The organism is Rothia sp. HMSC066G02 (genome assembly GCF_001813145.1).
Lineage (GTDB): Bacteria > Actinomycetota > Actinomycetes > Actinomycetales > Micrococcaceae > Rothia.
Map to the genome: position 1 here is coordinate 56,159 of NZ_KV811593.1, position 57,671 is coordinate 113,829.

At 59.8% G+C, this 57,671-nt stretch carries 41 protein-coding genes, 2 tRNA genes, 1 other RNA gene and 1 riboswitch (1 of these 45 cut by a window edge); of the genes, 18 read left to right on the plus strand and 26 right to left on the minus strand.

Annotation, left to right across the window (positions count from 1 at the left end; all coding sequences use genetic code 11):
• Positions 1-71: 71 nt before the first annotated feature.
• Both HMPREF2894_RS04735 and ftsY read right to left on the minus strand, forming a co-directional pair.
• Positions 72-1,121 carry a glycosyltransferase gene (locus tag HMPREF2894_RS04735; RefSeq protein ID WP_070604755.1) on the minus strand — a complete coding sequence of 350 codons (1,050 nt, stop codon included), beginning with the start codon at positions 1,119-1,121 and terminating at the stop codon, positions 72-74.
• Positions 1,122-1,326: 205 nt separating this feature from the next.
• A complete protein-coding gene (gene ftsY, locus HMPREF2894_RS04740; protein WP_049358499.1) occupies positions 1,327-2,436 on the minus strand; it encodes a signal recognition particle-docking protein FtsY in 1,110 nt (369 codons plus the stop codon).
• A 180-nt stretch (positions 2,437-2,616) separates the two neighbouring features.
• On the opposite strand from ftsY, the gene HMPREF2894_RS04745 reads away from it, so the two are divergent.
• Positions 2,617-4,014: an MFS transporter gene (locus tag HMPREF2894_RS04745; protein WP_070678044.1), complete on the plus strand. Its 1,398-nt coding sequence runs from the start codon at positions 2,617-2,619 to the stop codon at positions 4,012-4,014.
• Between the two features lie 389 nt (positions 4,015-4,403).
• On the opposite strand, the gene trpC is transcribed toward HMPREF2894_RS04745, so the two are convergent.
• The 20 genes from trpC to HMPREF2894_RS04845 all read right to left on the minus strand — a co-directional run bounded on the left by trpC (position 4,404) and on the right by HMPREF2894_RS04845 (position 27,218).
• On the minus strand, positions 4,404-5,219 hold the full coding sequence (gene trpC / locus HMPREF2894_RS04750) for an indole-3-glycerol phosphate synthase TrpC (protein ID WP_005507463.1): 816 nt from the start codon (positions 5,217-5,219) through the stop codon (positions 4,404-4,406).
• Between the two features lie 14 nt (positions 5,220-5,233).
• Entirely contained in the window at positions 5,234-6,844 is a 1,611-nt protein-coding gene (locus HMPREF2894_RS04755; protein ID WP_049354762.1) for an anthranilate synthase component I, read from the minus strand.
• Positions 6,845-7,158: 314 nt separating this feature from the next.
• On the minus strand, positions 7,159-7,635 hold the full coding sequence (ribH, locus tag HMPREF2894_RS04760) for a 6,7-dimethyl-8-ribityllumazine synthase (protein ID WP_005506244.1): 477 nt from the start codon (positions 7,633-7,635) through the stop codon (positions 7,159-7,161).
• A gap of 58 nt (positions 7,636-7,693) precedes the next feature.
• On the minus strand, positions 7,694-8,515 hold the full coding sequence (locus HMPREF2894_RS04765) for a GTP cyclohydrolase II (protein ID WP_070678046.1): 822 nt from the start codon (positions 8,513-8,515) through the stop codon (positions 7,694-7,696).
• An 8-nt stretch (positions 8,516-8,523) separates the two neighbouring features.
• Positions 8,524-9,816, minus strand: a complete 1,293-nt coding sequence (gene ribB, locus HMPREF2894_RS04770) for a 3,4-dihydroxy-2-butanone-4-phosphate synthase (protein WP_070678048.1) — start codon at positions 9,814-9,816, stop codon at positions 8,524-8,526.
• Between the two features lie 266 nt (positions 9,817-10,082).
• Positions 10,083-11,393 carry a bifunctional diaminohydroxyphosphoribosylaminopyrimidine deaminase/5-amino-6-(5-phosphoribosylamino)uracil reductase RibD gene (ribD, locus tag HMPREF2894_RS04775; RefSeq protein WP_070678050.1) on the minus strand — a complete coding sequence of 437 codons (1,311 nt, stop codon included), beginning with the start codon at positions 11,391-11,393 and terminating at the stop codon, positions 10,083-10,085.
• A complete protein-coding gene (gene pnuC, locus HMPREF2894_RS04780; protein ID WP_070678052.1) occupies positions 11,394-12,125 on the minus strand; it encodes a nicotinamide riboside transporter PnuC in 732 nt (243 codons plus the stop codon).
• A gap of 402 nt (positions 12,126-12,527) precedes the next feature.
• Positions 12,528-12,726, minus strand: a riboswitch (FMN riboswitch).
• 1,223 nt (positions 12,727-13,949) lie between these two features.
• The gene (fabF, locus tag HMPREF2894_RS04785; RefSeq protein WP_070506485.1) at positions 13,950-15,221 is read right to left on the minus strand and encodes a beta-ketoacyl-ACP synthase II; all 1,272 of its coding nucleotides are present in this window, start codon (positions 15,219-15,221) and stop codon (positions 13,950-13,952) included.
• Between the two features lie 219 nt (positions 15,222-15,440).
• Positions 15,441-15,683: an acyl carrier protein gene (locus tag HMPREF2894_RS04790; protein WP_005506250.1), complete on the minus strand. Its 243-nt coding sequence runs from the start codon at positions 15,681-15,683 to the stop codon at positions 15,441-15,443.
• Between the two features lie 204 nt (positions 15,684-15,887).
• Complete coding sequence (locus HMPREF2894_RS04795; protein WP_070629608.1) at positions 15,888-16,913, minus strand: beta-ketoacyl-ACP synthase III; 1,026 nt, start codon at positions 16,911-16,913, stop codon at positions 15,888-15,890.
• 115 nt (positions 16,914-17,028) lie between these two features.
• Positions 17,029-17,928, minus strand: a complete 900-nt coding sequence (locus HMPREF2894_RS04800) for an ACP S-malonyltransferase (RefSeq protein WP_005506253.1) — start codon at positions 17,926-17,928, stop codon at positions 17,029-17,031.
• Between the two features lie 251 nt (positions 17,929-18,179).
• A complete protein-coding gene (locus tag HMPREF2894_RS04805) occupies positions 18,180-19,283 on the minus strand; it encodes a tyrosine recombinase XerC (RefSeq protein ID WP_070666726.1) in 1,104 nt (367 codons plus the stop codon).
• Positions 19,284-19,533: 250 nt separating this feature from the next.
• Complete coding sequence (gene dprA / locus HMPREF2894_RS04810; protein ID WP_049347221.1) at positions 19,534-21,318, minus strand: DNA-processing protein DprA; 1,785 nt, start codon at positions 21,316-21,318, stop codon at positions 19,534-19,536.
• 46 nt (positions 21,319-21,364) lie between these two features.
• Positions 21,365-22,903, minus strand: coding sequence for a YifB family Mg chelatase-like AAA ATPase (locus HMPREF2894_RS04815; RefSeq protein ID WP_049349981.1), 1,539 nt, complete (start codon positions 22,901-22,903; stop codon positions 21,365-21,367).
• Positions 22,903-23,388, minus strand: coding sequence for a YraN family protein (locus HMPREF2894_RS04820; RefSeq protein WP_005506258.1), 486 nt, complete (start codon positions 23,386-23,388; stop codon positions 22,903-22,905). The genes HMPREF2894_RS04815 and HMPREF2894_RS04820 overlap by 1 nt, the downstream gene beginning before the upstream one ends.
• A 279-nt stretch (positions 23,389-23,667) precedes the next feature.
• On the minus strand, positions 23,668-23,994 hold the full coding sequence (locus tag HMPREF2894_RS04825) for a DUF2469 domain-containing protein (RefSeq protein WP_005506259.1): 327 nt from the start codon (positions 23,992-23,994) through the stop codon (positions 23,668-23,670).
• Positions 23,995-24,092: 98 nt separating this feature from the next.
• Positions 24,093-24,929 carry a ribonuclease HII gene (locus HMPREF2894_RS04830; RefSeq protein WP_070666729.1) on the minus strand — a complete coding sequence of 279 codons (837 nt, stop codon included), beginning with the start codon at positions 24,927-24,929 and terminating at the stop codon, positions 24,093-24,095.
• A gap of 6 nt (positions 24,930-24,935) precedes the next feature.
• Complete coding sequence (lepB, locus tag HMPREF2894_RS04835; protein WP_070666732.1) at positions 24,936-25,922, minus strand: signal peptidase I; 987 nt, start codon at positions 25,920-25,922, stop codon at positions 24,936-24,938.
• A gap of 194 nt (positions 25,923-26,116) precedes the next feature.
• On the minus strand, positions 26,117-26,464 hold the full coding sequence (gene rplS / locus HMPREF2894_RS04840) for a 50S ribosomal protein L19 (protein WP_049337710.1): 348 nt from the start codon (positions 26,462-26,464) through the stop codon (positions 26,117-26,119).
• A gap of 217 nt (positions 26,465-26,681) precedes the next feature.
• Positions 26,682-27,218, minus strand: a complete 537-nt coding sequence (locus HMPREF2894_RS04845) for a single-stranded DNA-binding protein (RefSeq protein ID WP_070678054.1) — start codon at positions 27,216-27,218, stop codon at positions 26,682-26,684.
• Between the two features lie 397 nt (positions 27,219-27,615).
• Here HMPREF2894_RS04845 and HMPREF2894_RS04850 point away from each other — a divergent pair, with 397 nt between their 5' ends.
• Positions 27,616-28,512, plus strand: coding sequence for an HNH endonuclease family protein (locus tag HMPREF2894_RS04850; protein ID WP_049337713.1), 897 nt, complete (start codon positions 27,616-27,618; stop codon positions 28,510-28,512).
• A gap of 107 nt (positions 28,513-28,619) precedes the next feature.
• Here the strand turns inward: HMPREF2894_RS04850 and HMPREF2894_RS04855 are convergent.
• Positions 28,620-28,695, minus strand: a tRNA-Arg gene (locus HMPREF2894_RS04855).
• A gap of 147 nt (positions 28,696-28,842) precedes the next feature.
• Positions 28,843-30,516 carry a polyprenol phosphomannose-dependent alpha 1,6 mannosyltransferase MptB gene (gene mptB / locus HMPREF2894_RS04860; RefSeq protein WP_049337714.1) on the minus strand — a complete coding sequence of 558 codons (1,674 nt, stop codon included), beginning with the start codon at positions 30,514-30,516 and terminating at the stop codon, positions 28,843-28,845.
• Positions 30,517-30,691: 175 nt separating this feature from the next.
• On the opposite strand from mptB, the gene orn reads away from it, so the two are divergent.
• The 3 genes from orn (at position 30,692) to def (ending at position 32,238) form a co-directional block, all read left to right on the plus strand.
• Complete coding sequence (gene orn / locus HMPREF2894_RS04865) at positions 30,692-31,354, plus strand: oligoribonuclease (protein WP_049357078.1); 663 nt, start codon at positions 30,692-30,694, stop codon at positions 31,352-31,354.
• Between the two features lie 106 nt (positions 31,355-31,460).
• Positions 31,461-31,533, plus strand: a tRNA-His gene (locus tag HMPREF2894_RS04870).
• A 132-nt stretch (positions 31,534-31,665) separates the two neighbouring features.
• Complete coding sequence (def, locus tag HMPREF2894_RS04875) at positions 31,666-32,238, plus strand: peptide deformylase (RefSeq protein WP_049334074.1); 573 nt, start codon at positions 31,666-31,668, stop codon at positions 32,236-32,238.
• 155 nt (positions 32,239-32,393) lie between these two features.
• Here the strand turns inward: def and rnpB are convergent.
• Positions 32,394-32,799: RNase P RNA component class A (gene rnpB / locus HMPREF2894_RS04880), an RNA gene on the minus strand.
• A gap of 168 nt (positions 32,800-32,967) precedes the next feature.
• Between rnpB and HMPREF2894_RS04885 the strand changes: the two genes are divergently transcribed.
• From HMPREF2894_RS04885 to HMPREF2894_RS04935, 11 genes are all read left to right on the plus strand, one after another.
• The gene (locus tag HMPREF2894_RS04885; RefSeq protein WP_070666735.1) at positions 32,968-33,759 is read left to right on the plus strand and encodes a YaaA family protein; all 792 of its coding nucleotides are present in this window, start codon (positions 32,968-32,970) and stop codon (positions 33,757-33,759) included.
• Positions 33,760-34,134: 375 nt separating this feature from the next.
• Positions 34,135-35,202 carry an S-layer homology domain-containing protein gene (locus tag HMPREF2894_RS04890; RefSeq protein ID WP_012903668.1) on the plus strand — a complete coding sequence of 356 codons (1,068 nt, stop codon included), beginning with the start codon at positions 34,135-34,137 and terminating at the stop codon, positions 35,200-35,202.
• 510 nt (positions 35,203-35,712) lie between these two features.
• The gene (locus HMPREF2894_RS04895) at positions 35,713-38,931 is read left to right on the plus strand and encodes an S-layer homology domain-containing protein (protein ID WP_246827020.1); all 3,219 of its coding nucleotides are present in this window, start codon (positions 35,713-35,715) and stop codon (positions 38,929-38,931) included.
• A 249-nt stretch (positions 38,932-39,180) separates the two neighbouring features.
• Positions 39,181-41,244, plus strand: a complete 2,064-nt coding sequence (locus HMPREF2894_RS04900) for a superoxide dismutase (protein WP_083309907.1) — start codon at positions 39,181-39,183, stop codon at positions 41,242-41,244.
• Between the two features lie 251 nt (positions 41,245-41,495).
• Entirely contained in the window at positions 41,496-43,535 is a 2,040-nt protein-coding gene (locus HMPREF2894_RS04905) for an S-layer homology domain-containing protein (RefSeq protein ID WP_070678060.1), read from the plus strand.
• Between the two features lie 419 nt (positions 43,536-43,954).
• Positions 43,955-45,787 (plus strand): S-layer homology domain-containing protein, encoded by a 1,833-nt coding sequence (locus HMPREF2894_RS04910; RefSeq protein ID WP_070678063.1) that lies wholly within the window; start codon positions 43,955-43,957, stop codon positions 45,785-45,787.
• Positions 45,788-46,262: 475 nt separating this feature from the next.
• Entirely contained in the window at positions 46,263-47,147 is an 885-nt protein-coding gene (locus HMPREF2894_RS04915; protein WP_049349972.1) for an S-layer homology domain-containing protein, read from the plus strand.
• A gap of 342 nt (positions 47,148-47,489) precedes the next feature.
• On the plus strand, positions 47,490-49,454 hold the full coding sequence (locus HMPREF2894_RS04920; protein ID WP_049349971.1) for a hypothetical protein: 1,965 nt from the start codon (positions 47,490-47,492) through the stop codon (positions 49,452-49,454).
• Between the two features lie 360 nt (positions 49,455-49,814).
• Positions 49,815-51,350 carry an S-layer homology domain-containing protein gene (locus HMPREF2894_RS04925; protein WP_049345407.1) on the plus strand — a complete coding sequence of 512 codons (1,536 nt, stop codon included), beginning with the start codon at positions 49,815-49,817 and terminating at the stop codon, positions 51,348-51,350.
• Between the two features lie 292 nt (positions 51,351-51,642).
• The gene (locus HMPREF2894_RS04930) at positions 51,643-53,214 is read left to right on the plus strand and encodes a gluconolactonase (RefSeq protein ID WP_070506529.1); all 1,572 of its coding nucleotides are present in this window, start codon (positions 51,643-51,645) and stop codon (positions 53,212-53,214) included.
• 341 nt (positions 53,215-53,555) lie between these two features.
• Positions 53,556-55,184 (plus strand): S-layer homology domain-containing protein, encoded by a 1,629-nt coding sequence (locus tag HMPREF2894_RS04935; RefSeq protein WP_070678064.1) that lies wholly within the window; start codon positions 53,556-53,558, stop codon positions 55,182-55,184.
• 130 nt (positions 55,185-55,314) lie between these two features.
• Here HMPREF2894_RS04935 and HMPREF2894_RS04940 read toward each other — a convergent pair whose 3' ends face one another.
• Positions 55,315-56,247: a Nif3-like dinuclear metal center hexameric protein gene (locus HMPREF2894_RS04940; protein ID WP_070635327.1), complete on the minus strand. Its 933-nt coding sequence runs from the start codon at positions 56,245-56,247 to the stop codon at positions 55,315-55,317.
• A 98-nt stretch (positions 56,248-56,345) separates the two neighbouring features.
• On the opposite strand from HMPREF2894_RS04940, the gene msrA reads away from it, so the two are divergent.
• Both msrA and HMPREF2894_RS04950 read left to right on the plus strand, forming a co-directional pair.
• Positions 56,346-56,867, plus strand: a complete 522-nt coding sequence (msrA, locus tag HMPREF2894_RS04945; protein ID WP_049345412.1) for a peptide-methionine (S)-S-oxide reductase MsrA — start codon at positions 56,346-56,348, stop codon at positions 56,865-56,867.
• Between the two features lie 214 nt (positions 56,868-57,081).
• On the plus strand, positions 57,082-57,671 hold the 5' portion of the coding sequence (locus HMPREF2894_RS04950) for a DUF6318 family protein (protein WP_065423899.1). 187 nt of this gene lie beyond the right edge of the window; the window shows 590 of its 777 coding nt (coding positions 1-590); it begins with the start codon at positions 57,082-57,084; the stop codon falls past the right edge of the window.

Consider the following 57,671-nt stretch of genomic DNA (forward strand, 5'->3'; position numbering starts at 1 on the left):
AAGCCACATGTGTTTCGAGAAGCCACCAAAAACGTGGCTTTTCGAAACACATGTGGCTTTTCAGCATCTAGCTAGTTCTCGCAGCTGGCGCGGTACAGCTCAGCGGCGCGTTGCTCCGAAGACTCGTCATCACCGAGGAGCAGATAGCACAGGTACAGGGTGAAGGCGGCGCGGCGGTCGTCGGCGAGCGCGCTGGTTCCTTCGCCGGGGTGGGCGCTGAAAGCGATAACGTCGTGTGCCTGAGGCAGGGCGGCAATCAGGTGCGCGGCGGTTTCGTAACCGTCCTGGTCGCCGGGCAGGGTGACGTGGTGCGGCTCCTGGTTCTCGTCAGCAGTACCAGATTCCGCGCGAGCGGCGGAAAAGTTAGCCTTGAGGACGTCCTCAACACGGCTCATCAGCTCATCATCGGGCAGTGCGCGGTCGTCTGAGGCAAACGCAACGTGGATGCCGTTCAGAGTCTCGTAGGGGTGCTCACCCGCAAAGTATCCGGCGGCAAGCGCGTAGCCGGTCAGCAGCTGCGCCTCGGCGGCGGTGAAGGTGCCGCGCGCCTCGCGCAGGGCGGGTAGTAGCAGCTCGGTCAGGAGAGGGTGCAGAGACTCGGGGGCGTTCGCGATAGCCTCCTGCAGGTACTCTTCCGCTTCCGCGGTGGGCTCGGCGTTGAGCAGGGTCAGGAAATCCTCATCGGTGCCAGCCCAGCATCGGGCGATCAGCACGAGGGTCGCGATGAGCGCGAGAAGTTCACGGTAGTTACCCGAACGGTCAGCGCCGAAGGTGTCAGCAACAACGCGTGCGAGCATGCGGGTGGCAATGTTCTCGAGGACGAACTCGTCGTAGGCATTGCTGCCGGGCCAGTTTGCGGGGTCGGGCAGGTAGGTTTCGTCCAGGTACCGCAGCACGGGTTCAAGGGGCACGGGAGCATCCGCCGCAAGGTCGGGGCGGCACTGCTCAACCCAGCTGTTCACGGTAGCCTCGTCGGCAATGCCGGTAGCCTCTGCGAGCTGGGCGCGCGAAAGGCTGTACGGTGCAACGAGTGCGGCGAGGTCATCACACGCGCCATTGGAGCGGTAGGTGGGTCGGTAGTTGGGGGCGGGAAGAGTTCCGGGGAGGTTGGTGGCTGCCATGGTAGCTCCTTCGCTGAGGTTCGGGGTGAACTGGGTTGTATGGTGTGCGATGCGCCGGGCCGTTTGAGGGTCCTGCGCGTCTTCTAATTTCAGAATATCCCAGAGCCCCACATCGTGTGCTGCCCGTCGTCATTACCCGCCTATTAACCGCGAAAAGCCACATATGTTCACAACACATGTGGCTTCTCGGCGGAGTATGAGGATGTTAGTCCAGCAGCGCGTCCACGAATGCTTCCGGGTCGAACGGCGCCAGGTCGTCCGGACCTTCACCCAGGCCGATGAGCTTGACGGGAACGCCGAGCTCCTCCTGGATAGCGACCACGATACCGCCCTTCGCGGTGCCGTCGAGCTTAGTCAGCACGATACCGGTGACGTCCACGATATCGCCGAAGACCTTCGCCTGAACCATACCGTTCTGGCCGGTGGTCGCGTCAATCACGAGCAGAACCTCGGTGACCGGCGCTTCCTTCTCAATCACGCGCTTGATCTTGCCGAGCTGATCCATCAGACCGGACTTGTTCTGCAGGCGGCCCGCGGTGTCCACGAGCACGGTGTCAACGCCCTGCTCCTTGCCAGCCTTCACAGCATCAAACGCGACGGATGCCGGGTCGGCACCTTCCTTCTCGGAACGCACGGTCTTCACGCCCACGCGGTCACCCCAGGTGGTCAGCTGCTCGGAGGCGGCCGCACGGAACGTATCAGCGGCGCCCAGGAGCAGGGTCTGACCGTCAGCGACCATCACGCGGGCAATCTTACCAACCGTGGTGGTCTTACCGACGCCGTTCACGCCAACGACCAGCACCACGCCGGGGTTGCCGTCGCTGCCGGCGGTCTTCAGTTCGCGGTCCATGTCGGGGCGAACGATCTTCACGAGCTCTTCGCGGAGCATCTTCTTCACGGCGGCGGGGTTGCTCGTACCCTCAACACGCACACGCTGCTGCAGCGCCTCCACCAGGCGGGTGGTCGGCTCGGAGCCGAGGTCGGCGAGCAGCAGGGTTTCCTCGACCTCGTCCCAGACGTCCTGGTCGATGCGGTCGCGAGAAAGCAGAGCCAGCAGACCCTTGCCGAGCATGTTGTTGGAGCGTGCCAGGCGGGCACGCAGACGCACCAGGCGACCCGCAGACGGGTCAGGCATATCAAGTTCAATAGCGCGAGGTACCGAGCTTTCGGGTTCTTCCACCGAACCGCCGGAGGCCTTAGCCGCCTCCTGACGCAAAGACTGCAGGTCCGCGGTCTTCTTGGGTCGGCGCAGAACGGCGAAAAGCACACCGGCAATAACCAGTACACCCAGCACGATCGCGCAGATTATCATCATCGTTTCATTCACACTACTAGCTTACCGGGTTGGGCGGTTTGACTGGTCGAGGTTACGCGCATGCCCGGCTGTCGGCGGAGTAGACTGGACACTGTTAAGTTTTTTAGCCGAACACATGGTTGACAGTTGCGGGTGGGGCTCGCGGCTGCCGCACGGCACCGCACGATTTCGAGGATGAACATGAGGAACCCTGCCAAAACACCGCCTGTTTTTGACCCGCGCACGATTGACCCGAACCGTGTGCCGACCGGTTTGAAGGTTCTGATTGCTGCGTCGTTCATGATTGCGGTGGGTTTTGGTTTGGTGGCGCCGGTGCTACCGAACTATGCGCAGAACTTTAATGCCACTGTCACGATGGCGACGATGGTGGTTTCTGCATTGGCGATTACGCGCCTGATTTTTGCGCCGTCGGCGGGTCAGCTGATTACCCGCTGGGGTGAGCGTCCGGTGTACACGATTGGCATGCTGATCGTGTCGGTGACGTCGTTTATGATTGCGTTCGCCTGGGATTATTGGGTGCTGCTGGGTTCGCGTGCGGTAGCGGGTATCGGCTCGGTCATGTTCACGGTCTCCGCGATGGGTCTGCTGGTGCGCCTGTCCCCGGCGCATATGCGCGGCCGTATTTCGGGTTATTATGCGACGGCGTTCCTGCTGGGTAACCTGCTGGGCCCGGTGATTGCGAGCGCCCTGGCGCCCTTTGGTATGCGTGCGCCGTTCATTGTGTATGGTTTTTCGCTGCTGGCGGCGGGTCTGATTGTGTGGTTCTTGATGCCTTCGCAGGCGGCGCTGGAGGCGGAACGTGACGCGATTATGGAGGCGGCGGCACTGGCTGAGGGTAAGGGCACCGGGGTGTTGCCGTCGTCGGCTCCCTCCCCTGCCGGCGCATCCGGCAAGGGCGCTAAGCCTGAGTCTTCTTCGGGTAAGAGCGATCTGCCTGCGATGACGGTTCGTGACGCGTTGAAGTTCTCGAATTACCGTTCTGCGCTGGTTTCGAATTGGGCGATTGGCTGGTCGGTGTTTGGTGTGCAGTCGTCGATTATTCCGTTGGCGGCGGCGTATTTGGCGACTGGTGGCGATATGTCGAATTCGGTTGCGGGTACTTTGTTGGCGTCTTTGGCGATGGCGACGAACTCGTTTGGTAATGCGTTGACGCAGACGTTCTCGGGTCGTTTTTCGGATCGTTTTGGTCGCCGTGTGATGGCGTTTTCGGGTCTGCTGTTGGCGGGTTCTGCGGTGACGTTTATGGGTTTCGCGCCGGTGGCGTGGGTGTTTGTGTCGTTGACGGCGTGTCTGGGTATTGGTGCGGCGTTTATGGGTCCGTCGATTCAGGCTGCGGTGTCTGATGTGATTGGTACTCGCCGCAGTGGTGGTCAGGTGTTGGCGGTGTATCAGATGTGTAGCGATTTCGGTATGATTTTGGGTCCGCTGGTGGCTGGTTTGATTGCGGATGCGTGGGGCTTTGTTCCGGCGTTCATTATGAGTGGTTTGTTGTTGGTGGCGGCGGCGTTTACGTGGGCGCCGTTCCGGAAGGCGCGCTGGCCGAAGGATATTGCGGACGCGGACTATACGGGCCGCTAAGAGCTCTCTAATAAGTAAAAAGCCGGTGCCCGGTTCCTGTTGCGTGACAGGAACCGGGCACCGGCTTTATGCGTACGAGAGGTGAGCTGGCAGCAACGCCCCGACCCCAGACTAGCCCCATATACCCCAGGCTGAGGCAAGCTAACCGGAGAAGGAAACCACGTACCAAGCCACCTATATTCCCTACCTCAAGGGATTGGCGCGTTACCTCCGAATCCCAACCACAGACCAACCCCCTATATCCTCTACCCGAGGGATAGGCGACCTAGAGGGCGTACCGGACACGCGAAGCGGGGGCTCCGTCCTCGAAGCGCCCCCAGGCGCTGAAGAGGGGGCACTCCCCCGCGAGTGTGAACCGGTACAACCTCTCCAAACAACTAACCCACAGGCTAGCGGGTCACAGGCACCTTGGAGAATTCACGCACGGTACCTTCGGGGTCGCCGGAGCGTACCAGTGCTTCACCGATGAGTACCGCATCGGCACCGGCACCGGCGTAGGCGCGTACGTCTTCGATGCTGGCGACACCGGATTCGGCAACCTTGATGACCGAGTTGGGCAGGTGCGCGGCCAGGGATGCGTAGTGCTCGTTGTTGACTTCGAGGGTCTTGAGGTTACGCACGTTAATGCCGACAATCTTGGCGCCGATGCGCTGGGCGACCTCGATCTCTTCAGGGGTGTGGGTTTCGACGAGGGCGTTCATGCCGAGCGATTCGGTGAGTTCGAGGAACTCGCGCAGGGTCTGCTCATCGAGGGCAGCAACAATCAGCAGAACCAGGTCGGCGCCGTGTGCTCGTGCCTCCCAGATCTGGTATTCGTCAACGGTGAAGTCCTTGCGGAGTACGGGGATGTTCACGGCGGCGCGCACAGCGTCCAGGTCGGCGAGGGAGCCGTTGAAGCGGCGCTGTTCGGTGAGTACCGAGATTGCTGCGGCGCCACCTGCTTCGTAGCGTGCGGCGAGCGCGGCGGGGTCGGGGATTTCGCCGAGCGCACCCTTGGACGGTGAGGAGCGCTTCACCTCGGAGATGATGCGTGCGGTCGTGCCGTTGCCGCCGCCGGGTACTTCACCGCGTAGGGAGGCGAGCGCGTCGCGGGCGGGTGCGGCTGCGAGGGCGCGCTTCTTCATTTCTTCGAGGGGAACCTGCTGTACGCGGGCGGCGAGGTCTTCGCGGACGCCGACGATGATCTCGTCGAGAACGGTGCTCATGGTGTCTCCTTGGGTTACTTGGTGGCGTTGACGGCTGCGTCTGCGTCCAGGGGTGCCAGGCCGGAGGCGGTCAGCACGGCGCGCAACGGGGCGGCGGACTTGTTGACGGTTTCGAGGGTTTCGGAGTCCGGGTTGGAGTCCATGACGAGGCCCGCACCTGCCTGTACGTAGGCGGTGCCTTCCTTGAGTACGGCGGTGCGGATGGCGATTGCCATGTCCATGTTGCCGGCGAAGTCGAAGTAGCCACATACGCCGCCGTAGACGCCGCGGCGGGTGGGTTCGTATTCGTCGATGAGCTGCATGGCGCGCGGCTTGGGGGCACCGGAGAGGGTGCCTGCCGGGAAGGCGACGCGCAGCACGTCGTAGGCGCTGAACTGCGGGTCGAGTTCGGCGCTGACGGCGGAGGAAATGTGCATGATGTGGCTGAATCGCTCAATAATCATGAACTGGTCGACGGATACGGTTCCGGGCTTGGCGATGCGCGAGAGGTCGTTGCGTGCCAGGTCGACGAGCATGAGGTGTTCGGAGCGTTCCTTCTGGTCGGCGAGCAGTTCCTCGGCGAGTGCGAGGTCTTCTTCGCGGGTTGCGCCGCGCGGGCGGGAACCGGCGATGGGGTGGGTGCTGGCGATGCCGTCCTTGAGGGTGACGAGCGCCTCCGGGGAGGAGCCGACGATGTGGAAGGGGGTGCCGTTGCTGTCTTCAAAGTTGAAGAGGTACATGTACGGCGAGGGGTTGGACTGGCGCAGTACACGGTACACGTCGAGTGCCTTGGCGTTGGTTTCGGCTTCGAATCGGCGTGAGAGCACGATCTGGAAGACGTCGCCGTCGATGATGTTCTTCTTGGAGCGGTCGATGGCGTCCTTGAAGCCCTGTTCGCTCCAGGTGAGGGTGACGTCTTCGCGGACCTTACGGTCAACGTCTGCCACGCCGGAGAGAGTGGAGGTGGTTGCGGTGGCGCCGCGCTGTAGGCGGCGGAGCATGCTGTGCAGGCGCGCGACGGCATCCTCGTAGGCGCCGTCAACGTTTTCGCTGGTGCCGTTGAAGTTGATGGCGTTGGCGACGAGCAGGACGGTGCCGTCCTTGTTGTCGTGAATTGCCATGTCGGAGACCATGTTGAGCGCGAATTCGGGCAGGTTCACGTCATCGGCGGGCGGGAACGGCAGGTGCTCCCAGTGGCGCACGACGTCCCAGCCGAGGTAGCCAACCAGGCCGGAGGTGAGCGGCGGCAGGGTCGGGTCGGGTTCGGTGTAGAGCATCTGCAGGGTCTTTGCGATGGCTTCTACGGGGTCGCCGTCGACGGGTGCGCCGGCGGGGGTGCGGCCCTGCCAGTGGACTGCGCCGTCAACGGTGGTGAGGGTGGAGCGGGAGGACGCGCCGATGAAGGAGTAGCGGTCCCAGGCTGCGGATTCGCCTTCTGCGGAGATTTTGGCGGATTCGAGCAGGAAGGTGCCGTGGGCTGCATCGACGGGTTCGCCCTGGTCGTTTTGGAGTACGAGGGATCGGTAGATGCCGATGGGGGTGAGTGAGTCGGCGAGGATTTTGATGTGTACGGGAATGACGCGGGTGCCGGCTGCGCGGGCGCGGAATTCTTCGAGGCTGGGGGTGATGGTGCCCAAATCCTGCATTGCTGTACTCCTTGGTGTTGGGTTGGACCTGCCGTTGCGTGACATGACAGTCGTGACATGACAGTGTGGGCATGCCAGCTTAGGGCATGTCGGCGCGGGTGTTGAGCCTAGTCAGCAAGGTATGCCGAGCCGGAGGTTAGCGCGTCAGTGCGCTGTCACCTCATGGCGTTCTGGCGCTGGGGCTCGGCACACTGTGACTCGATGTAGCTCTAGTGCCGCGCGTTGTTTCAGTTTAACCGGTACTACGGCCCAGTTCCACGGTGAAGATCAGAACGTTCTCTTCGTGAAACTGAGCCGCGTACCGTTCAGCCGTGTTAGTTGCTGAACTGCTTGAGGGTTGCTGCGGTCTGCAGTGCCGCTGCGGTCGCCTCGTAGCCCTTGTCTTCGTTGGAGCCTTCCAGGCCTGCACGGTCGAGTGCCTGCTGCTCGTTGTCGCAGGTGAGCACGCCGAAGCCGATGGGGCGGCCGGTCAGCACGGACACGTCGGTCAGGCCGTTGGTTGCGCCCTGGCAGACGTAGTCGAAGTGGGGGGTGCCGCCGCGGATGACCACGCCGAGCGCGACGATTGCGTCGAACTTCTCAGCGAGGCGGGTTGCTGCGACGGGCAGTTCGAAGGTGCCGGGAACGCGCACGAGGGTCGGCTCGATGCCTGCGTCGCGTGCTGCGCGCTGCGCACCGTCGATGAGGCCGTCCATGACCTGGGTGTGCCAGCTTGCCGCTACGATTGCGAGCTTGAAGCCCTTGTAGTCTTCGGGGTTGAGGGTGGTGTCTGCTGCGCCTACGCCGCTCATTGTGTTCTCCTTGTAGGTTTTGGGGTTTTTGAAAAATTAGGGGTTTGCAGGGGTGCCGCTACGCGCTTTTGAGCACGTGGCGCATGCGCTCACGCTTGGTCTGCAGGTAGTGTGCGTTCTCGACTCGGGCGGGAATTTCGTCCGGGATGAGTTCGGTGACTTGCAGGCCGAGGCTTTCGAGCGCCTCCTGCTTGGCGGGGTTGTTGGTCACGAGCCTCAGCTCGTTCACACCGAGTTCCTGCAGGATCAGTGCCGCCTGCGAGTAGTCGCGCATGTCGCCGTCCAGGCCGAGCGCCAGGTTCGCGTCGAGGGTGTCGAGCCCGGCATCCTGCAGCGCGTAGGCGCGGAGCTTGTTGACCAGGCCGATGCCGCGTCCTTCGTGGTTGCGCACGTAGATGAGGTACCCGCCGGTGTGGCCAATGATGCGCAGGCCGTTCTCCAGCTGGGGGCCGCAATCGCATCGGAAGGAACCGAAAATATCGCCGGTGGCGCATTCGGAGTGGATGCGTACCGCGGGCACTCCCCCGTCCTCGGCGGGTACGGGGGTGCCGTCACGGTCGAGGGCGCGGGCGCTGATGTGCTCGGCGCCGTCTGCGAATCGCCAGGCGCGCAGGCCGAACACACCCTGCGGGGTGGGTACGGCGACCTCTTCGGTGCTTTCAACCAGCAGCGGGCTGGGGTTGGGCACCATGTCGAGGGGGCTGACTCGGTAGCCTTCAGCGAGCTGGGAGGCGATGCGCAGGGATTCGGCGCTGAGCTCTTCAGCCTGCGCCTCAACCGGCTCGACCGGGGTGCCCGGCTCTGCCAAGGTGACAGCCGCGGGGGTGCTCAGCTCTGCGGGAGTGCCTGGCGTTGCCTGGGTGTTAGGGGTTTCGCTCATGCGTTCTCCTACGCCTTAGCTACGTACTTGATGAGGTCTTCGATAGAGATCATGGGCAGGTTGTGCTCGGTGGCGAAGGCGCGCAGTGCGTCGAAACGCATCATGGAGCCGTCGTCGTGCACGACCTCGGCGATAACGCCCACGCCGGACAGGCCCGCCGCGAGGGAGAGTTCCACAGCGGCTTCGGTGTGGCCGGGGCGCTCCGCCACGCCGCCGTCAACAGCGCGCAGCGGGAAGATGTGGCCGGGGCGGGTGATGTCCGCCGGGGTCGAGGATGCATCCGCGAGGATCTGCACGGTGCGTGCGCGATCTGCCGCGGAGATGCCGGTGCTCACACCAGATGCCGCATCGCAGGAGACGGTGTATGCAGTGCCCTTGGGGTCCTCGTTGTTGGTGACCATGGGCGGCAGGTTCATCTCGTCGGCACGCTTGTTGCTCAGGGGTGCGCAGACCACGCCGGAGGTGTAGCGGATCATGAAGCCCATCAGCTCGGGGGTTGCGTGCTCGGCGGCGAAGATGATGTCGCCTTCGTTTTCGCGGTCTTCGTCGTCAACGACGACTACGGCGCGACCTGCTGCGATAGCGTCCACTGCGGTCTGCACGCTATCAAGGACGCTTGCGGCGTCGGCGCGACGCGGTGCAACCTGCTCACCGGAGTGCGCAGAGTCAGCCTGAGGCACGCCTGCGAACGCGGTCAGACGCTGCACGTACTTAGCGAGCGCATCGGTCTCAAGGTTCACACTGTCGCCAACCTTGAGGGCGCCGAGGTTGGTTGCCTTTAGGGTTTCGGGAATCAGGCCAACCTCAAACCATGCGGGGGTTTCGCCGGGCTCAGAAACGGCAGTGACGGTCAGGGACACGCCAGAAACAGCGATGGAGCCCTTCTCGGCGAGCAGGGGTGCCAGTTCGGTGGGCAGGTTGAAACGCAGGGTGCTCCACGCCTCGTGCGCGGTGACGGATGCGAGGGTACCTACCGCATCCACGTGGCCCTGCACGACGTGACCGTCGAGGCGGCCACCGGCGGGCAGGCAGCGCTCCAGGTTGACGGTGTCACCGGGGTTCAGGTTGCCGAGGTTGGTGCGGCGCAGAGTCTCCCCCATCGCGTAGGCGCGGAACTGGCCGGGCTGCAGCTGGTCGAGGTCGATAGCGGTGAGGCATACACCGTTGACGGCGAGGGAGCCACCGTGTTCGAGGTCGGCGACGATGTCACCGGCGTTGAGGGTCAGGTAGGCTGCGTCGCTACCTTCGATGGGGGTGATGGATTCTACGGTGCCGAGGGCGCCAATGATTCCGGTAAACATGTGTGCTTTTCCTTTTCTCGCCGTGTCCGCCGGGGCGTCGTCGTTGAGGGCGACGGGCGGCGATGGTTTGTTCGTCGGTATAACTATACGTATTTTTCGAATATTCCCCGTGACGGGGAGCTTTTGTGCCAGCATGCGAACCAGCCGACACAAACTAGCCGGGCGCCGGCGGGGGGTCTTTGAGGTACTACTCCCCCGCCCGCGCTCAGCCGAAGGGAGACTAGCCCAAGCAGATGCTAGCCCAGCCGCGACTAGTCCAGCCGCGGCTAATCTAATCTCGGTTCGGGCGCGTGGCAGGCGTCCAGCTTCGGCAGGGTGCGCCGCTCACCCGGTTCCTGCGCCGTTCCGCGAGGTGCCGGCACCAGGTGCGTTGCGGTGTCATTACCGAGCACGCGCACCGCCGGGAACATGCCCAGATCGTCCAGTTGCAGGCGCGGCGCCTGCGCGAGGGTGTCCACGAGCAGCCGGTACACGGCGCTCTTGCCCTGCCCCATGATCATGGGGGCGCGGTACCAGACCATCTCATCGATAAGGTCTTCACCGGCGAAGAGGCCAACCATGCCGGGGCCGCCCTCAATCATGAGGTGCCGCACCCCGCGGGCGTACAGCTCATCGAGCAGTTCGCGCGGGTCGTGGGTGAAGACCTGCAGGAAGTTCTGCGGGTCCGCCTCCACACCTTCGGGCGGGTTGAGGCCGCGCACGCGGTAGTTCTCGGTAATCTCGGTTTTACCCATGACCACGCGCAACGGCTGCTTCTCGAAGCGTTCCCCGTTGGCGTCGCGCGCGTCCAGGGTCGGGTCGTCCATGAGGGTGGTGCGGGTGCCGATCAGGACGGCGTCGGCGCGGTGACGAATCAGGTGCCCGTCAATGCGCGCGGCGGGGCCGGTAATCCACTTGCTCGTGCCGTCAGCAGCCGCGATGAACCCGTCCAGGGTGGAGGCGCTCTTTGCGGTAATGAAGGGGCGGCGTTCGGCGGCGGCAATGAACCAGCGCTCGTTCAGCAGGTAGGATGCGTTCGCGAACTCCTCCATGGCGTGCACGGTGACGCCCTGCGAGCGCAGGTAGGCGGCGCCTCCGGCGGCGTTTTCGGTGTCGTCGCTGTAGGCGTAGTAGAGTTCGCTGATGCCCGCCTCGGCGACGGCGTGGGAGCAGGGGCCGGTGCGTCCGGTGTGGTTGCAGGGCTCGAGGCTCACGTACATGCGGGCACCGGTGAGGTCGGTTCCCACGGCTCGGGCGGCGGCGAGGGCGTCGGCTTCGGCGTGCGGGGTGCCTGCGCCTCGGTGGTAGCCCACGTGCAGCAGGTGCCCGTGCGCGTCAGTGATGACGGCGCCGACGAGGGGGTTCGCGCCGCGGATACCCTGGCGTGCCGCCTGCAGTGCCAGGGTCATGGCCTCTGCGTGGCTAAGCGTCTGCTCGGGACTGGGCAGCTGGAGGGTACGTGCGGCGGGCAGACCGGCGAGGTGACCGTACTCCGCGGCGGAGTAGTCCGCATCGTTGCGCGGCGAAGATACGCTCGGGGCGACGGTTACGGGCAGGTGCGCGCTCGCCAGCACCTGCAGCGAGGGGTTCTGCGGCATTTATGCACGACCCTTCTTCACGTCGGTTACCTCAACGGTCACGTCGGGGAACTGGGTCTGTATCTGGGTCTTCTGCGCCTCCAGGTTGCGGGTGCGCCACCAGACGAAGAAGCCGACCAGGGTGAAGCATCCGTAGAACACGTACATGAGGGAGGTTGCGTAGTAGCCTGCGCTCCACAGCAGCGGCACGCCGACCAGGTCGACGGCAACCCAGATGAGCCAGAATTCAACCCAGCCGCGCGCCATGCCGTAGGTGGCGAGCAGCGAGCCGGTGAAGATCCAGGCGTCGGACCAGACCGGTTCATAGGAGCCGAGGGCACGGAAAATAGGGGTGAGCAGCAGGGTGCCTGCGACCATGGCGACAACCAGGCCTGCGCGTTCGGTGTTGGTAGCCCACTTGGGGATCACCGCGGCACCTTCGGAGGCGTCACCACCGGCGGCGCGGGTGGCGCGCCAACGATGCCAACCCCAGATAGAAACAGCAATGAACATGATTTGGCGGCCTGCCTGGCCGAGCATGGTGACGGGGTGCGGGCTGCCGACGAGGGCGCCCAGGAAGACGGTGAGGAGCAGCAGGTTACCGAGAATGCCGACGGGCCACGCCCATACTTTGCGTCGCATGCCGCCGAGCGCCGATGCCAGGCCGAATGCGTTTCCGAGAACTTCGCGCACGAGGAGGGACTGGTCCCCCACGTGAATTTGTGCGTCGAAGAGCCACCGCAAGATGTCCATTGTTTCTTTCCTCTCTGAGTTGGACCGTGTGTCGGATGCGCTGTGTGCGCATCTGCGGCGGCTCCGGGGAGAGGAACAGAAAAGGGCGGCTACCGCGGGCATCTTATGGGGTGCCCGGTATCCGTGGTGAGGCGGGAGCGGCGAATCAGCCAACCGTGGCTGAAAACCGTGGCTGAAACCAGCGGCTGCGGTCGAGGGGAATAACATACCGGCACCTACGAAAGGTGCCTATCCTCTGTCTTACAGAAAGCTGTCTCATATAAAGCCGTCTCGCAAAAAACCGCTGCGCTCTCGAGCAACAGTTTTTCTAGCAACAGTTTTCTCAAGTAACTGCTTTGGTGCACCCTGCACGTTATCCCGGTTTCTCGGGAGGTGCGGCGGAGTGCGCTCCTGCCTTTTTCTGCTCGTGCTACCTTCCATCCAGACTGTACTGTCGGCACCGGATTTTCACCGGTTCGGCCTCTCTTGCGGGCGGGCTTCTCTAGCGGAGTCTTGGCGTCCTGTGCGGATGCGAAGATTCGTACGATTTTTGCCTGCCTGCGAGAGTGGTTCGCGGGCTGTGACCGCCGGTTCGGAATTTCACCGACCCCGGAGCACGATGTCGATACTGATTATGCCACAGCGCACGCCGGGGGTTTAATTTGTTTTCTCTGGGATAACTTCCGTGACAAGATGACGTTTTATGACTGTGCTCTTAGCGTGTCTTCAAGCCCCTCTCAACAAGCCCTCGCGGTAGTCACTTGCGGAACCGTTTTGGAACCCGATTCTTCAATTTTCGGGAATGATTTATCACGGTTTCATAACGGTGGAGAGCGCCAAACAGACCAAAGAGTTATGAAGGCCTCCAGGGGGCTACTCAGAGCACATTGAACACCCGTCAATACCTTTATGACAAGGAATTATAACAATAAGGTTAAATTATTGGTTTAAGGTTTACTCCAGGGGTGATTTAAGGTTATTCTTATCTACAGGAGCTCCCATCACCGATAAACCGGTTCCGTTGAGAGCAACATGATTCGGACCATCCGAGCACTCACATCAAACCCTTAAGCTTCTGCCATTTGAAGCTGGAAAACTGGCCCGCGGACTGCATTCCTAAGGATGGTTTTCACGCAACATCTGCGCGTACTGGATTGCGCAGTATTGCGGCACACGATGTTGATGTGCTTCACCATCGGGAGGCAACCACACCGAATTGTTTTCTCAACGGAACCGGCGTGGGAGCTCTTCCGAATAAACTTCCGGAAGATCGCATGGCGTGCGCCTTTGTATACCTGTACGAGGGGGCGTTGTGCGTGTCAAACGGTCATAAGCTCCCGTTCTTCTGTCGTCGCCTACCGTGGTGCGCGATGGGGGTTACGGGAACCTTGCGGGATGGTTGATCCCGCGCGCTCTGCATTGTCTTGTGGAGTGTGGTGTGTTTGGGTGGCGTATTCGCAGTGCCGGAGCGAATACGCCACCCGTTTTTAACGTGTAAAACAGGGGCACCCCAGACTGAGGCAAGCTAGCCTGAGAAGGAAACCCCGCACCAAGCCACCCATATTCCCTACCCCAAGGGATTGGCGCGTTACCTCTGAATCCCAACCACAGACCAACCCCTATATAAACCCCACCGAGGGGTAGGCGACCTAGAGAGCGTACCGGACACGCGAAGCGGGGGCTCCGTCCTCAAGGCGCCCCAGCGCCGCAGAGGGGGCACTCCCCCGCGCGCGGCGTCCGGTATGCCACTCTCTCGTAAACGCATTCAGAAAACGTAACGCTCCCCCACCTACAAGCTGTAGGTTGAGGGAGCGTTATGTCTTTATGAGGCTAAAGTCTGAAGGATTAGTCCTCTACGGAGCGGAATGCTACAACCGCGTTGTGGCCGCCGAAACCGAAGGAGTTCGACAGTGCCACAATCTCACCGGCGGGCAGCTCACGTGCCTCGGTCACCACATCCAGGTCAATCTGGGGGTCCTTGTTGTCCAGGTTGATGGTGCAGGGTGCGGTGCGGTGGTGCAGTGCCAGTACGGTGAGTACGGCTTCGAGGGCGCCCGCGCCGCCGAGCAGGTGGCCGGTCATGGACTTGGTTGCGGAGACGGCAATGTTCTTGGTGTGCTCGCCGAAGGTTTCGTGCATTGCGGTTGCTTCGGGCAGGTCACCGGCGGGGGTGCTGGTGGCGTGCGCGTTGATGTGCACGACGGTCTTCGGGTCGATGTTGCCGTCTTCGAGGGCTTCGCGCAGTGCACGGGTTGCGCCGAGTGCTGCGGGGTCCGGTGCGGTGATGTGGTAGGAGTCAGCGGATACGCCGGTGCCTGCCAGTTCCGCGTAGACGCGTGCGCCGCGTGCCTTGGCGTGCTCTTCGGATTCGAGGATGAGGGCTGCTGCGCCTTCACCCATGACGAAGCCGTCGCGGTCGACGTCGTAGGGGCGGGATGCCTTTTCGGGTTCGTCGTTGCGGGAGGAGAGTGCCTGCATCTTGGCGAATGCTGCCATGGGAAGCGGGTGGATTGCTGCTTCGGCACCGCCGACGATGACGACATCTGCCTTACCGCTGCGGATCATTTCAGCACCGAGCTGCATGGCTTCGGTGGAGGATGCGCATGCGGAGACGACGGTCTGTGCTGCGGCGCGTGCCTTGAGGTTCATGGAGACGGCTGCTGCGTTGCCGTTGGGCATGAGCATGGGAACGGTCATGGGGAGGACGCGGCGGGGGCCCTTTTCGCGGAGGGTGTCCCATGCGTCGAGAAGGGTCCACACGCCGCCGATACCGGTGCCGAAGGCTACGCCGGTGCGTTCGGGGTCGACTTCTTCTGCGGAGTCGGCGTCGGGGCCGGAGAACCCTGCGTCTTCCCATGCTTCGCGTGCGGCGATGAGGGCGAGCTGGCCCGAGGGATCCAGGCGCTTTGCTTCTACCTTGGTGAGGCGGCCGGATTCGAGGGCGGGCACGGCGAGCTGGCCTGCAATGTATACGGGCAGGTCGTATTCCTTGACCCAGGGGTGGTCGAGGGTGGATACACCAGATACGCCCTTGGTTGCGTTTTCCCAGGTGGTGGGGACGTCGCCGCCAATGGGGGTGGTCGCGCCGAGGCCGGTCACCAGCACTTTTCGAGACATTGTGGCACTTTCTCTTCGGTGGTCGATTTGGTGGTTTATCCGGTGGTGTGTGGATAAAAACCTGTTGGACCCGGGGTTTACAGTGGGCGTTTTCACGCCGTGGAGAGTGCAGTCATCGCACCCTGTGTGTTCCCGGGGGTATGTTGGATTGAAAGCTGAGTGAATAGCGATGCGGCGCGGGCCGGTGAGAGCCCGCGCCGCCTCGTTATTGGTTATAGCTTAGGCAGCGTTCGCGATGAACTCGACTGCGTCGCCAACGGTCTTGAGGTTCTGGACCTCTTCGTCCGGGATGGTCACCTCGAACTTCTCCTCAGCGTTCACGACGATGGTCATCATCGAGATGGAGTCGATGTCCAGGTCCTCGGTGAAGGACTTGTCCAGCTGAACGTCCTCAACCTCAACGCCGGTCTCTTCGTTAACGATCTCTGCCAGACCTGCGAGGATCTCTTCCTTGTTAGCCATTCAGGGGCTCCTTTGTTTTTTCGATGGTCATCGCACCCGCCGGGTGGGGGTACGCGTGCATTACCGAGTTTATCGTGTCTGCGTGGTGTACGCATGCGTCAACTCGGAGTTTGTGGGGATGCTTTCCCGCTTTCTTTTCTTTCTCGCGCACCGGCGCTGTGCCGGTCGTGAGGGGCGGTGAGCATCGGGCTCCGGTGGTTTTCCTTAGGGAAGGACGACTACCTGAGCTGCGAATGCCAGGCCGGCACCGAAACCAATCTGCAGGGCGAACTTGCCGGAGAGTTCCGGGTTCTCCTTGAGCAGGCGGTGCGCGGCGAGGGGGACCGATGCGGCGGAGGTGTTACCGGCATCGACGATGTCGCGTGCCACTGCCACCGTGTCGGGAAGCTTGAGGGTCTTGACCATCTGGTCAATGATGCGGGCGTTTGCCTGGTGCGGGATGAGCGCGCCGAGCTCGTCGGGGGTGATGCCGGCGGTTTCGAGTGCCTGCTTGGCGACCTTCGCCATTTCCCATACTGCCCAGCGGAAGACGGAGGGGCCGTCCTGACGCAGGGTGGGCCAGATCTTTTCGCCTTCTTCGACGGGGTTTGCGACGAAGTCGCGGTTGCGGATGTCCAGCAGGGAGTGGGTCATGCCGACGGTGCCCCAGCGGGAGCCGTCCGAACCCCAAACGGTCGGGGCGATGCCCGGCTCGTCGGAGACGCCTACGACTGCTGCGCCTGCGCCGTCGCCGAGCAGGAAGGAGATGGTGCGTTCGGTGTTGTCGATGAAGTCGGAGAGCTTCTCAACGCCGATGACCAGCACGTGCTTTGCGGTGCCCGCGCGGACGAGGGCGTCTGCCTGGGCGATGCCGTAGCAGAAACCTGCACACGCTGCGGAGATGTCGTATGCGGGGCACTTGGAGCCGATTGCGTCGGCGACCAGGGTTGCCAGGGAGGGGGTTGCGTAGGGGTGCGAGATGGTCGAGATGATGACCGCTTCAATATCCTCGCCAGCTACGCCGGATGCTTCGAGGGCGTCCTTTGCGGCGCCGATGGCCAGGTCGGTGACGGACTGGTTTTCGCTGGCGCGGTGGCGGGTTGCGATGCCGGTGCGCTGCTTAATCCACTCGTCGGAGGAGTCGATTGCCTCAACAATGTCATCGTTGGGGACGATGACCTCGCCGCGGGCTGCGCCGTAACCGAGGATGCGGGAGTAGCGGTTGATTTCGTACTGCTTGAGGGTAGTCACGTATTCAATCCTTAGTGCTGATGCTCGCAAGACACTGTGTGCCTCGCAGGTCTAAAGTGCATGTCTAGTGTGAAGGGTTCCCTGTGCGGGGAGGGCGGGGGCTCTCCCCCGGTGTTTAGCCCTTCAGCGAGGCGAGGTCCTCGGGAGTGTTGATGGAGGTGCCGGGCACGCCGCGCATCGCGCGCTTTGCCAGGCCGACCAGGGTGCCCGCGGGGGCGACCTCGATAATGCCGGCAACCTCACGCTCGAGCAGGGTTGCCATGCACAGGTCCCAGCGGACGGGGCTGGTGACCTGGGAGACGAGGGTCTTGACGAACTCTTCACCGGATGCCACGGCGGAACCGTCGCGGTTGGTCAGCAGTGCGGAGGTCGGGTCGGAGATCTGCAGGGATGCGGCGAACTCTTCCAGAGCGGGCACGGCGGGTGCCATTGCCTCGGTGTGGAATGCGCCGGCGACCTTCAGGGGGATAACGCGAGCGCGTGCGGGCGGGTTCGCGGCGAATGCTTCGATGGCGGGGATGGGGCCTGCGGCTACAATCTGGCCGCCGCCGTTGGAGTTTGCTGCGACGAGGCCTGCTGCGTCGATGGCTTCGCGGACGTTTTCTTCAACGCCACCGAGTACTGCAGCCATGCCGGTCGGGGAGGCGGCTGCCGCCTCCGCCATGCCGTTGGCGCGCACGCGCACGAAACGCATTGCGTCTTCGTCACTGAGTACGCCCGCGAGGGCTGCTGCGGTGATTTCGCCGACGGAGTGGCCCGCGAAGATGAGCTCTTCACCGTCGAGTTCGCGCAGGGCGAGGCGACCGGTGACGATGCCTGCAGCCACGATGAGAGGCTGGGCGATTGCGGTGTCCTTAATGGTTTCTTCTTCGGCTTCGGTGCCGTAGTGAATCAGGTCGATGCCTGCCGCTTCGGAGAGTCGTTCCAGGTGCTCACGCACACCTTCAATCTCGAGCCAGGGGCTCAGGAAGCCCTTCTTCTGGGAGCCCTGTCCGGGGCAAACGAGTGCGCGCATGCGGTGCGACCTTTCTGGTTTTTAGTACTCGTACGCGGTGCCGTTATAGAGACGGAGACCACGGTTAGTCTGTTACCTATGCTACCTTGTTCAGCCACCCTGTATAAACATCACTGTGCAGAAACTTTGGGCTGCGCGGGATATTTAGGCAGACGTTGAACAGTGTATAGCTTAGATTGAACTCGTCCATTCGTACAACCCGAACGGGCAAGGTTCAAATAGAGAGACAGCTAACTTTCGGGTTGTCACCCCTATGCTCGCGGATGCGCCCGCGCGTACGTCTCCGCCAAACGCTTCATCGACACGTGCGTGTAAATCTGCGTGGTCGCCAACGAGGAATGGCCCAGCAGCTCCTGCACCGAACGAATATCGGCACCACCATCGACCAGGTGAGTCGCCGCCGAATGACGCAAAACGTGCGCACCCGACGCCTGAGTATTCTCCACCGTGCGCAGCAGGCGGGTCAGGTCCTCACGAATCTGACGGGCATTCGCACGCCCACCCCGAGGGCCAATAAACAGCGCCGTCACGCCCTGGGACCCTTCCGGAATCCACTGCGGACGACCATAGGACACCCAACGATTCAACGCCTTAAGCGCCGGGGTACCCAACGGCACCACGCGCTCCTTATTGCCCTTACCCAGCACGCGCACCGTCTTATTCGCCCGGTCCACGCTCTGCAAATCCAGGCCCGTCAGCTCAGAAATACGCATGCCCGAGGCGTACAGAACCTCAACCACAGCTTCCAGGCGCAGCAGGCGCGCATCCCGAGGATCCTGCGCCCGACGCTCCTGCAGGGTAGTCAGCAGCTGGTTCATCTGCTCACGGCTCAGCACCGGCGGCAGGTGATTCTCACGCTTGGGGGTGCGCATACCGCGGGTCGGGTTGGCGTGCACCAGCTCCTCCTCCTGAGCCCAGGTGAAGAACGTGCGCAGGGTCGAACCGCGGCGCGCCACCGTAGAACGAGCCGCCTGCCGCAGATATAGCGAACCCAACCACTCACGAATCAGGGACGCATCAATGCTGTCCAGATGCCGCACACCGCGGCGCGCCATATAGCCGAAGAAGCCCTCCAAATCAGAGATATACGAGCGGATCGTCTCTTCAGAACGGTGCTTCTCATAGCGCAAAAAACGCTCAAAACGGTCCAGGACAGGGCGGAACACCTCACCGGAAACCCCTAGCGCCGATTCAGGCAGTGCAGAATCAGGTAGAGCAGAGCTCTCTACTTGCTCCGGCGCAAGCGTGCGGGTGTAGGTCACCGGCAGGGTCGTGGAGGGAGCCTCGTCCCGGTAATCTTCCCGGCTTTCGTTCCGGTTCTCAGCCCGGTTTTCGTGCTGGCGGGCGGGGGTCATGCGTCCCTCCTTTCGGGTTTCGGTCTGTCGACATTTTCTCCGCGCGTCTGCTGATAGCGCAGCGGCGGGGTAGGCTCCGCGCAAGTATGCGCAAGCCTACCCCAATTGTAGAGAGGTTCCACGCTCTCCACGTGCTGCCTTGTTATGACCGGCCGTCCCGTCATGCCCGACCGCCGCAACCCGCTACTGCCTGGATGTTCACTACGGGCGTTCAGACAGGGTTTTAGCGGGGTACTCAGCGGGGGCTCTTCTACGCAGCGACAGCCGGGCGGACCTTCCGCCAGCTCGTTCCGCTACTCTCCGCCAGACCGCAGCGACCCAGGTGGAACAGGTCAGCCATCACGTCGCGAGCGCTCAACCCGAGGGCTGCGGCAATCTCATCCACGCCGCGGTAGGAGCGCGGGCTCAAATCGTCCCAGACTCTACCCTGTCGTTCGGTCAGCTCATCCAGCGCCGTCGAGGAGGCAGCAGATGCCGGATCCCACTCGCTCTCATGTTCGGCGCCCAGCTCGAAACCCGCGGCGGCATCGTACTCGAGAATATCGGCGGCCTCGGTGAGCGTTTGCGCTAGTCCATCGCGCAGCAGACGGTTCGTTCCCACCGAGTTCGGCGAGTTAATCTGCCCCGGAACCGCCCAGAGCGTACGCCCAATCTCCATTGCGTGACGAGCCGTATTCAGGGCACCGGAACGCCAGCGCGCCTCCACCACAATGGTGTGCCGCGCCAACGCCGCAATCAGGCGGTTACGCTCCAGAAAACGCCAGCGCGTGGGGGTGTTACCCACGCTCACCTCGCTCATGATGAGCCCGCGGTCAACAATCATGTTCAGCGCATCCGAGTTCTGCGCTGGGTACAGCCGATCCAACCCACCCGCCATGAAGGCGATAGTCGGCAGGTCGCTACCCTGCTGGGTCAGCGCCGCCCGATGCGCCGCAATATCAATGCCCATCGCGCCGCCAGAAATCACCGTGTACCCGCGGCGTGCCAACTCGGCGGCAAGGTGGGTCGTCGCCTCCGTACCGTAGATGCTCGGGTCACGCGAACCGACCAGGGCAACGCTCGGGGCAGCCGCCACATCCATCAGGTGCCGCGAATCGCCTCGACACCACAACCCGTACGGGCGGGCGGGCCCCAAATCGTTCAGCTGCGGCGGCCACAGCGGATCGGCGGGAGTGACCAGCCACGCCCCGCAGGTTGCCGCCATGTGCGCCTCCGCGTTCAGGGTGCGTTCCATGCGGCGGTTCCAGCGCAGGCGGCGGGTCGCGAGCGCCTTGCCGAACTTATCGCGGCTCAGCTGATGCTCGCCCGGCGTGTAGTAGCCATTCGCGCTACTGAACAGGGCGGACTCCCCCTCGGCGGGTGCACCCACCGAGCGCAGAAATTCGCTGAGCTGCTCGTCCGGTTCGCCGTGCTCCCAGGTTTGCTCATCGGGGATGTGCCCGGTCAGCAGATAGTGCAGGGTCAGCGGGGCGCCCAAGGTGGTTAGAGACTCGACCACGAGCTCATCGGCGGGTTCGGCGTAGCGCATCAGCTGGGCGGTGCAACAGCGGATGTACTCGCGGCACGCTGCCTCAAGCTCCTCCGTGCTGAGGGCTGGGTTGAACAGGGGCGCGGGCTCAGAACCACTGGAGGTGGTGCCCGCCGCGGGTTCGAGGCGCTCGCCCTGCAGATTCTCCCCCGGCTGTTCCTGCTGGTTCAGTTCTTCTAGATATACCGGGTTCAGGCAGGAGGCGAGGAACCCCGGCAGGCGCGCCGCGTTGTACGGGCTCGGCGAAGGCTCCTGCCCCAGCGACAGAATATGCGCCACCCTCTCACGCACCAGGGCGTGCCGATCCTGGGTGCGACCGGGCAGGCGAATCTGTAGTTCCTCCTGCACAAAATCCTCCGCCGCGCTTTCTTCTGGCACATGCTCTTGCGGCGCATGCTCTCCCGGCACGTGCTCTTCCGGCGCTGTTTCTCTCAGCCCGTTTTCTTTCAGCCCAGCTTCTTGCAATTCAGCCTCTTCGGCTCGTTTCTTCAGCTTCTTCTCACTCATGACCTTCTTCTCCTCTCATCAGTGATTCGTTCTATCAACCGGCACGCTATTTCAACTGTCCCTGCTGCCTCAAAAAGAGCGCCACATCCAGGTGCTCACGGCTCGGGTAGGCGGCACCCTCCAAATCGGCGAGGGTCCAGGCGATACGCAACACTCGGTCGTAGCCGCGCGCCGTCAGCGTTCCGCGGTCCACGGCGGCGTTCAGCTCGCCGGTGAGCTTCGCGTCCAGACGCAGCGGGCCGCGCAGAATCTTGCCGTTCATCTCCGCATTCGTCTTCAACCCGTACGGTTCCAGGCGCTCCCGCTGAGCCTGCCGTGCCGCCATGACGCGCTCGCGAATCTGCGCCGAACTCTCATTCACCTGACCGCCCGCAAGCTCCGTGGACGACACCTTCGGAACCGTCACATTCACATCAATGCGGTCCACCAGCGGGCCGGACAGACGCCCAAAATAGGCGCGACGCTCACGCGGAGCGCACGTGCACTCCGTACCGGTGCCCACGTTCATGCCGCAGGGGCACGGGTTCGCCGCCAGGATCAGCTGAAACCGCGCCGGATAGGTCGCCGACGCGCTCGAACGATCCAAGGTCACGGTCCCCGACTCCAGGGGCTGACGGAGCGAATCGAGCACCGTGCGTTTGAACTCCGGCGCCTCGTCGAGAAAGAGCACGCCGCGGTGCGCTTTAGACACACAGCCCGGGCGGGGAATGCCGCTACCGCCACCAAGAATCGCCGGCGCGGAGGCGCTATGATGCGGCGCCTCAAAGGGCGGCTGACGCACCAGCTCGCTCAGGTGCTCCCCCGCCGAGCAGAGGGAACGAATAGCGGTCACTTCCATCGCGGCATCATTATCGAGGGTCGGCAGGATGCTCGGCAGGCGCTCCGCCAGCATGGTTTTACCCGAACCGGGCGGGCCGGTCAGCAGCATGTGGTGGCCACCCGCGGCGGCAATTTCCAGAGCGAAACGACCCTGCGACTGACCGGCAACATCGCTCATATCCGAGGGAATTTCAGCCGGTTTCACCGCCGGGGCGCTCGCCTCCGTCTGCGGGGCGGGCGGGTAGGTCAGCTTCTGACTCTCAGCGCCGAGAGCGGCAAAGACCTCCGCCAGGCAGCGGAAACCGCTCACCTGCGCGCCGGGAATGAGCGCCGCCTCCTCAGCGTTTTCGGCGGGCACAATCACGCGGTGGTGACCGGCATCCACGGCTGCTTTGACCGCGGGCAGGATGCCCGGCACGGGACGTAGCGTTCCGTCCAGTCCCAGCTCGCCCAGGAAGACGCTATCGCCGCTGGGATGCAGTTTCTTCTCCGCCTGCAACGCCGCAACCACAATGGCAAGGTCGAACGCCGAGCCGCGCTTGGGTAGGGTCGCGGGGGTCAGGTTCACGGTGAGCCGGTGCTGAGTGAGGGTGATGCCGGTGTTCTTCGCCGCGGAGCGCACACGCTCTTTAGATTCGTTGAGGGCGGTATCGGGCAGTCCCAGCAGCACGAAGCCGGGTAGGCCCTGCGAGATGTCAGCCTCGACGTCAACAATATGCCCGCGCAAGCCAACCAGCGCCACGGAATAGGTGCGTGCGAATCCCATTACGCCACCGCCTTCAGATGCTCGAAGGTGAAGGTTTCGCAGGTTCCGGTCACCGCAATTGCGTCAATGCGAAAGCGCGGAAAATCCAGGTTCTCGCGCAGGCGGCACCAGAGAATCGCCAGCGAGCGCGTGCGACGCGCCTTATCGCGGTCAATGGACGCGAACGGGTGCCCAAAGTCTTCGCTGCTGCGGGTCTTGACCTCAACGAAAACCAGTTCGTCCTCGGGGTCAATGGCGATCAGGTCGAGCTCGCCGCGGATCTGTTCGTGTTCCAGCCCGGCGGGCGGTCGCCAATTCCTCTCCAGAATGCGGTAGCCGTTCGCTTCCAGGATGCGGGCGGTCAGCTCCTCGCCCCACCTGCCGACGCTGTGGGCGCGGGGCGGGGTTCGCTGGAGCTGGGTTCGCGGAGGCTGGGTGCTCTGGAGCAGAGGTCTGTTGGGTGCGCTTCGGGTTGCGGCGCGGGCTGTTATTCGGGCTGTTGTCATTGGTCTCTCCCCCGGTAGATAGCGGTAGTGCTTCTACTGTGCCCGCCGCGCACATGCCCGAATGCGGTTAACGAAAAACTGTGGATAACCTCGGCTCCCAGAAGGAATTAGAGGTTATCCACAGTCGGTTATTTGAAATTTTGGGGCATATTTTTCAAAAACGCCGCTCGGGTGCCGATTCGACGCGTCATATTCGCGCGGGTTCATCACCCAGCACTGCCACCCGGCAGCTCGGCAGCCGCGCGCTTACCCCCGGCAAGGCGGTAAATCGGGCGTGAGCTAGGCGTTAAAGTCCGGCATTTCCGGCACGGTGAACTCCTGGTTGGGCAGACGCTCCTCCACGTTCACGTCACGCACCGAGTAGGCGTGTACCTTCTTCACAAAGCGGTTGGAGCGGAATACATCCCACACCCACACGTCGCTCATGCTCACCTCAAAGTAGAGGGTGCCGTCCTGCACGTGCGGGGTGACGTCCACCTGGTTCGCCAGGTAGAAGCGTCGGTCGGTTTCTACCGCGTAGCTAAAGAGCGACATGACGTCTTTGTATTCGCGGTAGAGCGCCATTTGGGCGTCGGTCTCGTAGTTTTCGAGGTCTTCTGCGCTCACTACTCTTCCTTTCCTGGGCTTTTGTAGTACTGATTCAGCGGTGGCACGTTAGGCTTTAGCAGGCTTCCGAGGCGCGGTTTTCAGGAACACCGCGCACTCTAGCCGCGCTGTGCCGCAGCAGCCTCAATCTGCTCGGCGGTCGCCGGAAGCGACCATGACAGTCGATGCTGCGGGCTGGGGCCCTGCACGCTAATCGCCTCGCGGTGAGCGGCGGATCCGTAGCCCTTGTTCTTCGCCCAGCCGTACCCCGGGTAGCGGGCATCTAGCTGGACCATCAGTTCGTCACGTTCCACCTTCGCAACCACCGATGCGGCGGCGATGGAGGCGCACTTGTAGTCACCCTTAATGACCATGGTCACCGGCATCTGCGCGGGCTCATCTGCACCACCCTCACCTGCGCCTTCCCACGCCTGGGCGAGCAGTGCGTTGTAGTGTGCCTGCGCCGGGTCCGGTACCAGCGCGCTGAACAGGTCCTCCTGCGGAGGGGTGAACCAGTCGTGCTTACCGTCCAGCAGGGCGGCGTCGGCACGGTATCCGCGGCGCGCCAGTTCGGCGAGCGCACGCTGGGCGGCAAGCCTCAGCGAGAGGGGCATGCCGAGCCGGTCAATATCTGCCGGTTCCACGTGCCCGACCGCCACGGCGCACCACTGGCGGATTTCGGGAACCATGGATTCGCGGCGCGCCGGTGAGAGCGCCTTGGAATCGATCAGCCCGCCCACCTCGAGGGTGGCGTCCGGGGTGAGGATTGCGACGCCCACGGTGACCGGGCCCGCCATGGAGCCGCGGCCTACCTCATCGATTCCGGCAACCGTGCGGGCACCGGAGGCGAAGAGCTGCTGCTCGTACTCGAGGTCGGCGGCGGGCGGGGTTGTTTTCGCGGGCTTAGCTTGAGCGGGTTTCGTTGCGCTCTTCTGAGCGCTCACCATCATTGCCACGCTCGCTTATTCGCTCGGGGTGGAGGTCGGTGCGGGAATCGAGGAGAACACCGAGCTCTGATCCTGCAGCAGACCGAAGTGGTTCAGCGGCCACGCCACCACGAACACGTTACCCTGCACGTCGTCCTTGGAGATGAACGCGGTGCCGTCGCTAATGTGGTAGCGGGAGTCGGCGGAGTTGCTGCGGTGGTCACCCATGACGAAGTACTTGCCGGCGGGCACGGTCACCTTGAAGGGGACCTCCGAGGGCGGGTTGCCGGGGTACAGGTACGGTTCGGTAATCTCTACGCCGTTGACCTTGATTTTGCCGTTGCCGTCGCTTTCGACCACGTCACCGGGGGTGCCGATAACGCGCTTGACCAGGAAGTTCGAGGAGGTATCCGGCAGAATACCGGCGAAGGACAGGGCATCCTTGAGCGGGCTGCTGGACTTCTGGGTGGAGGGAATCCAACCCTGAGAGTCCTTGAAGACGATCACGTCGCCGCGCTTGGGCTCGCTAAAGTAGGAGCCCGCCACGTTAATGAACACGCGGTCATTGACCTGCAGGGTCTGCTCCATGGAGCCGGAAGGAATGTAGAAGCCGCGCAGCAGGAAGGTCTTGACCAGGAATGCGATGACCAGCGCGTAGAGGATGACGGTGCCACCCTCACGTGCCTGCACCCAGAGCCATTCGCCGAGGCGGCCTTCTTCCTGCGCCTGGGAGTAGGTCAGCTCTGCTTGTTCGGCGCGCTTTGCCTTGCGGCGTTCCTTGGGGGTCATTTCGGAGAAGTCCTTGGTGGTTTCCACGTCTGCGGTGTTCTCCTCATCGGCGGCTTCTTCGCGCTCGGCATTCTTCGCTGCGGCATTCTGCTCGGTAGCCGTCTTCTCAGCTGCTGCCTTCTCGGCGGCGAGGCGCGCGAAGTATTCTTCCATTTCGCGGCGCTCGCGGCGGCTTTGAGGCTGGTATCCCTCAGGGAAGGGGCTGGTGTTCGCAGTGTTCTTATCGTCTGCCATGCTGGAGTGAGCCTTTCGTTTGAGAGATACCTAGCTCGAGTGAAACGGTACCTAGCTATTGTATCGAGAGTGCTTGCGCTCTTGGGCTTTTATTTTCTGAGAGCGGCAAGGTTCTCAGAATATGCAAAAACCGCTCCTTGCCCGCGGAATGCGGTTGGGGAGCGGTTTGCAACAGAATTCTGTATCTATAAAGATTAGAACTCGCGCTTCTCGCGGATACGAGCAGCCTTACCGTGGCGGTCGCGCATGTAGTACAGCTTTGCACGACGGACGTCACCGCGGGTCACAACCTCAATCTTCTCGATGGAGGGAGAGTGAACCGGGAAGGTACGCTCAACACCAACACCGAAGGAAACCTTGCGGACGGTGAAGGTCTCGCGAACGCCTGCACCCTGGCGGCCAACGACGAAGCCCTTGAAGACCTGGATACGGTGGTTCTTACCTTCAACGATCTTAACGTGAACGTTCAGGGTGTCACCGGGGCCGAATGCGGGGATGTCGTCACGGAGGGACTTCTTGTCGAGGAAGTCAAGAGTCTGCATAGTTGTAGATCTCCAGAGTCATCTGCCGCAGGTCAAATAGACTCAGATTGCTCTGCCCCACTGCGGGACAGAAAACTTCATGCTTCGGACAGGATTGGTGCCCGAAGGTTGACATCGTTGGTCGCTCTCCCCCCTGCGGCAGGGGCGTGCCCGATGTCAACACAATGCTCCATTATCCCAATGCACCCGCGTTTATGCAAGCATCCGGGGAGCACTTTTAGAAGGGGGGTTCGTCACTCTGGGATGCGCCGCCCTGGGACGCACCGTTCTGCGCCGGAGCATACTGCTGCGTGTACTGAGGCGCCTCCTGCAACGGCGCGCCCGAGTGCGGCATACTCTGCTGCGTTGCGTCCTGCTGAGGCGCACCCTGCACGGAACCCTCGTTGACCGTGCGCTTCTCCACGGTGCGGGCGAAGGTGCTCGTACCGTAGTTCAGGTCGTGACCGATGCCGAGGGCATCCACTTCCACGGTGGTTCCCTGCGTGCCGTCTTCGCGGTTCCAGCGGCTAATGCGCTGGCGGCCACTCACAACCAGCGGTTGCCCCTTCTCAATGGAGGTGGCGATGTTCTGGGCGAGGCGGCGGTAGGCTTTCACGGTGTACCAGTTGGTGGTGCCTTCTTTCCAGGTGCCGGTGGCGTCCTGCCAGCGCGGGGTGCTGGCGAGGCGAAAGTTCACGACGGGCACCCCGTTGGGCAGGGTGCTCAGTGCCGGGTCGGAGGCGGTAAATCCGCGGATCAGGATGGTGTCGCTCATGGTTTCTCCTTAGAAACTAGTGGGTGGGTTCTTCCACCCTGCCAGGGCTGAGCTATCCCTGCACCCGGTGATTACCGCTTCTGTGGATAACCTCGCGTTTTACGGTTTTGGGCACCGCCTGTGGATAAAGTTTTTGAACTTTTCACCCCGTTTTTTCAAAATTTGCCCGCGAGCAACACACTCCCTGCAGAAATATGACGACCACTCCCCCGCCGGCATCACGCCCGCGACCCCAAAGCTACCTCCACAAAACCCCACCCCATCCGGCATCGTGACAGGTATCTCAGCATCGGGGCGGCTATTTTTGCCCTCAAGTTCACTATTTCAGCCCCGCGCCCTCTATCCTTGTTGATGCGGTGCACTCAGCCGCATCCCATCTACCCGCCTTGGAGAATCCGTGAGCAAAAAGCCCGCGAACAACAACCTGCCCTCCCTGCAGGAACTTCAGCAGCTACAGCGCAACCTACCCAAGCTGCCCGATTCGATGGACCCGCAGAAGAAGCGCCTCATATACGGTCTACTCGCCGTGCTTGCCGTGATTGTGCTGATTATTGGCCTGGTCTACGTGAGTAAGAACGGTGTGGACGGCCTGCTCGGTTCGGATGCGACGACCTCCGCCACCGACGAGGAAGAAACCACCGTTGCCACGGAAACCCTCGCTGAGGTCAAGAACCCGTACAAGGCAGTTGACCCCGCGACCGCGCTCGCACCGGATCTGGCGACCGCGAAGAGCGAGCTGGCTTCCCTGCAGGTGAAGGAACGCGCGTCGAAGGCTGGCTACTCTCGTGAACAGTTCGGCCCCGCCTGGGATGACGTTGACGGTAACAAGTGCAACACTCGCGACGACATTCTGCGCCGCGACCTGACCAACCTTCGTTTCAAGGTCAGGACCCACGCATGCACCGTAATTAGCGGAACGCTGGATGACCCGTACACCGGCAAGACCATCGAGTTCAAGCGCGGCAAGAAGACCTCTTCAGCTGTTCAGATTGACCACGTGGTGGCGCTGTCGAACGCTTGGCAGACCGGCGCACAGGATCTGACCGCGGAGCAGCGCCGCCAGCTGGCGAACGACCCGGAGAACCTGCTCGCAGCAGACGGCCCGGCAAACCAGCAGAAGTCCGATGCGGACGCCTCCGAGTGGCTGCCGAGCAACACCGCCTACCGCTGCACCTACGTGGCACGCCAGGTGCACGTGAAGGCGAAGTACAAGCTGTGGGTGACCGCGGATGAGAAGAAGGTTATGGAGCGCGTGCTCAACTCCTGCAAGGACACCAACCCGGCTAAGAAGTAATCCCAGCCAAGAAATAGCCTCCCGGCACCTCGCGGCACACCAACGCAAAAAGCATAAAGAAAACCGCCTCGCACCCTGAGTTTTGGGTGCGAGGCGGCTTTCTTATGTGGCGCCCCAGGAGGGAATCGAACCCCCGACCAAGAGATTAGAAGGCTCCTGCTCTATCCTCTGAGCTACTGAGGCCTTCCTCTAGGGTACATGAGAATTTATGCTTCTCATGCACCGCGCCTCTCACGCGGGGGCTGTTCCGTTGGGCAACTCATCCGGCTGGCGCGGCATCCATCGAGCGTGCCGGGAGCTTACACCGGGAGTTCGCGCTGGGAATTCACGCTAGGAGCCTACCTTGGCGGCTTCCCTTTCTGCCTTCTTCACATCGCGGCGGCGTGCACGGCGGCTTGATGCGCCGGGGAACAGCTGCCACCACAGGCGGATGGTGGTGCGGCGAATCTGCGTGGGGTGCAGGCTCACGTACACCAGGCGGCGGGTTGCCGGGTCGAGGGCGACCAGGTAGATGATGTAGCCCAGGCAGATGACGGTTGCGATGAGTCGGCCCATGTCCTGGTTGAAATCGCGCAGGTAGGGCGAGACGTTCAGCTGGTCGCTCACACCATACGCCATGAAGAACAGCGTGGTGATGAAGTACCACATGAGCTGGAAGTGCGAGCGCAGGCCGGTTGCGGCGAGCATCGGGATTGCCCAGAGCAGGTACCAGGGCTGAATCATGGGGCTGCACAGGAGCATGAACAGGATCGCGAGGCCGGCGTGGCGCACGATGTTGCGGTCGCGTCCAACGAATGCCATGGCTACTGCGCCGAGCATGCCGATGCCCTTGCCGACGGTCTCGATGAGCTTGCGGATGACCTCGAAGGCCTCACCTTGAACGAACAGGGAGGCGGCGCCGATGAGCAGGCCGAAGGGGGTGTACCAGATGTACTGGCCGCCGGTGGTGGACAGTGCCTTGATCCAGCCGAATTCCAGTCCGGTTACCCAGCCCATGAGCGCCATTTCGGCGAGCAGCAGCACGCCGGAGAGAGCCCAGAAGATGAACTTGCGCGGCCAGGAGGCGTTCTTACCCGCCCAGAGCAGACCCACGAAGGGCAGCACCACGAGGGCGAGCGGCTTGACGGCAACGCCGAGGGCTACGAAGGTCACGCCGAGCGGGCCACCCCACCAGGTGTCGCGGTAGCGCTTGGCGTAGTAGAGGCCGCCGAGCATGAACATGGTCATGAGCGAGTCGTTGTGGCCGCTGGCAATGAACGATGCGATGAACAGCGGGTTCGGGCCAATCTGCCAGAGAGCGCGGACCTGGTTGAAGCCGTGCGCCTGGGCGAGTTTTGCCACGTAGAAGAGGATACCGATGACCGCGAGCACAGAGAGCAGGCGGAAGTAGAAGAGGGAGAGGTCGATGTTCTCCCCCGCCAGGCGCACGATCCACTCTTCGAGCTTGAGGGAGACCGGTCCGTACGGGGGCGGGGATTCCGCCCACATGGGGTCCGCACCGTTCTGCATGAAATTCGAGATTTCAGAGACACCGTGCTTGTACGGGTTGAGGCCGTGCGCCATGACCATGCCCTGACCGTAGTAGGAGAACATGTCACGGCTGTAGATGGTGAAGGCGAAAACCTGCGGCAGGGACCAGCTGGTGATGACTGCAATCATCCAACGCATGGTGTTGGGTTCGTTCCAGTCGCCCATTTTCTGGTAGATTCGCAGCCATTCGCGGCACATGATCATAGCGCCGAGGGCGAGCATGATGATGCCGGTGATGACCCATGTGGCTTCGAATCGGATGGCTCGAATAATGTCGTAGCGCCAGAAGCTGGAGCTGTCGGCGAGCCAGCCGACGGCGTAGGAGCCGAGGGTGACCATGATGGAGCCGATGGTGCCGATAATCACCGTGCGCAGACGGTGGTTATTGACGTAGTCCAAGAGTTTGGGTGAGAGAGGTGCGTCGTGTGCGCCGGGGGTGGTGAGCCGGTGTGCTAGCTCCTTTGGTGCGCGCATAACTCCCTTTCTGTCTGCATCGTCGTTCTGGTTTTTATCATACCGGAGCCCTTGGACGCACTTGTGAGAATCACTGTTACGAAAGCGCTTGTGGACACGCATCGACTCCCCTACCTGTGTGTTTTTATGACATCGTGGGAGTCCGGTCGGCGGCGTTTAGGGGTAGAGTGGGAGGGTGAGTATTTCTAGTGAACGTATTGTATGGATTGACTGCGAGATGACCGGCCTGGACGTGGAGAACGACGCTCTCGTCGAGGTGGGCGTTCTGGTAACGGATGCCGATTTGAACATTCTGGGTTCTGGCGTTGAGTTCGTCATTAAGCCCGGTGATGAGTCTCCTGCCGGTGCGCTGGAGAATATGAATGACTTTGTGCGGTCGATGCATGAGGCGTCGGGTCTGCTACCCGATATTGAGCACGGTGTGTCGATGGATTACGCGCAGGAGCAGGTGCTTCGTTACATCAAGAAGTATGTTCCGGTGGCGGGCAAGGCGCAGCTGGGCGGCAACTCGGTGGGCATGGATAAGCGCTTCTTGGAGCGCTACATGCCCGAGGTCATGGCGCACCTTCACTACCGTGTGATTGATGTGTCGACCATTAAGGAGCTAGCGTCGCGCTGGTACCCGGCGGCTCGTCACAGCGCCCCGGCGAAGACCGGTAACCACCGCGCGCTGGGCGATATCAAGGACTCGATTGATGAGTTGAAGTATTACCGCCGCGCTATTTTTGTGCCGCAGGGCCCGGATGCGATTGCTTCGGCGCAGATTGCGCGTGAGGTGGAGGCTGAGCGTGCCGCACGCGAGGCGGCTGAGCGTGAGGCTGAGGCATCCGAGGCGTAAGCACGGCATGTAACGAGCATCACGGCTTTTTGATTTGGCAGGTTTCTGAATCTCCTGTACAGTAGTATCCGTTGCATATCGCAAGGGAAACCAAGCGAAGCACATGGTGGTCGTAGCTCAGTTGGCAGAGCGCCTGGTTGTGGTCCAGGAGGTCGCGGGTTCAACCCCCGTCGATCACCCCGATGGAAAGGGTCGTTATGGTTATCCGTAACGACCCTTTCGCTTACCCTCAATCCGGTTCACCCGCACACGGTGTACCCGGCAAGTTCCCACTCAACAGTTCCCGTTCAACACAAGCAAAGGATAATTCCGTGGCTATTCGCCCCATCGTTATTCACGGCAACCCCGTTCTGCACCGCCCCGCGGCACCCGTCACCGAGTTTAATGATGAGCTCAAGGAGCTCGTGGCTGACATGTACGAGACCATGGACGCATCCAACGGTGTGGGCCTGGCGGCACCGCAGATTGGTGTGGGCCTGCGCATCTTCACCTACAAGATGGAGAATGAGGACGGCGTTCCCCCGCGCGGCTGCATCATCAACCCGGTACTGACCCTGGGCAAGATTTCTACCGCTGACCCGGACCCCTACGAGGAGGAAGAGGGCTGCCTGTCCTTCCCCGGTTACGGCTTCCCCCTCAAGCGCGCCGAGTGGGTGACCGTGAACGGTCTTGACGAGCACGGCAACCCCGTCCACTTTGAGGCGACCGGCTGGTTCGCACGCTGCATGCAGCACGAGACCGATCACCTGGACGGCAAGCTGTACGTGAACCGCCTAAATAAGAAGTGGACCAGCAAGATGAAGAAGGTCGTGAAGAAGGAAGGCTGGACCGTCGACGGTAACTCGTGGATGCCCGGCGTGGATCCGGACCCGTTCGGCCACTAATCGCTGGCTCACCCAAGTTTCTAAGCCCCTCCAGCTTTCGGCAGAGGACTCTTAGACAGAGCTTAAAACGAAGACCGCGAATGCACTCTCAAGCGCATTCGCGGTCTTCGTTTTCCCATCAGCCGATGATGTTTTTCATCAGTCAACGGTAGCGTGAAACGGGTCATCCTATGAGCCGGGTTCTGTCTAAAACGCCGCCCGAAGGAGCGTTTTGAGGCAATCATCTATCTAGAACGTACGTTGCCGCACGTCTCAAGCAGCCTACCCGAATACGCACCCCACCTCCGTGAAGGAAGCTGAAGGGGATCGGGCGCACTACCCTACCATGGCGTATTCTGTTTGACCTTGCTCCGAATGGGGTTTACCTAGCCGGGCACGTCACCGCGCCCGCTGGTGGTCTCTTACACCACCCTTTCACCCTTACCGCGGCGAACCGCGGCGGTTTACTTTCTGTGGCACTGGCCTGCGGGTTACCCCGAGTGGATGTTATCCACCATCCTGTGCTGTGGAGCCCGGACTTTCCTCGAAGCACGTGTGCCTCGCGATTGCCCAGACGGCCCGTTTCACCCAACCTATTATACGCACACCCTTGGAGGTGGCTATTTTCCGGGTTCGTTTCGCGGGTGCTTAGGGGTACACGGGGGCACACTGGGCCTCGCGGGTGCGCTGTCGTCTCGCAACTACCCTGCGCCTCGTAGCTACCCGGCGTCTCACGGGTACACTGGAGAGATGCTGATTCTTCTTCCCCCCTCCGAAGGTAAAACCCCCGCCCCTGCCGGCAATGCGCCGGTTTCTTTCGCTGACCTCTCGTTCCCCGAACTGACCGCCGAGCGTGAGAGCGTCCTGGAGGAGCTGGCAACGGTTAGCTCGGGCCCCGATGCTCTCACGGAGCTCAAGGTGGGTGCTTCCCTCGCAGCAGAGGTGGAACGCAATACGCGCCTGCTGACCGAACCTGCACAGCCCGCGATCCGCACCTACACGGGTGTGCTCTTTGAGGCACTGGATTATGCGAGCTTCTCCCCCGCCGAACGCGATGCCGCGCACTGGTCGTTGCTGATTTCTTCGGCGCTGTGGGGTATTCTGCGCCCCGAGGACGCAATTCCCGCCTACCGCCTGTCGATGGGCGTGAAGCTGGGTTCGGTGGGTGCGCTTGCATCCTTCTGGAAGGGTGCGTTGGGTACCGCACTGGAGGCAACCGCGAAGGACCAGCTGATTCTGGATTGCCGCTCTGCAGCGTACGCGAAGTCGTGGGTGACTCCCCCGTCGCAGACTCTGGCGGTTCGCGTGGAGCGTGTGGCGGCTGATGGGTCGCGTAAGGTCGTCTCGCATATGGCGAAGCATTATCGTGGCTTGTTTGCGCGCTACCTGATTCAGTCGGGTTTGGCGGCTCGTCCTATTGATGGTTCTACGGCTGGTATTGCCGAATTTTTGGAGGCGATCAGCGCGGACTGGTCGGTGGAGTGCACCCTGCCGACGGCGCGTAAGGCAGGCGTTTTGACGTTGCTGGTACATGAGCAGTAGGTCGCCCAACTATTTGTTTTCGCCTATTTTTTGCATCATATTGAAAATTTTTTAACTATTTTTCTAGGGGCTTAAGTCTGTATTTCCCCCTGTAAAACCACATTTCCCCACATTAAGCGGGTAGGTTTTTGCGGGGCAGAAGACGGGTAGTGTCTATCTATCCGCCTTCTTTTTGTGCACAGAAGTGCTTATAGTATTAAACGTCTCGCCATTGGTGGCGGGTACATCACTCACTAGCATTCACATTCTCAACTCAGCACACATGGAAACACGTCACGCCGCGTACGCATAGCAAACGACTAGAGGCTTAACCAATGGTTATTGGTTTGCTAGCGTAGAAGTAACCACTCAGAAACACATCGATGGGACAATGATATGTCTACTTTTTCCTCTCGTCGCGCCCTTTTTAAGGGTGCGGCAGCACTAACAGTCGCTGGCGCTTTGGGTGCGCACCATGCCGGCGAGCAGAGCGCCCAGGCTGCCACCTTGGACGTTATGACCACCCCGCTGACGTTCAAGATTACCGAGGCGTCGTTTGATATTAGCGGCTTCAACCTCAGCTACGAGATTACAGGCCTGCAGGCTGTGCTTGATACTGGCCTGTACACCCCATACATTGAGGCTGGCTACTACACCAAGGAGAAGGGCTTCACGCAGTTCTACTTCTTCGCTCTTGAGCCGAAGAAGCGCATCGAGAATGACCCCTACGTGAGGCACCACGTCATTTCTCGCGAGGTCACTGGTGGCCCGAAGGCGGACTACGGGATTCGCTTGTCTCTTCGTCCGCGCCGTGAGCAGTACACCATCCTGCGTACTATTGAGGTTCGCCCGACGATTAACACTGAGTTTGCGTGGGCACCTTTCATTGTGGATATTGATATGGATGGCGAGTACGCTCCCGATATCTACAGGTCATGTAAGGCAAAGGTTTTGCTGCTCGATAAGGAACGTTGCTTCTACCCTAAGCGTGCGGTGACCCGCAGCGATCTGATGGATGCAATCTACCGAGGCGCCCGCTCGCCGAAGGTTAAGCTTCCGGCGCGTTCCCCGTTCCCGGATGTGTCCCCGAAGGATGAGCGTTACTCGGCATACATTTGGGCATACCAGAATGGTCTGACCTCGGGTTGGTCTGACGGTAAGATGCACCCGGAGGCGGTGGCTAGCCGCGCTACGATGGCAGCGTTCTTCTACCGTTACTTTATGCTTACCCCCGGCCGTCGTCCTTCGTGGTTCCGTCCCACTACCCCGCAGGACATGAAGCCGGGTGCCCCGTTCTACACCGAGTCGGTGTGGCTGCACTCGTCGGTGAATATTGATACGAGCTTTCACAATAAGAGCAAGGATTTCCGTCCGACCAAGATTGCTACCCGCGAGGAGCTGGCTCGTGTCCTGTCAATGCTGGACATGATTGACATCCCCAGTAGCCCTTATATCGATGCTTAAGATTTGGCAGGTGCCGTGAACCGGGCGGTTAACCTACATGTTTTAGCTTGGGTTGATCTCTGAGAACAGCAGCTGAAGATAGTGGCCTATGGCCTATAGAAGGGGCGGCGAGAGTTTTTCTCTCACCGCCCCTTTTTGTATGCCCCTTTTTTTCGTGTGCCCGTTTTCTGGTGCAGGCGCTGCTGGGTGCGGTTTTTAGTGCTGGTGATGCTTCCATTTTTGTCTCTCTATTGTGTGGTCTTTTTGGGGGTCGGGCTTTGTATAAAACCGGGGGCGTAATTTTCGAATTTTTTGTCTTATAACTCTTATTGGAATGTTTTTCTCGTGTTTTCATTGAATGTCTAAGACGCGGGTTGGTAGGCTGAAATTGCACTTCAGCATGCCGCCGCTACGGGTCCTCCACGATGTGGATTTGGCGTAGGCTCAGCGCGGTGGACTGTCACTCATTGATCCTCTCAACTTCTTTTCTCATTCACCCTCATTCATGCAGAAAATTCAGATTGGATAATGATGTCCTCATTCTTTAAGCCTGCCCGTGGCGCACGCCGAAAAGTTGCGGGCGCTTCCCTGGCGTTGGGTTTGACTCAGCTGTTGGGCGTGTCTCCGCTGTTGGGCGTGTCTCCGCTGTTGGCTTTGACGCCGGTGGCGGCTCAGCAGGCGGCACCTCAAGAAAAACCCGCGCAGAACGCACCCGTACAGAACGAACCTGCGCAGAACAAACCTGCGCAGGGCAATCAGCAGGATGCTTCCCTGCCGACCCTGCGCGTATCCAGCGGCTCCCTCGACATTCTTCACGGCGGTACCGTGCACGTGGATGGTACCGGGCTGTCCCCCGAGTTCTTGGCGCATCATGAGCTGCGTAGCCTCACAATCGCGCCGAAGGGCTCTTCAACCTACGCTAACCCCTACCAGAAGCTTGATCACCGCGGCCTTGTCTTTGACGCCCCGAAACCGGCTGCTGACGGCAGTTTCAGCGCTGACCTGACGGTTCCGGCGAATAGCCTGCCGGCAAACCTGGAGTACGAGGTTATTCTCACCTACCGCCCCGTAGATGAGGCGCACCCCTATGCGTGGAATACTGAGGATCGCGTCCGTACGGCGCTGCCGGTGGAGTTCAACCTCCCGAAGGCGGCGCTCCCCTCCATCACCTATGATGTTTCGGCTATTTCTGAGGAGCAGATTGCTTCCGGTCAGCCGATTGAGGTGACGCTGACGGGTACCGGTTTTCAGGATGTCAGCTCCGTGAAGTTCACCCTATCCGAGCATGATGAGCAGGGAAAGGTCACGAACGATAATGTGGCTTCGCTTGGTGAGCTGAAGGCACCGGATACGGAAGAGAATCAGCGCATTTTCAAGGGCCTGATTCCTAACGGCTATTTCCAGAAGAAGGTCACTATCCCTGCGGGAGTCTTGAAGTCCGGTAAGGGATATTCCCTGGGTGTTTCCGGTGTAGAAACCCACGGGTGGAATAAGCTGACGCGTAAGTTCCCCTTCGTTCCGGTGGGCAATAACCCTGCGCGCATGGCGTATCAGGATAATTCGTTCAGGAATACCCTGCCGAAGGTATCTGTTGCTGCGCAGGATTTTGATCCCGGTCAGGACCGCGTCTATAAGGTGACTATTTCTAATATTTCACCCGAGGTTGACCTGGGGTACTACATTGACTCTGTGTCGATTTATAACGCTACCTCTGGTGAGCAGGGATATTTTGCGAGGAATGATGTAGCGGGTCAATACTATAAGCGTGACGAGCTGGTAACCCGCAATGCTGACGGCACTCTGACCGTGGAGGTTGAGTATAAGGCTCATGGTGATTCCTACAATAGGCCTTCTTCTCGCGGTTCGATGGCTGAAGTGCGTGTGGTGTTCTCGGACTCTCAGTATTCGTACGGTAGCCATAAGTTCACGGTGAGCGCGCAGCTTCCGATGGCGCCTCTTGCCGCTGATGCTGTTGATTCGGAGAACCCGGGGAATGTTGAGTTGAAGGTGACTTCGGGAACCCTCAATATTTCTCAGGGCGGTACGGTGTCGGTGACGACTTCCCCGTTGAGCCCCGAGTTCCGTAAGAAGTACACTTTCTACGAGCTGGCTCTGGTGGAGCGCGGGTCGGTGTACGTGTATGCGGAGCACAATAGTTATGAGCCTCTCGACGAGTACGGCGGAATGCTCAAGGATTTGAAGCATCAGGTGCGGGAGAACCCGGACGGTAGCCTCACCTACACGTTTAAGGTTCCCCCGCAGTACGTTGAGGCTGCCGACGGTGAGCTCTTCGATGTGGTGATGACGTACTACCCGTCGGATGAAACTGAGCCGGAACCTTCGAGTAGGTCGAACCGTTTGTATGCCCGCGCGCATATTGATGTGGTTCAGGAAGCGCAGCCGACCCGTGGAACCTACACCTTCAGTCAGTCCGCTATCGATGACCCGTGGAAGGATACGACGCTGCGGGTTGAGGGACGCCATATCCTCTCCCAGGCTAGTGAAATGGTTGGTAATGATTGGCCGGTCATCGCTATCTATGAGGCTGACCCTGCAACGGGAAAGATGGTGGGTGAGCCTGTGTTCACTCAGCGGGATGACTACACGTACTACGGGGTTAACACCAGGTGGTTCCGCAATAACTATTTCAGTGCGGAGCTGAAGATTCCTGCGGGTACGTTGAAGCCGGGCAAGCTCTACTTTATTGGTATGTATGGGAACGGGGTGCCTTACCCCGGCATGGAAGATTCTCCGGGTTCTATGCTGAATGATGTTGCGGAGTTCCTTCCGGTGCATTCTCCCGAGCAGGACTCTGCGGGGCCCACGCTGCACCTTGGGTCGGTGGGCCTGAGCCCTTATGCGCAGACGAACTTGTTTACGGCGCGCGCTACCGGGCTTTCTGATCCGGGTGAAGGATCGTACCGCCTCTCGGTGCAGCATGTTGATGAGCAGGGGCGTTTGACCGGTCAGACGGTGTTCCAGCAGGCAATCCCGGCTGGCCTCATCAAGGACGGCAGGGCGGAGCTGAATCTGACGATCGCTCAGCCGCTGAGCTATTCGGGCACTTATCGTCTGGTCTTGGAGAAGGTCACCCCCGGTAAGGATGGTGCCGGCGAGTCGGTGGAGCAGCTTGCTGTCGAGGATATTCCTCTGAAGCTGACGCGTGAGGATGAGTTGCAGGCGGCTGAGCAGTGGTTTGCTGATCGTGATATTTTGCCTAATCCTTCGCCGATGTCCTGGCATAGCGGTATGACGCGCCACGATGTGACGGTGTCGCTGTACCGTCTGGCGGGTTCCCCGAAGGTTGAGCTGCCTGCTTTTAGCCCGTACGCGGATGTGGCACCGAGCGACCCGGACTATGCCGCGTTCATTTGGGCTCGTCAGAAGGGTATTACCTTTGGCTGGGTGGACGGCAAGTTCCACCCGGAGGCGAACCTTTCGACCCCGTCGACGGTGGCTTTCCTGTACAGGTATCAGAAGGCGATGGGTCAGGTCACGCCGAAGGCACCGACCTCTTCTTCGCTGCCGGGTAACCAGGATGCGCCCCAGAGTTCCGGTGGCTGGCATCATAAGGTTCGTGAGGGTAGCGCTTTCTGGCGTGAGGCTCAGTGGGCTGTTGATTACCACATGTGGGGTTACAGCGTTGACGGGGAATACGCCTATGAGGACTTTGATAGGTCTTCCATTTCCTCTGGTGATTTTGCGTTGATGCTGTACCGCATGGAGCACGGCGGTAGCCACCTCAGGTAGCGCCCGGTCGTGGTGAGGAGTGACCGGTGGGCTGGGATGCTCGACGTAGTTCGGCTTTTCAGCCTGCCGGTGCCACCCCGGTTTTTCTTCCCTGCCTCTGCGAGTTCTTTTGCCTAGCACCAGGCTTTACGGGGCTACTTCTCCTCTGTTTTTTTGGGGGGGTCTTTTCAGGCTTTATCCGCTCAACTTTTTCACTCACTTCATCTACTCACTCGTTTCAATCACCGTATAAATTTTGTAGATGGGATAATGATGTCTTCATTCTTCACACCACGAGGCGCCCGGCGCTGTTCCACCTCTCCGCGCCATCCGGCAAGCGCCCGTGCGCTCAGCCTGTCGTTGCTGCTGGGTTTGAGCCCGCTTGCCGGTATCACCCCGGCGGCGCTGGCGGCTCCCGAACACCCGGCACAACCGGCACAGGTTGCACCTGCTCATGCAGACCCGGAACAGGCGACCCCCGCCTCCCCCGCCGCAGCTCAAGAAGATGCTGACGAAGCCACGTCTTCGCTTCCGAAGGTAGATGAATCTCGCCATCCTGAAATGGAAGGGTTTAAAGTCTCTCCTGAGACTCTCAACATTTCTCGAGGCGGCACAGTAACGCTGACGACGCCTCCGCTCAGTGCTGAATTCCGCCAGAATTACGAATTCTACGAATTTTCTCTGGTTGACCGCGGTTCTTCGTACTTCAAAGCCGCGTATGCCCGCATTGACGGATATGCCTACTTTGGCTACCTCTTTGACCGTGATCCCAACCCGAAGCAGATGGTAGAAAACCCAGACGGGAGCTACACCTTCTTTCTCAATATTGGGCCGTACATTATTGAGGCTAATGAAGGCACTCTTTTCGACGTCATTTTGACGTACCACAAGAAGGGCCACCGGGAGGATTCTTGGCCGTCCGAATTCCGTTTTGTGGCGCGTGCACCTATTAATGTTGTGCAGGACCCTAAGCCGACTGAGACGACGTACATTTTCAGTGTGCCCGCAATTGATGACCCGTGGAAGGATACGACTCTGACGATTGAGGGGTTCCATATCCTTACGAGCGGTAGTCGAGAGGGCAAGGATGGCCCCGCGCTTCTGGCTTTTTATGAAGTCGACCCGAAGACCGGAAAGATTGTAGGCGAACCAGAATTCACCACTCGGATTCCGTACCCGGCTTCCCGTAGTGGAGAGCGCGTTTATTTCCTGAATTGGCATTTTAAGACGTCTATTACGATTCCTGGGGGAACGCTTAAGCCGGGTAAGGTCTATAAGATTGGTTTCTACGGTAAAGACCGTCCGGAGGATGAGAATTACCCCGGTGAGTTGCTGAATGATGTTGCAGATTTCATTCCGGTACGTTCGCTTAATAAGGAATCGGCTAGCCCTGAGATGTTTCTGAAGGCTACGACGGTGAGCCCTTATGATGAGGAAAATATCTTGCCGGTACGCGCCGTCGGTTTGAAGAAGCAGCCTGGGGTCTCTTACCGTTTCTCGGTACAACATGTTGATGAGCAGGGACATCTGACCGGTCAGAAGACGCTGGTGCAGGAGATTGCTGCTGAGAGCATCCATGACGGCACGATGGATGAGAAGCTGACCATCTCCGGTGCGCCGCTGAATTATGACGGCTCGTACAGGCTCTTCTTGGAAAAGGTGACTGCCGGCAAGGACGGTACGGTTGAGTCGGTTGAGCAGCTTACTTCGAAGGATCTACAGCTGCAGTTTACGAAGAATAAGGAGGTCAACGCCGCCTGGGCATGGTTTAAGCGCCGTCAGGTTCTTCCTGAGTTTTCTTCTTTGAGTGAGGGACGCGATATGACGCGCCGCGATGTGACGGTGGCATTGTACCGCCTGGCGGGTTCCCCGAAGGTTGAGCTTCCGGCGACGAGCCCTTATGGAGATATCGCTCCGGATGATCCGGACTACGCCGCGTATATTTGGGCTCGTCAGAAGGGCATTACGTTCGGTTGGGCGGATGGGAATTTCCACCCGGAGATGAACATGCACAATTATTCGACGGCGGCGTTCCTGTATAGGTATCAGCGTTCGCGCGGTAAGGTGTCTCCCGGCTTGCCGACTGCCGCACCGCAGTCTCGTAACGGTAGCCTGCCGGGGTCGGATGAATCTGAGGTGAGCGCTAACCCATGGGTTCTGGATTTGGAGGAGGGTAGCGCTTTCTGGCGTGAATCTCGGTGGGCTGTTCAGCAACGCATTTGGGGCTACACCGGGGATTGGGAACACGAACGCTTTTTCATGGAGACAACGTCCGTCTATGACTTGGCGTTGATGCTGTACCGCATGGAGCACGGCGGCAGCCACCTCAAGTAGCGCCCGGTTGTAGTGAGGAGTGACCGGTGGGCTGGAATGCTCGACGTAGTTCGACTTTTCAGCCCGCCGGTGCCACCCCGGTTTTTCTTCCCTGCCTTCTGCGAGTTCTTTTGCCCAGCACCAGGCTTTACGGGGCTTCTTCTCCCCTGTTTTTTGGGGGTCTTCTCAGGCTTTATCCGCTCAACTTCTTCACTTGCTTCATCTACTCGCCCGCTTCATTCACCGTACAGTTTTTTGTAGATGGGATAACGATGTCTTCATTCTTCACACCACGAGGTGCCTCGCACCATTCTGATACCCCGCGCCACCCGGCGAGCGCCCGCGCGCTCAGCCTGTCATTGCTGCTGGGTTTGAGCCCGCTTGCCGGTATTACTCCGGCGGCGCTCGCAACACCGGCCCAGGCAGCACCTGAGCAGCAGGCGCAACCGGCACAGGCTGCACCCGCCTCCCCTGCAGACGAGCAGAAGAAACCTGACAACCCGGTTGGCATGAAGCTCACCTCGGGTACCCTCAACATTTCTGAGGGCGGCACTGTCTCTGTGACCACCGCGCCGCTGAGTGCCGAGTTCCGCGCAAAGTACACGCTGTATGAGTTCGGCATTGTGGAGCGCGGTAAGAATTACCTTCAGTCACATTACGGCGATCCCCTTCCTGAGGCGCAGTACGGCAGCAAGGTTGCCAGCCTCCGTGCTGAGGGTAAGGCACACGATAATCCTGACGGGAGCGTCACGTTCACTCTTGATATCCCGAAGCAGTGGATGATGGTTCCAGAAGATACCCTCTTCGACGTGGCGCTGACCTACTACCCGTCCGATAAGCCTGACCCACACGACTATCCGTATGATGATCCCCGTAGTACGGCACGAATTCCCTTGCCCACGGTGCGCGACCCTGAGCCTGATCAGCCGACGTACCGCTACAGCATTTCAGCGGTTGATAAGCCGTGGCAAGATACGACTCTGACGGTTGAGGGCTACCATATTCTTCCCCCGAACATCGTAGGCGGGTACGACAGCCAGGCGTACGTCACTCTGTATGAGGCAGACCCGGCTACGGGAAAGATTATGGGACACCCTGTTTTCTCCCATGTTGTTCCGTTGACGGGCAACTGCTTGCATCACTGTACGGGTTTCCGCAATAACTATTTCGGCACGAAGATGACGATTCCGGCGGGTACGTTGAAGCCGGGCAGGCTCTACATGATTGGTATCTACGGTTCTAATCTTCCTCACCCGGGCGAGGAGGACTATAACGGCAGCTTGCTGACCAGTGTTGCGCAGTTCCTTCCGGTGCGGTCTGGGCAGCCGAGCGATAACCAGCCGGATCCTGACCAGCCTGTAGCGCGGCCGGATTTGTACATTCCGTATAAGCGCATCAACCCGTATCAGGAGATGAATACTCTCACCGCGCGTGTCTCAAATCTTCCGAAGCTTACCGAGGGCTATTACCGTTTCTCGGTTCAGGCAACGGATGATTTTGGCGAGCTGACCGGTGAGAAGGCTTTGGAACAGGTTATTCCCGTTGAGCGCATCCACGATGGTGCCGCGGAGGAGAAGCTGAATATTCCCGGTAGCGCTCTGAATTATGAGGGGTCTTACAGGGTTGTTCTGGAGAAGGTAATCCCTGGCAAGGATGGCACCGCGGATGCGGTCGAGCCGGTGGCTTCTGAGAATCTTGATCTCTTGGCGAATACTACGGAGGAGCAGAAGGCGGCTCTTGAATGGGTTAAGCAGCAGGCTCTTCTGGACGAGAGTAAGACCGTTTTGAGTCGCCGCGATGTGACGGTGGCGCTGTACCGTATGGCGGGTGCGCCTCATGTTGAGCTGCCTGCAACCAGTCCTTATGCGGATGTGGCGCCGAGCGACCCGGACTACGCCGCGTACATTTGGGCTCGTCAGAAGGGCATTACGTTCGGCTGGGCGGACGGCAAGTTCCACCCGGAGGCAAACCTTTCGGCACGTTCTACGTTGGCGTTCTTGTACAGGTACCAGCGGATGATCGCGCCGGCTCCTGCGCCGGAGTCGAGCAGTTTGCCGTCTTCGTCTGTGCCCAAGAACAGTAGCGTGCCGGGTGATTCTCCGGTCCGGGTTTCGCGTTCGCATTGGTCCGATTATGAGCGTACGGATACTGCATTCTGGCGGGAGTCGTTGTGGGCTACTCAGCAGTTCATCTGGGGTTATAAGGATTATGATCGCCGCTACGCTGAGGATTTCAGTTCGGATACTGTTTCTTCTTCGGAGTTCTCGGTCATGCTGTACCGCATGGAGCACGGCGGCAGCCGTCTCACATAGTGTCTCGCCGTGGTGTTAGCTATTTTGGGTAGCTTTCGTCAAATAGGCAACTTTACGACCCTGTTTATGTGCCACTTTTATTGTGGGTGACTTTTATGTTGCCTTGCCCACCGCATTGTGAATATTCTCAACCTGCAGAGGTTGCATAGGTGCGAATTTTTCGAATGCGGTGGGTTTTTTGTGCTTTCTTTTTTGTACAGTGACCAGTGTTTGTGCTTATCAGCACAATATTTAGGCATATTTTCCACGTCATGCACATACTTTTTAAAGCTATACTTCACCTTAAGACATGCGATAAAACACACAGACATTTTTCGCGCTGATGACCTTTCAGGTTCCAGCACGTCTTAACTATTTGCTACGGTGTTTATGCGCACCACACTCGATGCGTGACACCGATAAAAACTGATTGGATAACAATGTCCTCACTTCCCAACCACATGCGCTTTGCGCTACCCAAAAACATGGCTAAGAGCGGCTGCGCCCTCACTTTGGCGGGCGCCATGCTCTTGCCCCTCTCTCCCGCGTTTGCCGCACCTGCTACTCCGATAGCAGCCCAGGCTGTTGAGCAGGGTGAGGTTCAGGGTGCTCAGCGTCTGCAGGTTACCTCCGGCACTTTTGATATTCTCAAGGGCGGCAACGTGATGGTTAGCGGCTCCGGTTTCTCCAAGGACTTCGTTAAGGGCAAGTCGTTCCGCCTGTACGTTGTTCCGAAGGGTGAAAGCGTTGCTTTCTCGCCGCACCGTCCGCGTGATTACCCCTTCTATGTTCAGGATGTTCCCGCCTCCGCTTTCGCGGCTGACGGCACCGTGAACCTGACCGCTTCTATCGGCGCTAACTATCTGGAGGCCAATGGCTCGTCCTTCGATGTTGTGCTCGGTTACCGCGATGACGCTGAAGACGGCTGGATTCCCGCGGATGAGGTTCGTACTGAACTGAAGGTTGCGGATGTTCCCACCGTTGATTCCCCTACCCTGTCGTACAGCGCTTCGTCGGTGAATGCTTCTGAGAACGCTAAGGTCACTGTGAACGGTGCTGGCTTCCAGAACATTTCGTACAACGGTAGCGAGTCGCTGATTGTTGCGGTTCGTGCGGTTGATCCGGCGACCGGCAAGGCGACCGGCCCCGCGCTGGCTCAGTCGGAGGCTAAGTTCACCTCCTACTCTGCGTTCTTCGGCCAGTACATGGGTTACACCAACGGCCGCTTCTCGACTGTTCTGGACATCCCGGCGGGTACCCTGAAGTCCGGTAGCTCCTACGTTGTGCAGACTTTCGAGTTCAATGTTCCGGAAGATAACGATGAGGCGAACAACCAGGCACTGAGCACTCAGGCGTTTGTTCCGGTGAACGGCGAGAACGCTAAGACTGCTTCGCCTTCGGTGTCCCTGAGCACTGACAAGGTTGATCTGAGCTCTTCGACCACTATCCGTGTGAAGGGTAAGGACTTCAATGTTCCGGCTGGCGCTACCGTGAACGTGCTGTTCTCTGAGGCTGAGGCTGACGGCAACCCGACCGGTGAGGCTCTGGATAGCATCACTCTGAACGCTGACCGTGTGGCGACCGGCGCGTTTGAGACGACCGTTAACGTTGACGGCACCAAGCTGGATGAGGATAGCCACTACGCTATTTTCGTAACCATCAACTACGCCGATGGTCAGCGTGAGCGCATCGCGGCTGATTACCTGACTCTGACCGGTGAGTCTGCGAACAAGAAGGCTCGTGAGCGTTTCGCTGATGTTCCGGTTGCTCACGCGAACCACAAGGCTGTTCTGTGGGCTGCTGATCAGAAGCTGATTGATTCTCGCGAGAAGGATTGGTTCGGCGTTAATGATGATGCGACCCGCGGTGAGCTGACTGTTGCGCTGTACCGTATGGCTGGTTCCCCGAAGGTTACCCTGCCGGCTACTAGCCCGTACCCGGATGTGAAGGCCGATGACCCGAACTACGCTGCGTACATTTGGGCTCGTCAGAAGGGTATTACTTTCGGCTGGTCTGATGGTAAGTTCCACGCGAATGCGTCTGTCTCTAATGCTACTGTTGCGGCGTTCCTGTACCGTTTCGATGGTAAGAAGCCGGTTGCTGCGACTGAGGCGCCGTACACCGATGTGAAGGTCGGTTCTGCGTTCTACCGCGAGATCACTTGGGCTAAGCAGCAGAAGCTACAGGTTTTCCCGGGCTCTGAGTACCACCCGTCTGCGCTGGTGAGCCGTGGTGAGCTGGCTGGTTTCTTGATGAACTACAAGGTCCGCTAGGGCTCTATAAGGTTCACTAGGGCTTTATAAGGTTCGCTAGGACTAGTCTCTAGGGTCTATGGATTATGCCGGGCTGGTGGTGATGAAACGTTGGTTTCGTCCCGCTGTCCCGGCTTTTCTGTGCCATTGCGGGGTGTTTATGAGGTGTCTGCAAGGTATCTGTAGGGGCGCGTGCGGGACTGTCGCCCGGTGCTGTTCCGCGGTTTTCGGCGTATTTTTGGCGGTTACCACGCTAGTGTGGGCTGTACCGCATGTGGGGCGCGCCTCATGCGGCACCCGCTATTGGGCGGATTTTTGGGTGCTCTACTCCCCTCTTTTCAAGAATGTTCTGTGGAGTGTAAATTAATATTTTTCAAGCTGTGGTTTATGCTTAGGACTGTTGCGCCCCCTTGGTGCGCACCCTTATCCGGCTGGGTGCGTAGAAGAACTAGAGGGAGCCCTGCACACACCGATACATCAACCACATTGAGGATTTATGTCCCAGAATTTTAAGCAGTCGACTGATACTGCCCATAATTCTTCTGCACCTCTGCTGGCACCGGAGGGCACCCCCGAGGCTTCTTCTCAGGCTGAGTCGAAGAAGCGTAAGCGCCGCCGTATTGAGCTGGCTGTTGGCGCTGTGGCGTTGGCGGGTGTTTTGTATCTGCCGTTCTCACCTCTTTTCTCTTTTTATGATTCGTCGGAGGCGCGTCTTTCTTCGGCGGATACTGCTGCGCCGGTAGCTGCTTCGGTGCCTGCTACCTCCTCTCCTCTGGCGTCGAGTTCTTCGACTCAGGGCCCGAAGATTCTGCGTCCGTCCGTGACTGCGCCGGATGCGAACACTATTTTTGCTGATGCTCCCGAGGACTCTGCGTACTATGCGGGTATCCGTTGGGCTGTTCGTACTGAGACTATGCTTCCGGTTTCTGAGGACCATTTTGGTGCTGAGGATCCGGTGACTCGTGGCGAGCTGATCACCATGTTCTATAAGCTGGCGGGTTCGCCGGCAGTGACCCGTCCGGAGCATTCGCCGTATGCAGATGTTGATGAGTCTGACCCGAACTATGATGCGTACCTGTGGGCGCGTCAGGAGCGTATTACGTCCGGTTGGGTTGATGGTAAGTTCCATGCGGAGGCGCGTCTGTCGAATGCTTCTGCGGCGGCTTTGCTGTACCGTGCTGATGGTGCGCAGAAGATTCAGATGTCGGGTTCTTCGCCGTTTAGCGATGTTTCGTCTGTGACTCCGTTCTACCGTCAGATTGTGTGGGCGTCTCGTCGTGGTGTGTCTACGGTGTCTGAGGGTAATGCTTTTGAGCCGACGGCTCAGACGTCTCGTGGTCGTGTTGCGATGATGATGTACCTGTACTTCCGCACTTCCTAGTTTTTGCACTTCCTAGTTTCTGTGCTTTGTTTTAGCGCTTTGCTTTAGCGTGTTTGGCGGCCCCGCACTCTTGTTTGGGAGTGCGGGGTTCTTTTTTCGGGCTTTAGCCTGCTGGGCTCAGTTTTTAGCGGCTGGTCAACCTGGGAAAACCCTCAGAACCTTCAAGTCTCTCTTGAGTGTTTCCTGACTTCTATTCACCCCTTTGATAGGGTGAAATTGTCCCCGAAATTGACGGGGATATTCGACCACTTCTCATTGGGTTGGCGCAGATTCGACGAAGATTTCTCACTCCCCTTTTAGAAACTGCATTGGCGCGATGGATTCGACCAATAAGGAATGATTATGTCCGCTCTTCCGAATTTCAAGGCTTCGTCCTTCTTCCGTGCAGCACGGGGTTGCGGTGCATTGGCGCTGGCTGGCGCGATGGTTTTGCCGATGTCTCCTGCGCTTGCCCAGAATGTTGCCGCGGATGCTCCTGCGGCGGCTGTTGCTGGTTCCCTGCCGGATGATCGCGTCCGCGAGAATCCTGTTGCTACTTCTGATGAGTTCGCTCCTCATTGGAGCTACAACGCTTTGAAGGATACCGGTAACGATCAGGTTCTGAACTTCTCAGGTTGGGGTTTCAACGGCGATATTAACTCCCCGAAGGGTGTTCAGATTGTTGTGCGTGAGAAGGGCTCGAACACCCCCGTCCTGGCTATTAGCGACATCATCGAGTACAACGACCCCGAGTATGCGTTCCAGTACCAGCATGGGCTCCTCAACGGTAACGTTAAGATTCCCGCTAACACCCTGAATAAGGCAAAGCAGTACGTTGTCGAGGTATGGGGCAACAACGGCTACCAGGAGGGTAGCGAAGACCTGGTGACCCCCGTTGTTGGCAAGGCACCCGAGGGTCGCGGTACTCTGCTCGCTTCTCAGACGCTGAACTTCAATGGTTCTGACGGCACGACGGCTGCGGATGTTCCGGGCGCTAAGGCCACCCAGGAGGACGCTCCGACGTTCGAGGTTCTGTACGACGGCAAGGCTCAGTTGCTGTACACCTTTGAGGGCGGTACCGTCCACGTGAAGGGTTCGGGTTTCACTAAGGAGTGGCGTGAAAAGCACGGCAAGGTGGCGGTTTACCTGGCCGCTTCTCAGGGTGTTCCCGACGGTAGCCTACTGCCCGCTGATGATACGCCGCTGCGTTTTGAGGAGGGTAAGGACTTCACCATTGCTGAGGACGGCACCCTGGATGCTCAGCTGACGGTCAAGCCGGACGTGCTTCAGCGCTACTATGAGCCTCGCTACTACTTCCCCGGTATCCCGACTTACGATGTGCGTTACGAGGTTGACCTGGTTGCTGAGCAGCAGGGTCAGCCCCAGCTGACCATTGAGGATCTGTGGGCTGGCAAGAATGTGATTCGCCGTATTGCAGTGCAAACTCAGGCGTTCCGTCCCAGTCCGTTTGCCCCCAAGGTGGAATACAAGGCTCTTGGCGATACCACCACTGATCAGGACATTTACTTCTCGGGTACCGGTTTCTACGGTGAGATTCACTCCGTCAAGGGTGTTCAGTATGTAATCCGTGAGAAGGGTTCGAACACCCCTGTTCTGGCGACCAGCGACATCATTGAGTACAACCACCACGACCGTGCCTTTGAGTATGTGAACGGCGTAGTGAACGGCACCGTGAAGGTTCCGGCTAACACTTTGGATGCTTCGAAGAAGTACGTGGTGGAGGTCTGGGCTAATGACGGCTACAGCGAGAGCGGCGAGTTCCTTGCCCCCGTTGTGGGTAAGGCGCCCGAGGGTCGCGGTGAGCTGCTGGCTTCTCAGGACCTGAACTTCAAGGGCTCTGACGCTGTTGAGGATAAGAAGCCTAGTCTGACCGATGAGCAGCGCAAGGAACGCGCTACCCGCGGCGAGCTGGCGGTGGCTCTGTACCTTCAGGCTGGCGCGCCCGAGGTGAAGCTGCCTGAGACGTCGCCCTGGCCGGATGTGAAGACTGACGACCCGAACTACGCTGCGTACATTTGGGTTCGTGAGAAGGGCATCAGCTACGGCTGGTCGGACGGCAAGTTCCACGCGGACGCTGGTATCTCGAACGCTACCGTTGCGGCGTTCACTTACCGTGCGGCGGGTTCTCCTGCGGTGACGGGTGATTCTCCCTATGTGGATGTTAAGCCTGGTGCTCCGTTCTATCGTGAGATTCTGTGGGCGAGCCAGAATTTGCCTACTGTGTACGGTGGTCACTATTTCATTCCTAAGCAGCTGCTGACTCGCGGCCATCTGGAGACTGTTCTGACTGCTTTCCAGTCTCGATAAGCTGGCTCGCTAAACTGGCTCTGCTTATCGACTAGTCGCACGAATAACCCCGTGTTCCCGAGTGGTGTTTCTATTCGGGAGCGCGGGGTTCTGTTTTCGGGGTTTGGCTTGCTGAGTTTGGTTTGCTGGGCTCATTTTTTAGTGGCTGGTCAACCTGTGAAAACCATCAGAACCTTCAAGCCTCTCTTGAGTGTTCTCTGACATCTACCTGAGGGTTTGATAGGGTGAAAATGTCCCCGAAACCGACGGGGATACTCAACCACTTCTCATTGGGTTGGCGCAGATTCGATGGAGTTTTCTCACCCCAGGAACCCTATGAACCTGCATCATCCCGGTGGGTACGACCCGTTAGGATGATGTATGTCCTCGCTTCCGAATTCTAAGTCTTCTTTCCTCCGTGCGGCTCAGGGTTGCGGCGCGCTGGCGTTGGCTGGTGCTATGGTTCTGCCGATGACTCCGGCACTCGCCCAGGATGCGGCACCTGTTGCTAATGCACCGGCGGCAAATGCTGTGACCCCCAAGCCGGCTGCTCAGGATGCAGCGGCACAGCCGACGTACTCCACTGATTATGACGGTATTCTGTACACCGGCGAGGGTGGCACCGTGACCCTGAAGGGTGCCGGTTTCACCAAGCAGTGGCGTGAGCAGCACGGCACCGTTGTCTTCTACATTGCTGCTACGAAGGACCGCCCCGGTAACGCTGAGCCTTCCACGTCGATGCTCCGCTTTGAAGAGGGTAAGGACTTCACCATTGCCGATGATGGCACTTTTGAGGCGAAGCTGACCATCAAGGCTAATGCCCTGGAGAATTTCTACACTCCCATCGATTATTTCCCGGGTATCACCCTGGACGAGGTGCGTTACGAGACGGGTATTTTGACCGAGGCTAAAGGCCAGCCGCAGTCGAGCATTGAGGATATTTGGGCTCGTAAGAACGTTATCGCCCACCACCCGATGTACACCCGCGCTTACCATCCGCAGGTCCTGGCACCTAAGTGGAAGTACGATGCTCTGAAGGACACCACGAAGGATCAGGAGCTGCTGATTCAGGGTGAGGGTTTCGTTGGGGAGGAGCTGCCCGGTCGTGAGGGTGCCATGTACGTGATTCGTGAGAAGGGCACCGGCACCCCCGTCCTGGCGATGAGCGATATGAAGTCCTACTATGAAGGTCCCGATGGCGTAACCCGCCTTGAGGGAGGCACTCTTTACCGCACCATCAAGCTCCCCGCAAACACCCTGAATCCTTCTAAGCAGTACGTCGTTGAGGCGTGGAGCGACTACGACTACGACCTCACCAGGAAGGACAGGCCCCTCATCACCCCGATTGTGGGTTACGCGCCGGAGCACCGCGGTGTTCTTATGGGTCGTCAGGATTTGAAGTTTGAGGGTGTTCAGGACTTCGCGGATGCTACCGTACCTAAGGGAGAGTACAAGAGCCTGATTTCGAAGCTCACCTACCAGGAGCAGCAGCAGCGCGCTACTCGCGGCGAGTTGACTGCGGCTCTGTACGCTCAGGCTGGTAGTCCCAAGGTGAATCTGCCTAAGACTTCCCCCTGGCCGGATGTGAAGACCACCGACCCGAACTACGCCGCCTACGTGTGGGCTCGCCAGAAGGGCATTACTTTCGGCTGGTCTGATGGCAAGTTCCACGCGGAGGCAAGCATCTCGAACGCCACCGTTGCAGCGTTCACTTACCGTGCAGCGGGTTCCCCGGCTGTATCGGGCGTGTCTTCCTTTACCGATGTGAAGCCGAGTTCTGCGTTCTACCGTGAGATTCTGTGGTCCACTCAGCAGTATGTCATTAATCCGGATTTCGGCTCTTTTAATGCGACGGATCTGGTGAATCGTGGTCAATTGGAGCAGATGCTGTTCAACTTCCAGAACCGCGCTAAGTAAGGCGGACTAGTTCTACGCTGAATACCCCGTGTTCTCGAGCAGGTTTTCTGTTCGGGAACACGGGGTTCAGCTTTTACCGGCTGATCAACCTGTGAAATGTCTCAAAACCTTCAAGCCTCCCTTGAGTGTTCCCTGACATCATTTGGAGGGTTTGATAGGGTGAAAATGTCCCCGAAACCGACGGGGCTTCCAACCATTTTTCTCATAGGGCGCGCAGATTCAACGGCGAATTCCCTACCCGCCGTTGACCCCCCCCCAGGACCCTGCGAGAAACAACTTTTAAGGATGTGTTATGTCCTCGCTTCCGAACTCTAAGTCCTCTTTCCTCCGCGCAGCTCAGAGCTGCGGCGCGTTGGCGTTGGCTAGTGCTATGGTTCTGCCGATGGCCCCGGCACTGGCTCAGAATGCGGCTCCTGCCGCTGATGCAGCCGTTGCCGCCGCTACCCCTCAGGCTGCTCACCAGGTCGCTGCGGCTACCCCGACCCTGGATGTATCCATCCCTGACGGTTACAAGTACGACGGCGTGAACCCCTTCCTCATCACGACCGAGGGCGGTACCGTTCATGTGAAGGGTACCGGCTACACCAAGGAGTGGCGTGCCCAGCACGGCACCGTGGCACTGTACATTGCCCCCGCGAACTACGCACCGTCCGGCTACGAGATTCCGACTTCGAAGATGCTGCGTTTTGTGGAGGGTCAGGACTTCACCATTGCCGATGACGGCACTTTTGAGGCTGACCTGAAGGTTGAGGCGTACGATCTTGCCGCCTACTACTTCGTTGATGACGACAACTTCCACGATCCGACCGGCGGCACCAAGTACGATGTCCGCTACGAGATTCACGTGGTTGCTGAGCAGAAGGACCAGAAGCCGCTGACCGCTCAGGAGCTGTGGGTCAGCAAGAACGTGGTGAGCACCCAGGTACTGAATACTATGGGTGAGAAGCCGGCGCCGTTCGCACCGCGCCTGGGTTACAACGGTGTGGCTGATCCCGCAAAATCGCAGGATTTGAACGTTGGCGCTCAGGGCTTCCACGGCGATATCCACTCCGTTAAGGGTGTCCAGTTCGTGGTTCGTGAGAAGGGCTCGAACACCCCGGTTCTGGCAACCAGCAACATCATCGAGTTTGACCACCCCACCGAGTCTTCGGCGTACCGTGACGGCAACCTGTACGGTAACGTGCATCTTCCGGCGAACACTCTGAATGCTTCGAAGAAGTACGTGATTGAGGTTTGGGCTAATGACGGTTACAGCGAGACGGGCGAGCTGCTCGCACCGGTCGTGGGCAAGTCCACCGAGGGCCGCGGTACCCTGCTCGCATGGCAGGACCTGGACCTGAACGGCACGAACGGTTACAAGGATGCGAACCTGCCCAACGCTCAGGATCCCAAGAAGGACGACGATCAGAAGCCTGCTCCTTCTGATGAGAAGCTGAAGACCCCCGCAACTCGCGGTGAGCTCGCGGCTGCCCTGTACATCCAGGCGGGCACCCCCGAGGTGAAGCTGCCTGAGACTTCCCCCTGGCCGGATGTGAAGACCGACGACCCGAACTTCCCGGCGTACGTGTGGGCTCGTCAGAAGGGTATTACCTTCGGCTGGTCGGACGGCAAGTTCCATGCTGATGCCGGCATTTCGAATGCTACCGTTGCGGCGTTCGCCTACCGTGCGGCTGGTTCTCCTGCGGTGACGGGCAACTCTCCCTACAGCGATGTGGCTCCGGGTTCGGCGTTCTACCGTGAGATTCTGTGGGCTCAGCAGAACAAGGTGGTGCTGAACGCTAGCGGCGCTTTTGACGCTCAGCACATGGTGACTCATGGTGAGCTGGAGACTCTGATTGAGGCGTTCCAGGCTCGCGCTAAGTAAGGTCGTTTAGCCCGCCCGCGTCCCCCTCGGGTTTTACCTTGAGGGCGAGTGCGGCGCATCGGATAGTTCTCTGAATCCCCCGTGTTCCCGAATGGTTTTCTGTTCGGGGGCGCGGGGTTCAGCTTTTAACAGCTACCGCGGTGTGAGATTTCTCGAAACCTTAAAGTATTCCTTGAGTGTTTCCTGACAATCGTTCAACGCTTTGATAGGGTGAGAATATCCCCGAAACCGAGGGGGATTTTCAACCACTTTTCTCATGGGGCGTGCGCAGATTCAACGGTAGATTCCCTACCTACCGGCGAGCTCGCGTAGCCCCGGAGAAACAACTTTAAGGATGTCTCATGTCCTCGCTTCCGAACTCTAAGTCTTCATTCTTCCACGCGGCCCGCAACTGTAGCGCGCTCGTACTGGCGAGCGCGATGGTCCTGCCGCTGACCCCGGCGTTAGCCCAGGACGCAGCGCCCACCGCAAACGCGCCCGTTGCTAACGCACCGACTGCCAATACCCCCACCCCTGCAACTCAGGACGTCGCGGATGAGCCGTCTTTCACCGTTGTCTATGAGGATTACTACTACCAGGACGGCCGTGACGTCTTCGAGCAAGAGGGCGACGGCCTGTACACCGGTGAGGACAGTAAAATTACGGTTCTGGGCACCGGCTTCACCAAGGAGTGGCGCAAGCAGCACGGCAAGGTAGTCATCTACATCGCGCCCGAGGAGAACGTCCCCTACAACGCCCATCAGGTGACCGATACCCTCTTGCGGTTTGAAGAGGGCAAGGACTTCACCATTGACGATGACGGCACCTTTGTCGCCCCGCTGAAGGTTGAAGCTAATACTTTGCCGAGTTACTACACTCTCACGGAGTATTTCCCGGATATGACTCTGGACAAGGTGCGTTACGAGGTTGGCATCCTTGCCGAGCCCGAGGGCCAGCCGCAGTCAACCGTTCAGGATATCTGGGCTCGCAAGAACGTTGTGACGCATCACGGTCTGAGCACCAATGATTATCACTTCGATACCTTCGCACCTAAGTTGAAATACGACGCTTTGAAGGACCCCACGAAGGATCAGGAGCTGCTGATTCAGGGTCAGGGCTTCGTAGGGACTGACATCCCCGGCGTTGAGGGCATGATGTACGTCATTCGCGAGAAGGGCACGGGTTCCCCCGTCCTGGTTATGAGCGAGATGAAGCGTTACGTCCACGGTGATGATGAATACGAGACGGGCCTGGAGGGAGGCTTCGCTTTCGTCAATCTCAAGATTCCCGCGAACACGCTGGATCCGTCCAAGCAGTACGTCATTGAGGCGTGGAGCGACTACGGTTACCCCAGCAAGACGGATAAGACTCTCATCACGCCGATGGTGGGTTTTGCCCCGGAGCACCGCGGCGTTCTTTTGGCGCACCAGGATTTGAAGTTTGAGGGTGTCCAGCGGTTCACGAATGCTTACGTACCCGTAGAGGAACGTATGTACTTTTCGACATCGCTGAACGACGAGGAACAGAAGCAGCCTGCCACCCGCGGTGAGCTGGTTTCCTCCCTTTATGAGATGAAGGGCAGCCCCAAGGTGGACCTTCCTGAAGTCTCCCCGTGGCCGGATGTGAAGACGGACGATCCGAACTACGCCGCCTACATTTGGGCTCGTGAAAAGGGTGTTACCTTCGGCGGACCTGACGGAAAGTTCCACGCGGAGGACGGTCTCACGAATGCAACCGTTGCCGCAATGATTTACCGTGCGTCTGGTTCACCGGAAGTATCGGGTGTTTCATCCTTCCCGGATGTTACGCCGGATTCCGCGTTCTACCGTGAGATTCTGTGGGCTACCCAGCAGAATGTTATTACTCCCGAGACTGGCATGTTTGAACCGAATCATGCTGTGACCCGCATTGAATTGGACTGGATGTTGTTCTATTACCGGCATCGCGTGATGAACCCTATCACTACTGGCCTGTATCGCATTGCTAACTAAGTAGGCCAGGCCGGTTCTAGCCCGGGCACCTCGTCACAACGGACGGGGTGCCCGGGCTCTTACGCACTGAGTACGCGGTGAGGGAATCTGCGCGGATTCTTCTAGAGTTCTCACCCCTAGAATTCTCGCCCTAGAGTTCCCACGCGGGGGCTGCGGCGGTGCTTGCCGAGTGCGCGTCATGACCGGTTGCCACGCCGGTGGAGACGGTGAAGTCCCACGGGTCGGTGTTCAGTGCAGACAGCTTCGTTTCGATGGTGAAGCCGCGCTCAGCGAGCAGGGCGCGCAGGCGGTTTGCCGCCGACTGTAGCCAGAGGGATTCGCTGGCGGCGTGGGAGCAATCAATCAGGGCGATGTTGCTACCGTCAACTCGTGCGGTTTCGCGGAATTCGCTGGCGGGGTGGTGGCGCAGGTCGGCGGTAATGTACACCTGCGCGTCGGTGGCGCGCACAGCGTCAAAGAGGGAGTCACCGGCACCACCGCAGAGGGCAACCCGGCGAATCGGCTGGTCGGCACGGCCCGCGATGCGCAACCCGCCGGCGGTGGGAGGCAGGGCCGCCGCGAGGCGTTCTGCAAGCTCCTTGAGGGTGATTTCTTCGGGCAGGGTGCCGAGGCGGCCGGTGCCTACCGCGTGTTCCTGTTCGTCAAGTACCTGGGTTTGTGCTTCAGTGAGCGGTTCGCGGTCAATCAGGCCGATAGCGTCACAGAGTGCTTCGTTCACGCCTTCAACGGCGGCATCTGCGTTGGTGTGCGCGCCGAGCAGTCCGCATCCGCCTTCGATAAGGGTGTGCAGTACATTGCCCTTGTAGTCGCTGTCGGGGATGAACTTTGCGCCGCGGAGCAGCAGCGGGTGATGGGTGATGAGCAGCTGCGCGCCTTCGGCTACGGCTTCTTCGGCGGTGGCGGTGAGGGCGTCTACTGCGAAGAGGACGGTACTCACTTTAGCGGCGCCACGTCCGGCGACGAGGCCGGATGCGTCCCATCCGGCGGCAAGCTGCGGCGGGAAGAGTGTGTGGAAGGCATCGACGACTTCTGCAAGGGTGGGGGTTTCTAGTTTTTCAGTCATACCTCTATTGTGGCAGGTGGCGCGGCGGCAGCTCAGGAATATTATGCGGCTCGGCGGTGTTCTTCAGGTAGTGTGGTTTTATAGTTCAAGGAGGAATCATGACTGATGTTGTTCTTGCCGGCGGCTGTTTCTGGTGCCTGGATGCGGTGTACCGCCAGTTCCGCGGGGTTGAGGAGAGCGTCTGCGGCTACACGGGCGGCGATACTCCCGACCCTGATTATCGTTCGGTGTGTTCGGGTGCGACCGGGCATCAGGAGGCGCTGAAGCTCAGCTTTGACCCGCAGGTGATTGACCTGGATACGGTGCTGGATATTTTCTTCACGAGCCACGACCCGACTAGCTGGGATCGTCAGGGTGCGGATACCGGTTCGCAGTACCGTTCGGTGCTTTTCTACGCGGATGAGCAGCAGCGTGAGGCGTTTGAGCGTGCGGTGGCGCGTGCTCAGCAGCTGTACTCCTCCCCCATCGTTACGGAGATTAAGCCTCTGGGCGTGTTCTATGAGGCTGAGGAGTATCACCAGAATTATTACGCGTTGAATCCGGCGCAGGGTTATTGTGCGTTTGTGGTGAGCCCGAAGGTGGCTCATGCGCGCCGTAATTTTGCGCATCTGCTCCGTTAGCTACTCCGTTAGTCGGTACGTCCGGTTCAGTTGAGGCGTATTACGTTGTTCACCCCGTAGCTGTCTTTTGTTGTGTGGCAGCTATGGGGTGTCTTCATATGCGCCCGGCTATTTGTTGTTCGCCGGTGTTTTACGGTTGCTATAAGGTGCGCCCGGTATGATGGGGGTGTCGACTCACTCCTCCTCGTCCGTTGACCTCTTCGAAAGACTGCTGATGACAAGCTCCTCTTCTAAGCCCGTCGCCTTGAGCCGCCGCGCCGTGTTGGGTGCGGGCGGTGTTGGTCTTGCCGCTGTGTTGTCTGCGTGTGCGCGTACGGTGCATCCGCCGGTTGCTACTGCTGAATCTGAATCGGCGAGCGCGAGTGCTTCGGTGAGCCCGTCTGCTTCGCCGGCGTTGCCGTCTGCGAATAAGTCGTATAAGGGTAAGGTCACGTTCGATAACTTTGAGAAGAACGGCGAGTACGTTCCTGCCACGGCTGAGAAGAAGGCGCAGAACGTGCCCAAACCGCTCATGCCGGAGAAGGTGCAGGAGCTGAGCATTGACGGTATTTATGCGCTGATTGGCTATTGGATTTCTAGCTTTAATTATTTGGCGTTGACGGGTGATATTGAGCCGTTGAAGAAGACGGACCCGAGTAGCGAATACTATAAGGAGCTTGAGCCGATGGTTAAGCTCTATGAGACAGGGCGCGGCTGGATTTACGATACGAGTGAGCCGATGTCTGTGTACCTGATGACGGACACTCCCACGCAGGTTGAGGGCGACCGTATTCGTTATTTCTGGCGTGCTCGTTCTCTGGTTGA

Bases quoted from the DNA above. Each gene is read 5' to 3' on its own strand.
- HMPREF2894_RS04735 (WP_070604755.1), bottom strand. From the start codon at position 1,121: ATGGCAGCCACCAACCTCCCCGGAACTCTTCCCGCCCCCAACTACCGA.
- ftsY (WP_049358499.1), bottom strand. From the start codon at position 2,436: ATGATGATAATCTGCGCGATCGTGCTGGGTGTACTGGTTATTGCCGGT.
- HMPREF2894_RS04745 (WP_070678044.1), top strand. From the start codon at position 2,617: ATGAGGAACCCTGCCAAAACACCGCCTGTTTTTGACCCGCGCACGATT.
- trpC (WP_005507463.1), bottom strand. From the start codon at position 5,219: ATGAGCACCGTTCTCGACGAGATCATCGTCGGCGTCCGCGAAGACCTC.
- HMPREF2894_RS04755 (WP_049354762.1), bottom strand. From the start codon at position 6,844: ATGCAGGATTTGGGCACCATCACCCCCAGCCTCGAAGAATTCCGCGCC.
- ribH (WP_005506244.1), bottom strand. From the start codon at position 7,635: ATGAGCGGCGTAGGCGCAGCAGACACCACCCTCAACCCCGAAGACTAC.
- HMPREF2894_RS04765 (WP_070678046.1), bottom strand. From the start codon at position 8,515: ATGAGCGAAACCCCTAACACCCAGGCAACGCCAGGCACTCCCGCAGAG.
- ribB (WP_070678048.1), bottom strand. From the start codon at position 9,816: ATGTTTACCGGAATCATTGGCGCCCTCGGCACCGTAGAATCCATCACC.
- ribD (WP_070678050.1), bottom strand. From the start codon at position 11,393: ATGCCGCAGAACCCCTCGCTGCAGGTGCTGGCGAGCGCGCACCTGCCC.
- pnuC (WP_070678052.1), bottom strand. From the start codon at position 12,125: ATGGACATCTTGCGGTGGCTCTTCGACGCACAAATTCACGTGGGGGAC.
- fabF (WP_070506485.1), bottom strand. From the start codon at position 15,221: ATGTCTCGAAAAGTGCTGGTGACCGGCCTCGGCGCGACCACCCCCATT.
- HMPREF2894_RS04790 (WP_005506250.1), bottom strand. From the start codon at position 15,683: ATGGCTAACAAGGAAGAGATCCTCGCAGGTCTGGCAGAGATCGTTAAC.
- HMPREF2894_RS04800 (WP_005506253.1), bottom strand. From the start codon at position 17,928: ATGCGCGCACTCGTTTGCCCCGGACAGGGCTCCCAGAAGAAGGGCTTC.
- HMPREF2894_RS04805 (WP_070666726.1), bottom strand. From the start codon at position 19,283: ATGACCCCCGCCCGCCAGCACGAAAACCGGGCTGAGAACCGGAACGAA.
- dprA (WP_049347221.1), bottom strand. From the start codon at position 21,318: ATGAGTGAGAAGAAGCTGAAGAAACGAGCCGAAGAGGCTGAATTGCAA.
- HMPREF2894_RS04815 (WP_049349981.1), bottom strand. From the start codon at position 22,903: ATGGGATTCGCACGCACCTATTCCGTGGCGCTGGTTGGCTTGCGCGGG.
- HMPREF2894_RS04820 (WP_005506258.1), bottom strand. From the start codon at position 23,388: ATGACAACAGCCCGAATAACAGCCCGCGCCGCAACCCGAAGCGCACCC.
- lepB (WP_070666732.1), bottom strand. From the start codon at position 25,922: ATGGCAGACGATAAGAACACTGCGAACACCAGCCCCTTCCCTGAGGGA.
- rplS (WP_049337710.1), bottom strand. From the start codon at position 26,464: ATGCAGACTCTTGACTTCCTCGACAAGAAGTCCCTCCGTGACGACATC.
- HMPREF2894_RS04845 (WP_070678054.1), bottom strand. From the start codon at position 27,218: ATGAGCGACACCATCCTGATCCGCGGATTTACCGCCTCCGACCCGGCA.
- mptB (WP_049337714.1), bottom strand. From the start codon at position 30,516: ATGCGCGCACCAAAGGAGCTAGCACACCGGCTCACCACCCCCGGCGCA.
- HMPREF2894_RS04885 (WP_070666735.1), top strand. From the start codon at position 32,968: ATGCTGATTCTTCTTCCCCCCTCCGAAGGTAAAACCCCCGCCCCTGCC.
- HMPREF2894_RS04890 (WP_012903668.1), top strand. From the start codon at position 34,135: ATGTCTACTTTTTCCTCTCGTCGCGCCCTTTTTAAGGGTGCGGCAGCA.
- HMPREF2894_RS04895 (WP_246827020.1), top strand. From the start codon at position 35,713: ATGTCCTCATTCTTTAAGCCTGCCCGTGGCGCACGCCGAAAAGTTGCG.
- HMPREF2894_RS04900 (WP_083309907.1), top strand. From the start codon at position 39,181: ATGATGTCTTCATTCTTCACACCACGAGGCGCCCGGCGCTGTTCCACC.
- HMPREF2894_RS04905 (WP_070678060.1), top strand. From the start codon at position 41,496: ATGTCTTCATTCTTCACACCACGAGGTGCCTCGCACCATTCTGATACC.
- HMPREF2894_RS04910 (WP_070678063.1), top strand. From the start codon at position 43,955: ATGTCCTCACTTCCCAACCACATGCGCTTTGCGCTACCCAAAAACATG.
- HMPREF2894_RS04915 (WP_049349972.1), top strand. From the start codon at position 46,263: ATGTCCCAGAATTTTAAGCAGTCGACTGATACTGCCCATAATTCTTCT.
- HMPREF2894_RS04920 (WP_049349971.1), top strand. From the start codon at position 47,490: ATGTCCGCTCTTCCGAATTTCAAGGCTTCGTCCTTCTTCCGTGCAGCA.
- HMPREF2894_RS04925 (WP_049345407.1), top strand. From the start codon at position 49,815: ATGTCCTCGCTTCCGAATTCTAAGTCTTCTTTCCTCCGTGCGGCTCAG.
- HMPREF2894_RS04930 (WP_070506529.1), top strand. From the start codon at position 51,643: ATGTCCTCGCTTCCGAACTCTAAGTCCTCTTTCCTCCGCGCAGCTCAG.
- HMPREF2894_RS04935 (WP_070678064.1), top strand. From the start codon at position 53,556: ATGTCCTCGCTTCCGAACTCTAAGTCTTCATTCTTCCACGCGGCCCGC.
- HMPREF2894_RS04940 (WP_070635327.1), bottom strand. From the start codon at position 56,247: ATGACTGAAAAACTAGAAACCCCCACCCTTGCAGAAGTCGTCGATGCC.
- msrA (WP_049345412.1), top strand. From the start codon at position 56,346: ATGACTGATGTTGTTCTTGCCGGCGGCTGTTTCTGGTGCCTGGATGCG.